A 57671-nucleotide genomic window follows, 5' to 3' on the forward strand; every position below is an offset into this window, starting at 1 on the left:
TCAACAATATTAATCTCTTGCAAAATGAGATGTTTAAACACGGCATTTTGTCGCATATATACATTCGTGATTTTTAACATGTTTCCTATGTCTTTGTATAGGTAAGTTTTCTTTTCGATTTCTATTAACACTTTTGTTGATATCCGACATTTTGCCAAGAACTTGCTGTTATGGGAGATAACAACTACAGCGGTATAAATACACATATAAGATAAAGTACAATTTATGCCTAATTCACCCTCACCTTTTTTAACTATGTTCACCGAAGAAATTTATAAAAAGCGTTATGCCAAACGCACGAACACTAACAGGACCGAACACTAACAAGACAGTCATGATAATTTACCCAATTACAAAAAACGCTCTTTCCCACTAACGCCAATATCCCAATTCTCCGCCATTGTTTCGCATTTAAAGTTTCAGCACAAAAAAGCAGGGATTCCGTGTGCGAAGCACATAAGTGAACGAAGTGAATCATAAAAACAAAAAAGGTGAGCCAAAGCTCACCTTTCCTAATTCAAATAAAGTCTAACCCACTAACCTATTTTTTCTAACCCACCCATATAAGGCTGTAACACTTTAGGCACAGACACCGAGCCATCCGCTTGTTGGTAGTTCTCTAAAATCGCCACTAAGGTACGTCCTACCGCTAAACCAGAGCCATTTAGGGTATGTAATAACTCAGGTTTACTGCCTTTTTCACCGCGGTAACGGGCTTGCATTCTTCTGGCTTGGAAGTCCAACATATTTGAACATGAAGAAATTTCACGATAGGTATCTTGAGCAGGTATCCACACTTCTAAATCATAGGTTTTACAAGCGCCAAAGCCCATATCACCGGTACACAACAACATTTTACGGTAAGGTAATTCTAGTAGTTGTAATACCTTTTCTGCGTGTTGTGTCAGTTCTTCTAACACGTCAAATGAACTCTCAGGCGTCACCAGTTGCACCAACTCTACTTTTTCGAACTGGTGTAAACGTATCAGGCCACGGGTATCTCGGCCATGCGAGCCAGCTTCACTGCGAAAACAAGGACTAAAAGTTGTCATTTTAACTGGCAAATCTTTGATCGAATAAATTTCGTCTCGGGCAATGTTTGCCAATGGCACTTCTGAAGTTGGAATAAGTGACAACCCCTGCCCTTCTTCTGTGGCAGGTTTAGTATGGAATGCGTCTCCCATGAACTTCGGAAATTGCCCAGTGCCTGTCATACTTTCATTATTAACTAATAAAGGCACGTTGGTCTCTTCATAGCCATGCTCTTGGGTGTGTAAGTCCAACATAAACTGTGCGATAGCGCGATTTAGGCGCGCTACTTGACCACGCATTACAACAAAACGTGAGCCTGATAGTTTTACACCTGCCTCAAAGTCGACGCCTTTACTTAATGCTGCGCCTATGTCTACGTGATCTTTCACTTCAAAGTCGAATTCACGTGGGGTGCCCCATCGACTGATTTCTATATTGTCCTTTTCATCTTCACCTTGGGGTACTGAATCATCCGGTAAATTAGGGATGATTTGTGATTGAGTGGCTATTTCTTCCAATAACTCGGATAACTCAGCTTTGGCTGCATCTAGTTCGTCACCTAACTTGCCTACTTCTGCTAATAACGGCTGAATATCTTCGCCTGAAGCTTTCGCTTTACCAATAGACTTGGAACGTACATTACGTTCGTTTTGCAACTCTTGGGTTCTTACTTGTAACGACTTACGTTTTTCTTCTAGTTCAATAAAGGAATTTACGTCTAATTCAAACCCTCTTCTTTTGAGTTTTTCTGCAGTTTGTTGAATATCGCCACGTAAATATTTTGGATCTAACATTTTGTTTTATCTAACCTTTAACTAATTGTGTGCCTAACCATGCTGCAAACAAGCAGCACAATACATTTAATGTTACGTTAAGTGCAGCTTTGAACCACAAGCCCTGTTGAAATAGCATTAACGTGTCTACTGAGAACGTGGAAAATGTGGTGAGTGCACCAAGAAAACCAATTCCAATTGTTGTTCGCCATAAAGCCGCTTCTAATTGACCATGTTCAAGTAATGAATACAAAAAACCCAGAAAAAATGAACCAACAATATTGACCAGAAGTGTACCAAAAGGAAAGCCTTTACCAAACCATTGAAGCATGAGTTGCGAAAGAAAAAAGCGTAAACAGGCGCCTGTTGCTCCTCCAAGTGCGATAAAAATATACATTGTGGTAATTTGCATATTAATTATACCTTCGCTGGGTACTTCGAGCGTCTAATTGATTCAGAAATTTCAATTTTTCTTGCAGTTTTTTCTCTAGTCCTCGTGGAGTAGGTTGATAATATTGCGTATCTCGCAAGGATTCGGGAAAATAGTTTTCGCCCGCCGCATAGCCGTGCTCTTCATCATGGGCATATCGATACTCTTGTCCGTAACCCAAATCTTTCATCAGGCTAGTTGGGGCATTTCTTAGGTGTTCGGGTACAGCACACTCTGGGGTGTCTTTGGCGTGTTTTAACGCCGCTTTAAAGGCTGTGTATACCGCGTTACTTTTTGCAGTGCTAGCGCAATAAAGTGTTGCTTGCGCGATAGCTCTTTCCCCTTCTGCGGGGCCGACACGCTGAAAAATATCCCAAGCATTTAAACAAATTTGCATTGCCTTAGGGTCGGCATTGCCTATGTCCTCAGTGGCAATAGCCAATAATCGCCGCGCCACGTATAGAGGATCACATCCCGCGACTAACATTCTGGCATACCAATACAAGGCAGCATCAGGAGCTGAGCCACGGACTGATTTATGAAAGGCTGAAATTAGGTCGTAAAATTGATCTCCATTTTTGTCGTACTGAGCAACCTTTTCGCCCACCGCCAATTTTACCATCTCTACGGTTAACGTTTTGTCTACTGAATCTGCGGGCAAAAAATCAGAGCTGAGTTCCAAATAGTTTAACAAACGCCTTGCGTCACCTGCTGCCATATCTATCAACATGGATTGGGCATCGTCATCCAACACAATCTCAGACTGCCCGAGGCCTCGTTCTTTATCTGCTAAGGCTTGTGTGATTACCTCACTCAGATCAGTTTCACTTAAACTTTTTAATACGTAAACCCGCGCCCTTGATAATAAAGCGTTGTTTAGTTCAAACGAGGGGTTTTCAGTGGTGGCACCTATAAAGGTGACGGTGCCGTCTTCAATGTAAGGCAAAAATGCGTCTTGCTGGCTTTTGTTAAAACGGTGCACTTCATCAACAAACAAAATGGTTCGTTTTTGGTGTTGGCTAGCATAATGTTTAGCGTTATCTATAGCGGCGCGAATGTCTTTAACACCACTACTGACCGCTGATAAACGTTCAATATGCGCTTGGCAATGATTGGCTACCAATTCGGCTAAAGTTGTTTTACCTGTTCCTGGGGGCCCCCACAAAATCATAGAATGGCAGTGCCCCCGCAGCAGCGCCTCTCGCAAAGGTTTACCAGGGCCGATAATATGTTGCTGTCCAAAATACTGTTCAATGACTTTTGGGCGCATTCGCGCTGCTAACGGAGCAAATTGTGCAACGGGATCACTATTATCTGCAAAATCAAATTCAGCGGTCATAATTATCGCTGGTCATCCAGCTCATATCCTTGTGGCATGACAAACACAAAGGTCTCTGGGGGTAATGTTTTGTTTTGTTTTATTTCACTAAAAGTGAGTAAACTTTTTTGTTGTTGTCCATCTTTACTTTCAAGCTCTACTAACAAATCACCATCAAATACCAAACGTAATGATTCGATACCGCCATTGGGCTGTCTGGGAGTAATAACAAATTGACCTTCGCTCTGAGTAACCTCAAAGTCTAGCCACTTGCTGCTGTCAGGATTAGTTAATAAAATCAGCGGATTATCATCAAGTGCGGCATTGGCACCGTAAACTACTACCTGCTCTAAAAACGGGTCCACATTCCAGATATTTTCACCATCGGCCAGCAACACACTTTCATTGGGTTCAAACAATTCCCAATACAAATTACTGGGTTGCTGCAAGACTATGCGGCCAGTAGCCTGCTGCAATAGCGTATTTTCAATGTCGACTACCCTTTGCTCAAAATTAGCTTGGTAGGTTACCAGCGAAGCGAGCTTGAGTTTAAGTTGCTGTTTTGCAGTTGTATCATTTGCGATAGCAAGATTACTGATAAACACCACCGCCAAAAATAAAAACAGTGTTGAAAACTGAGTTAGCTTGTTCATTCAATATTACTTCTTGTAGGGTTAGTCTCTAGGGGGAGCAGCGGCTAACACTTCACGGTTGCCGTTATGCCCAGGTGAAGTTACGACGCCGCTTTGTTCCATTTGTTCCACTAGCCTTGCCGCGCGATTGTAACCAATTCTGAATTTACGCTGCACACCTGAAACCGATGCGCGTCTGCTTTCAGTTACAAAAGCGACAGCTTCATCATAAAACACATCAAATTCTTGGTCTGAATCTTCAGGTTGCTCGCCAGGCAACAGAATTTCAGCACTCGAATCACCACTTAAAATTTCGTCTATGTATTGAGGCGCACCACGCTTTTTCCAATCTGCCACTACGGCATGCACTTCGTGATCATCCACAAATGCCCCATGAATACGAGTAGGCACACCTGTACCTGGCGGCAGATACAACATATCACCGGCACCAAGTAATGCTTCAGCACCTTGTTGGTCAAGAATAGTGCGTGAATCAATTTTAGAGGAAACCTGAAACGCAATACGTGTTGGAATATTGGCTTTAATTAAGCCAGTAATAACGTCAACTGAAGGGCGTTGAGTCGCCAGTACTAAGTGAATGCCTGCGGCTCGTGCTTTTTGTGCAATACGCGCAATCAGCTCTTCAACTTTTTTACCCACTATCATCATCATGTCGGCAAATTCGTCAACCACCACCACAATAGCAGGCAGCTTTTCTAAGAACGGCGCTTCTGTTTCCATACTTTCTTCAGACTTCCACAGTGGGTCGCGAATCGGCTCTCCTGCCTCAATTGCATTGAGTACCTTAGTGTTAAAACCCTTTAAATTTCTTACGCCCAAGGCTGACATCAATTTATAGCGACGTTCCATTTCTCCTACACACCAACGTAGCGCGTTGGCTGCTTCTTTCATGTCGGTGACTACTTCAGCCAATAGATGAGGGATCCCTTCGTATACCGACAACTCCAGCATTTTAGGATCGATCATTATCATACGCACATCTTCAGGCGTAGATTTGTACAATAAACTTAGGATCATCACGTTAACACCAACAGACTTACCCGAGCCAGTCGTACCTGCAACTAATAAATGCGGCATTTTAGCCAAATCTACTACAACGGGCTTACCTGAGATATCTGCCCCTAATACCATAGTTAAAGGTGAATCCGAGGACTGGAATACATCGGTGCTAATCACCTCACTTAAACGAACCATATCGCGTTTTTTATTAGGCAGCTCTAAGCCTATTACTGACTTACCTGGAATAACTTCTACTACGCGAACTGATATTGCAGACATAGAGCGCGCTAAATCTTTAGACAAAGTTGTAATTTTGCTTACTTTCACTCCAGGCGCTAAGTCCATTTCAAATCGGGTGATAACAGGACCTGGATACACTCCTACCACTCTGGCTTCGATATTAAAATCAGCAAGTTTGGCTTCGAGTAAACGAGACACAATTTCCAACTCTTCTGGGGTAATTGGATTCTTAACTTTATCGGGACGTTCTAATAAATCAAAGGATGGCATTGGCCCTTGTTCTGGATCATTTGTCGACTGCGCCACGGGTGCGACAGGGCTTTCGCTAATGACTGGCTCAACCTTAGTGGATTTTCTAGCAAGGTTAATCTTTTGTTTTAATTCGGAAATTGAAACCGGACTTTTCTTAACCTCGGGGGGCTCGTCCAAAATACTCTGCGGTACAACCGGCTCGAGTGAATGATCCTGCTCGTCTGCTTGCTCGACATTATTACTGTTAGGATCGCTCCCCCAAAAGTTACCATCAGTTGCGGCTAAAGTTGCTGGCTCATGCTCCGCCTTCTTAAAGGACAACATCGGTATAGATGACCCTTTAATTTTAGCCGGTGCATGATAAATATAGCGACTGATACCTATGGCTATCTCACCAATTTTGTCGACTATCGCTACCCAAGAAATACCGCTCAATAAGGTAAAACCCGTGCAGAAAAAACACAATAATAAAAGCGTTGTACCTACCATACTAAAATAGGGTATCAGCGAAGAACTCAAGACGTCGCCAACCATACCACCCGATGTGTAGTTATAAATATCTTCTACATTTAAACTTAATAAACCAGTGGCACCTAATACCAATAAGATCACACCTATAAGCCTTAAACCAATAGTGAGATAATCAATTTCGAGTAGAGTTTTGGTTTGTTGAAATAAAAACCAGCCCAAAAAGGCGCAACAAAATGGCAAAGTATATGCAAAAGATCCTAAGGTAAAAAACAGAATGTCAGCAAACCAAGCACCGATAGGCCCTACCCAGTTATGTACATCACTTTGTAATCCTGCCTGACTCCAACCAGGATCTGCGGGGTGAAAAGATGCCATGGCTAACAATAAAAAAAACGCGAAGACACAACTAATAATCATGCCTACTTCCATAATTCTTTGAATGCCTGTGAGTCGCGCCATATAAATCGTTATCTTTTCTTAACTGTTTATTCAAGTAAGAGCATAAGATACCAGTGCAATCCTAAAAATCCTAGTTTGCTGGCTCCTACCGCTCGCAATTTAATCAATACCAAGCAATGAGTGTTATTTGAGACTAATTTTAACTTGAGTCGACTCTTTTATCTCCTCCATCACGACATAAGTGCGCGACTCACTGACTCCAGGCAATCGCAATAAAGTATCTCCCAACAACTTTCGATAACTCGACATGTCTGCAACACGCGCTTTGAGTAAAAAATCAAAGTTACCAGATACAAGATGACATTCCTGAATATCTTCATGCTTACGGACCGCAGCAGAAAATTCTTCGAATATATCAACTGAGGTTTTTGTTAAAGTAATTTCTACGAAAACTAACATAGCAGCGCCCAACAAAGACGGGTTTACTCGTGCATGATAACCGGTAATATAACCTTGGCTCTCCAATCTCTTAACTCTTTCAAGGCAAGGGCTCGCGCTCAAACCTATTTTATTTGCTAAGTCAGAGTTGGTTATTTTTCCATTTTTTTGCAACTCGATAAGAATGTTTCTATCGATTCTATCAAGATGTTTGGGGGTTTTGATTAGCATATAATCTATCGCATATTGGTGCATTAACGAAATATTATACTTTTGAAAGCCTGAATACCCAACAACTTACTTCAATTATTCACATATACTTTTTTCTTTTCGAACTATCCCAACAATTGGAGTGAGTCATGTTAATCGGTGTACCAAAAGAAATTAAGAATCATGAATATAGAGTGGGACTGACTCCAGCCGCGGTTAAAGAGTTTGTACATCATTCACATCAAGTCTGGGTTGAAACTCAGGCTGGTCATTCGATTGGATTTACCGACGAACAATATATTGCCGCAGGTGCTGAAATCATTTCTAGCCCAGAAGAGATCTTCGCTAAGGCTGAAATGATTGTAAAAGTAAAAGAGCCACAACCACAAGAATGTAAAATGTTACGCCCAGGGCAGACACTGTACACCTATCTACACCTTGCCCCAGATCCAGTTCAAACCCAATTATTAGTAGAATCTGGCGCAACCTGTATAGCCTACGAAACAGTCACCGACAATCGAAACACCCTACCTTTACTGGCACCAATGAGTGAAGTTGCCGGTAGAATGGCGGTGCAAGCAGGCGCCCATTATTTAGAAAAGGCTCATGGTGGCAGCGGCACCTTGTTGGGCGGTGTACCTGGCGTTGCTCCAGGAAAAGTTTTAGTCATTGGTGGCGGAGTTGTAGGTCTAAACGCCGCAAAAATGGCAATGGGATTAGGTGCAGACGTAACAATTCTTGACCGTTCGTTAAATCGTTTACGTGAACTAGATGATATTTTTGAAGGACGTTTAGCAACAGTATTCTCAACGGCCGAAGCCATAGAAGACTATTCTTCTAAAGCAGATTTAGTAGTAGGCGCGGTTTTAGTGCCAGGAGCGGCAGCACCGAAACTCTTAAACAAAGAGCATATTAAAAATATGAAACCTGGTTCGGTAATAGTTGATGTAGCCATTGACCAAGGTGGTTGTTTTGAAACATCTAAAGCCACCACCCACCAAGATCCTGTGTACATTATTGATGATGTGGTGCATTACTGTGTCGCTAACATGCCAGGTGGTGTAGCACGTACCTCAACTATGGCTTTGAACAATGCCACCCTACCCTTTGGTTTAGCATTGGCAAATAAAGGTCCTAAACAAGCGATGTTAGATGATGCTCACCTATTAAATGGTTTGAATGTGCATCAAGGTAAAGTGACCTATAAAGCAGTAGTTGATGCGTTAACCGACCTCGACCTTGAATATATGGATGCAGCGACTGCCCTTAAAACCTTATAAAAGCGAGCTATTGATTTCAACAAGGGTTTGTAGAGGGTCGGCCGATTGTGTAATTGGTCGGCCAATTACTAAGTAATCTGAGCCCGCTTGTATTGCTTGTTTTGGCGTCATCACGCGCATTTGATCACCTAATGCCGCCCCTTGTGGACGTATACCAGGTGTAACTAGGGTAAAGTCTTTGGCAATATTTGACTTTAACATTACTGCTTCTTGCGCCGAGCATACTACCCCATCTAATCCACATGCATGGGTTAATTTTGCTAGTTTTAATACATGCTCTTGAGGCGTTGAATTGACGCCAATTGCACTAAGTTGGGCTTGATCCATACTGGTCAACACTGTTACTGCAATTAATAAAGGCTGTTTCTCTCCAAACCTTTGCAACCCTTCTTTAGCTAACTCCATCATTTTAGGGCCACCTGAAGCATGTACGTTTACCATCCACACGCCTAAATCAGCCGCCGCTTGGCACGCTTTTGAAACCGTATTGGGAATATCATGAAATTTAAGGTCGAGGAATACATCAAAATCTTTCGCGGTTAAGTATTCTACAAAGCTTGGCCCGAAATGGGTAAACATCTCTTTGCCTATTTTTAAACGACATTGCTGGGGTTCAATTCTATCAATAAAATTTTTGGCTTTTTTTAATTCATCAAAATCTAGCGCCACCACAATTTTTGGATCTGTTTTAATACCGGTCACACTACTCCCCATCTAAGCCTTTTATTGGTTTAACCACACCCCATTTTTTACAGGAAGGACATAACCAATGGATCTTGCTTCCTGCAAAACCACAGCTATGACATTTATATTTGGGGCGCTGTTTTATTTGTTCTTCTACTAGCTCTTTGAGTAATACCAAACTATTGGTAGATTGCTCATGATCTTGTAAGTTATGCTCTTGCAAATCAATATACAAGCCCATTAAGGTCTTAAAACCTTTCATTGTAGGGTGTTTTTTAAGTTGCTCTAGCAGTACTTGTGCAGCGTTAGCCGTTTCACCGTCTTTTGCCATCAGTTTAACTTTAGCCAGATATGCTGTCGCGCACTGCTGCCAATATTCATCTAATACTTTATTCAGCTTCACATCGTTATTTAAATGCTCAGCACATTCTTCTATTAGTGGCACAGCCTCACTTAACCAACTCACGTCACGACTAGGAATTTCACTCAAATAATCAATAGCGTCATCGTATTGATCCTGCTCCATGGCAATCTCACCTAGCATTAGCCACGGTCGAACTGATTTTTCATCAGCAAGGGCCGCTTTTTTGAGATTCTCTTGCGCTTCGGTCAATTGGTTGTCTTTAATCTCAATACTGGCCTGTTCACAGTAAAAATGTGCGACACGGGTACATAATTCATCGCTGTCACCACCTGCGCCAATCATTTGTTCAGCTAACTCAATCGCCCTTTTCCACTCCTTAGTGGTTTGATATATATTGAATAGTTGTTCTTGTGCATTCAAAAAATGTTTTTGACTATTTAAAAGTTGTAAAAAGGCGTTTTCAGCACGCTCTAAAAATCCTGCCAGAATATAGTCTCGGCCCAATTCATATAAGGCGGATTCTCGTTGTAGGGCTGATATTTGTTCTTTGCTAACCAAGTTTTGATGGACTCTTATAGCACGATCTAACTCTCCTCTGTGCCTAAAAAACTTGCCCATCGCAATGTGAGTTTCGACCGTATCACTGTCTAAATCAATCATTTTGATTAGTGTATCAACCGCTTTATCGGGTTCATCAGACAGCAAAAAGTTTAGGCCTCTATAATAATGTTTGGCCAGAATACTAGAATGTCGTTGTTGTGCTTGACGGGCACTATTGCGCCCCATCACCCAGCCATAACCGGCGGCAACTGGTAATAATAGAAAGAGAAGCTCTAACATTATGTAACGTTAGCAGGCATTGAAAGCTTTTTGTTTTTGCGTTCTAGGCTGCCGATACGCCATTTTAATCGCAAGATATAGCCCAAGATCAATAAAACGGAGAATATAACACCTAACAAAAACGTCACAGCTAGTAGCAACGACATACGCATTTCAGTCTCGGCTAAAATGTAGTTAATCGATACTAAGTGACTATTCTGAGAACCTATAAAGCCAGCAACTACAAGCGTTAACAAAATAAAAAGTAATAACAATAAACCTTTAATTTTCATTTAACCCCCTTGGGTTTGACTAATCTAAGATAACTATGATTGCTCGCTTGGTTTCGATTACTGCTTTGATTGCTCAATGTGGTCTACAAAATGAAGTGAAATAACCTTAGGTTAACTCTAACAAAAACGGCACCCTAATTGGAGTGCCGTTTTTAAAAATTTTACTAAAAGATCAACTAACTAGCGTTTCATTGACTCTTTCTCGTAATTCCTTACCAGGTTTAAAATGTGGAACGTACTTGCCGTCAAGTTTCACAGTTTCACCGGTTTTAGGATTACGACCGACACGTGGCGCGCGATAATGTAAAGAAAAACTACCAAAACCTCGAATCTCAATACGCTCACCTTTTTGTAAGGTTTGCGCCATCTGTTCTAGCATTTCTTTTATCGAAGACTCCACATCCTTTGAAGGAACCTGACGCATTTTATCGGCCAGTCTTTCTATAAGTTCTGACTTGGTCATTGGGTAAACTCTCCGTCAATCAAAAAAGCTGTTAGTACCGATAATAAGCGCGTTAAATAATTTGTCAAAACTATTCCTGTTTCAAAAATTAAATAGCGCGCTAATGTGTGGTGTCAATTAGTCGTTTTTAGCTGCTTTAAATGCGTCAGCAAAAGCGTTAGTGAAACCAACTTCTTCCTGTTGATTCACTTTATCAAGTGCATCTTTCTCATCTGCGTGATCTTTTGCTTTAACAGACAAGTTAACGATGCGATTCTTACGATCAACGCCCATAAACTTAGCTTCAATCTCAGAATCAACACTCACTACTTCAGAGGCGTCTTCAACTCGGTCACGAGATAAATCGCCAACACGTACATATCCTTCAACTTCTTCAGCTAGCTTAACCGTTACACCTTTAGCATCAACAGCAGTAACAGTACCAGTTACGATAGTGCCTTTCTTAGTGTCAGCAATGTACTGGTTGAACGGGTCTTCTTCAATTTGTTTAACACCAAGAGAGATACGCTCACGCTCTGGGTCAACTTGAAGAACAACAGCAGAGATTTCGTCACCTTTCTTATAGTCACGAACCGCTTCTTCACCTGTTTTATTCCAAGAAATATCAGATAAGTGAACAAGACCGTCTATGCCGCCATCAAGACCGATGAAGATACCGAAGTCTGTGATAGATTTAATCTTACCAGAAACTTTGTCACCTTTACTTTGTGCTTTAGCGAATTCTTCCCAAGGGTTAGGAATACATTGCTTAAGACCAAGAGAAATACGACGACGTTCTTCGTCAATTTCAAGCACCATCACTTCACATACATCACCTAAGTTAACCACTTTAGATGGGTGGATGTTTTTGTTAGTCCAATCCATTTCAGAAACGTGTACTAGACCTTCAACACCGTCTTCGATTTCAACGAAACAACCGTAGTCAGTAAGGTTAGTAACCGCACCGCTTAATTTAGCGCCTTCAGGGTAACGGTTTGCAATTTCTTGCCAAGGATCGTTGCCCATTTGCTTCATACCTAGAGAAACACGAGATTTTTCTTTGTCGAATTTCAATACTTTAACGTTGATTTCGTCACCAACATTTACGATTTCACTTGGGTGCTTAACACGTTTCCAAGCCATATCTGTGATGTGTAGAAGACCATCTACGCCACCTAAGTCAACAAACGCACCGTAATCAGTAAGGTTCTTAACGATACCTTTAACTTCATGACCTTCTTCAAGGTTAGCAAGTAATGTGTCACGCTCTGCACTGCTTTCTGCTTCGATAACAGCACGACGAGAAACAACAACATTATTACGCTTAGCATCAAGTTTGATAACTTTAAATTCTAATTCTTTACCTTCAAGATGAGTTGTATCGCGAACAGGGCGTACATCTACTAATGAACCAGGTAAGAAAGCACGAACAGTGTTCACTTCAACCGTAAAGCCACCTTTAACTTTACCGTTAATAATACCTATGATGGTTTCTTTTTCAGTATAAGCTTTTTCTAATTCTACCCAAGCTTCATGGCGTTTCGCTTTTTCGCGAGATAAAATTGTTTCACCGAACCCATCTTCAATGGCATCCAAAGCAACATCAATTACATCACCAACAGCAACATCAAGTCCGCCTTCGGCGTTTCTAAATTGTTCTACTGGGATTGCGCTTTCAGATTTTAGGCCAGCATCTACAAGTACGATATCTTTATCAATTGATACGATAGTACCTTTAACGATAGAGCCAGGACGGGTTTCAATTACTTTTAAACTTTCTTCGAATAGATCAGCAAAATTTTCAATCATAGTATTTTAATAAGTTTCTTTTTTGACATCCACGTTACAATCCAGTGAGCGCGGGGTTGTTATTCATGACTAAATCATCCGTAATTTAGTAGATTTTTACTCGTTAACTATTTACCGAAGCTTTTACTTCTGTTAGTTTCTCTTCAATAAATAATTCAATTTTTTCAATCACTTGCTCTATATTCAACTGAGTTGAGTCTAGAACTAAAGCATCTTTTGCGGGCACTAAAGGGGCAACGGTTCGATTTGCATCTCGCTCATCACGGGCTTTTATGTCATCCAAAAGGCGCAGTATGCTAACATCATGACCGCTATCTTTCAACTGCTTATAACGTCTATCGGCGCGCTCTTCAGCACTAGCCGTTAAAAATATTTTAACTTGGGCTTCAGGAAATACTACAGTTCCCATATCTCGCCCATCGGCTACCAACCCGGGAGCCTGTTTAAAGCCTCGTTGCCGTCTCAGTAAGGCTTCTCGGATTGACGGCAATGAAGCAATTTTTGACGCAGTAGCGCCCACTTCTTCGGTGCGAATAGTGTCACTAACATCTTCGCCTTCTAAAATAACTCTTACACCATTATCTGTAGTTTCAAAGTTTACATCGAGCCCTGACGCTAAAGGTAACAAACCTATTTCGTCATCTGCGGGAATTTGATGATGTAGTGAAGCAACAGCTAAAACTCGGTAAATAGCTCCACTGTCTAAGAAGTGCCAACCAAGTTTCTTCGCCAGCAAGGTACTAGTTGTTCCTTTACCTGCTCCGCTTGGCCCATCTATAGTGATGACAGGTTCTGTGTACATGCGCTCTCCTGAGCTGAATAAAATCGGGCGCAATTATACGGATAGATATTAGATAAGCAATGACACTATGGTTACAATTTTTTACGCTGAAATGTATGCGGATCAAATTCGAGATTCATGATCAACAAACACAGAGGGGCATTTGCCCCTCCATAGAGACTCTACTGACAAATAGTCGCAAATCGCTCAAAATAATCAGGGAAGGTTTTGGCTGTGCAACCAGGGTCATTAATAGTCACGGCTGTATCACTTAACGCCACCAATGAGAAACACATAGCGACGCGGTGGTCATTGTAAGTATCAATCTGTGCGTGAAGTAACTGCTGCGGAGGTGTAATTGTGATGTAGTCTTCACCTTCCTCCACAGTTGCACCGACCTTACGAAGTTCACAGCTCATTGCGGCTAAGCGATCGGTTTCTTTGACACGCCAGTTATAGATATTTCTAATTGTAGTGGTGCCCGATGCGAACAATGCCGCGGTTGCGATAGTCATAGCAGCATCTGGAATATGGTTCATATCCATGTCTACAGCAGACAAGGGCGCACCAGTGACTTCGATATACTCATCGTGCCAATGGATTTTTGCTCCCATTTTTTCCAAGACTTCAGCGAAACGAATATCACCTTGAATACTGCCTTTTCCAATACCTGTGACTTTGACTGTACCGCCTTTAATTGCCCCTGCTGCGAGAAAATATGAAGCCGAAGAGGCGTCGCCCTCCACCATAAAATGTCCAGGTGATTGATATTGTTGCTGACCTTGGATCACAAAACGTTGATAGTTTTGATTATCCACTTCAATTCCAAACTGTGCCATGGTGTGCAAGGTAATATCAATATAAGGTTTCGACACTAAATCACCACTAATTTCAATAGTAGTATCTTGTTCAAATAGGGGGGCGCTCATTAACAACGCTGTCAAGAATTGACTGGATACGCTGCCATCGACTGTGACATTGCCACCATTTAGCGAATGGCCTCTAATTAACAGAGGAGGAAACGCTTCATTCTTTAAATACTCAATGTCTGCCCCTGCTTGACGCAAAGAGTCAACCAAAGCGCCAATTGGTCTTTCTTCCATGCGAGGTTCACCAGTGAGTTCGAACTCACCATTACTACAAGCAAGTGCGGCACATAGCGGGCGCATTGCCGTACCTGCATTACCTAAAAATAAAGTAACCGGCTCCTGGACATTAAACACTCCTCCATTACCTGTTACCCAGCACTGAGTTTTACAATCAGATAATCGATAAGTTACCTGTAACTGAGTTAACGCATTTAACATATGGTGAATATCTTCACTGTCTAACAGATTCGTTAAATGGGTTTCACCATTTGCTAGAGCGGCTAACAATAGCGCCCGATTAGATAAGCTTTTCGACCCCGGTACATTGACGGTTCCAGACACTTTAGCAATGGGTGAAAGATGTAACTGCTCCATTATTTGTTTCTCCTAGCAAATTCTTGCATAAACTCGACTAACGCTATTACACCAGCCATTGGCATCGCGTTATAGATACTCGCTCGCATGCCACCCACACTTCTATGACCTTTCAACGCAGTCAACCCAATTTGCTCTGCTTGTTCCAAAAAGACTGCATCTAAATCAGGTGAGGGTAAGTGAAAAGTAACATTCATTTTCGAACGAAAGTTTGGATGGACTTTATTAATATAAAAATCACTGTTATCGATACAGCGATACAATAACTCGGCTTTTTTAGCGTTTTCTAAAGCGATAGCAGATACACCACCTTGCTCCTTCAGCCACTTAAAAACTAATCCCGCCAAATACCAAGAGTAGGTAGGAGGCGTATTGTACATAGAGTCATACTCTGCCATGGTTTTGTAGTGCATAAAGCTCGGCGTCTGTGGCATAGCAAAGTCTAACAAGTCTTCCCTTACAATCACCACAGCTAACCCAGAAGGACCTATATTTTTTTGCGCGCCAGCATAAATTACCCCGAACTTAGATACGTCTACAGGTTGTGACAAAATATTGGATGACATATCTACTACTAAGGGCACATCACCACTATCAGGGATTGTGTTAATCTCAATACCATCTACTGTCTCATTCGAGCAATAGTGAAAATAGGCACTGTCTGCGCTCATCATATTGGCAGAAATATTAGGAACGGCGTGCATACCATCACGAGCTTCAAGCTGCGCTACAACTTTAGTTGGTAAAAACTTTTCAGCTTCTTGAATTGCGCCCTTAGACCAAGATCCAGATAACAAAAAGTCTGCGCATTGACCGTTTTGTCGCAAATTCATGGGTACAGCGGCAAACTGCCCGCGCCCACCGCCTTGAGAAAAAATGACTTTATAATTGTCTGGTACGGCCATTAAGTCGCGCAAATCTTGTTCCGCTGTTTCGGCAAGGGCAATATATTCCTTGCTCCTGTGGCTTATTTCCATAACCGAGCGGCCCATTCCCTGCCAGTCGATAAACTCAGCTTGAGCTTGACGCATAACAGGCTCTGGCAACATGGCCGGCCCTGCGCAAAAATTGTAGGTTTTTGTCATTATTTTTACCAAAAAAAACGAGCGGCATCAGCCACTCGTTTATCGTTTCTAATTAGAGAGTATTAACACCTATAAATTAGATATTTTCCATATTTTTCAATATAAAAAATAGCACTCTCTTATTCGTCTTCGTTTGATTCAGTATCTGTATCCGTAACTTCTGTCGTAGCGGCTTCAATACTTGAGGCTTCTTCGCCTTCTAATAACTCAGCTTCTAGCTCTTCAATTTCATCAATACGCTGCAATCCAACAACATGCTCACCTGTGATGGTGCGAATTAAACGCACACCCTGGGTATTACGACCCACGGTAGAGACTTCTTCGACACGAGTTCTTACTAAGGTACCTTGGTCACTAATAAGCATAATTTCATCGCTCTCATTAACCTGCACCGCACCTACCACTTTGCCGTTTCGCTCAGATACTTTGATAGAAACCACACCTTGAGTCGCACGACTCTTTGCAGGGTAATCCGCAACTGGGGTACGTTTACCAAAGCCATTTTCGGTCGCGGTTAAGATGGCTCCATCGCCTTTAGGTACAATCAGTGAAATCACTTTTTGCCCTTCTTGCATACGAATACCACGAACTCCGGTTGCTGTTCGGCCCATAGGACGTAATGCTAATAACTCTTCACCTGTTTCTGGATCAAGTTTCACATTGCCGGTTTCAGAGTCACGCTGTTTCTCGTTAAACCGCACAACTTTACCTGCATCAGAGAACAACATAATGTCATCATCACCATGGGTAATGTCGACACCAATTAATTCATCACCTTCATTGAGGTTGACAGCAATAATACCGTTGGCTCTAGGACGTGAATATGAAGTTAGCGCTGTTTTCTTTACCGTACCGTTGGCGGTGGCCATCAATACAAACTTACCTTCTTCAAACTCTTGTATAGGTAATATAGCGGTTATACGCTCACCTTCTTCAAGAGGTAATATATTCACAATAGGACGACCGCGAGCGTTTCTGCTGGCGAGCGGAAGTTGATACACTTTTAACCAATATAAACGTCCTCGTGTTGAGAAACACAATATATGATCATGGGTATTGGCAACTAATAACTTTTCTATGAAATCTTCATCTTTCATCTTAGTGGCTGATTTACCACGGCCACCACGACGCTGCGATTCATAATCGTTGAGTTTTTGATACTTCACATAACCTTCGCGAGATAAGGTCACTACTACCTCTTCACGTTCAATTAAGTCTTCAATATCAATATCGTGAGAAGCAGCGGTAATTTCGGTACGTCTCTCATCACCAAATTCGTCACGCACTTTTTCAAGCTCTTCGCGGATCACTTCCATTAAGCGTTCTGGGCTGCCTAATATGTGTAACAATTCAGCAATAATGTCTAGTAACTCACGATACTCAGCCAAGATTTTTTCATGTTCAAGACCCGTTAACTTGTTTAAGCGTAAATCTAGAATCGCTTGCGCTTGTTGTTCGGTTAAATAATACAAGCCGTCGCGAATACCATACTGCGGCTCTAACCAATCCGGTCTTGCGGCATCATCACCAGCGCGTTCTAGCATTTCAGCTACGTCACCTAAAGACCAACCTTGAGCCGTCAACGATACTTTTGCATCAGCAGGGCTTTTTGAAGCTTTAATTAGAGCAATGATAGGATCGATATTAACCAAGGCAATCGCTAAACCTTCTAAGATATGCGCGCGTTCCCGTGCCTTTTTCAGTTCAAACACTGTGCGTCGGGTTACTACCTCTCGACGGTGTAAAACGAAGGCCTTTAAGATATCCATCAAATTAAATATCTTCGGCTGGGTTTTATCCAGCGCAACCATATTGATACCAAATACCGTTTGCATTTGGGTTTGTGCATACAATTGGTTTAGGAGTACTTCGGCCGATTCGTTACGTTTAACTTCTACGACTATACGCATTCCGTCTTTATCAGATTCATCACGTAAAGCTGAAATACCTTCAATCTTTTTTTCTTTTACCAACTCGGCAATCTTTTCAATCAAACGCGCTTTGTTAACTTGGTAAGGGATTTCGTTAACCACTATGGTTTCTTTGCCGCTGTCTTCGGTTTCGATTTCAGCGCGAGCACGCATGTATATTTTTCCGCGGCCTGTGCGGTAGGCTTCTTCGATTCCCTTTCTACCACTTATAAATGCAGCGGTAGGAAAATCCGGACCCGGAATGTATTCGATTAATTCTTCAATAGTTAATTCAGGATTGTCTATAAGCGCAATACATCCATTAACCACTTCGGTTAAATTATGCGGCGGGATATTGGTTGCCATACCTACGGCTATGCCTGAGGAGCCATTTACAAGTAAATTGGGGACTCTAGTAGGTAAAACGCTAGGGATAAATTCCGATTCATCGTAATTTGGAACAAAATCAACCGTTTCTTTTTCTAAATCGGCCAGTAATTCGTGGGCAATTTTCGCCATACGAATTTCCGTATAACGCATTGCAGCAGCAGAGTCACCGTCAACTGAACCAAAGTTCCCTTGACCGTCTACTAACATATACCGTAGAGAAAAAGGCTGAGCCATACGTACAATAGTGTCGTAAACAGCAGAATCACCATGGGGGTGATACTTACCGATCACGTCACCCACTACACGGGCTGACTTTTTATAAGGTTTATTAAAATCGTTTTTTAATTCGTTCATGGCAAATAAAACGCGGCGATGAACCGGCTTTAAGCCATCTCGTACATCAGGCAGCGCCCTGCCAACAATTACACTCATCGCATAGTCGAGATAAGAGTTTTTAAGTTCTTCTTCTATATTTATTGGAAGAATTTCATGGGCGTGATCAGTCATATACAGCCTTAATCCCTAGTCGTTATTATTAGAATGTTAATTAAGCAAAATTCGTTTGTGCAATTTTAAGCTAGGACTTAAAATTAGGTTTACGTTTTCACCCGAATTTATCTTTCTTTTGAACCGCTCGATTCTACCACCTACTAATTAAAATGAATAGCCGCAAGTCGCTCATATAGTGCGCAATCAGTTATGATATACCCATATCTGCGATTTAATTTGATCAGATAGTAGATTAAGATAGCCTTGATATAGGCAAGAATGTTAATCGGACTCAATAATAAATATGCAAAACACGCAAAATGTCGACCATAACGAAATCCAAAAGTTTTCTGAATTAGCTTCAAGGTGGTGGGATCTAGCAGGTGAATTCAAACCTTTACATCAAATTAATCCTCTAAGAACCGATTACATTCAGCAGCACTGTGGTGGATTGAAAGATAAGCAAGTTTTAGATGTGGGTTGTGGTGGCGGCATTTTAGCTGAGAGCATGGCTCGTCATGGCGCAAACGTAACGGGTATTGATATGGGGGAAGCCCCACTCGAAATAGCGCGACTCCATGGATTAGAGTCGGGTTTAAGTGTTGACTACCAACAAACAACCGCTGAAGAATTTGCTGCTAATCATTCCGCTCAGTATGATGTTGTGACCTGTATGGAAATGCTGGAACACGTACCAGACCCCAGCTCGGTAGTTAACGCTTGCTGCCGTTTAGTTAAGCCTGATGGCCATGTGTTTTTTTCTACCTTAAATAGAAATATCAAATCTTATCTGATGGCCATAGTCGGCGCTGAATACATGCTAGGATTGGTTCCCAAGGGCACCCACCAACATGATAAATTTATTAAGCCCTCTGAGTTAATTTCTTGGATAGACGATACGCCATTATTAGTAAAAAGAATGACGGGGTTACATATGAACCCTCTAAGCCAAGAATATTATCTTTCTAATAAGAATGTTGACGTTAATTATATTATCCATTGCCAAAATAGTGACTCTTAGATGTTGAAAAAGCCCAATGCCATGCTGTTTGACTTAGACGGCACCTTACTCGATACCGCCAAAGACTTAGGAAACGCGCTGAATCAAATACTCATCTCATTGGGTCGTGCGACAGTAGATCATCAAACCTATCGAAACATTGCCTCTGATGGTGCCAAAGGAATGCTTGAATTAGGTTTTGGGGATGACTTAAAACACTTTGAATTTGATACATTACGCCAACAATTTTTAGATTATTACGAAAATAACATATGTGTCGAAACTGATTATTTTGAGGGAGTTGAACAGCTATTAATAACCCTCAATAAAAAACATATTCCTTGGGGAATAGTCACCAATAAACCAGAATTTTTAACCTCGCAACTAATCGCCTCATTTCCCCTACTACATAATTGTGCTGTGGTTATTAGTGGCGATACTCTAAGGGAAAGAAAACCCCACCCTTTACCTTTACTTCACGCCGAACAAAAACTTTCGCTCAACTCTCCTAATACTTGGTATATAGGAGATGCGCAGCGAGACATTCAATCAGCTAATGCTGCCAATATGATCAGCGTAATTGCCGAGTATGGGTACATCTCTGATTTACAAGTTACTGACGAATGGAATGCAGACCTTAGTATTCATAGCGCAACGGATTTATTGACTTATTTTTAAGCGCGTATACAGAAACGAATTTAACATAAAACACGACATCTAGTGCTTACTAATCACTTTCACCCCTATATATCGATAAATAATAAGCATCAGTTTTTTACATTAAAAAAATTTATAAAAAAAAATATCCCAAATATTGTCTTGCAATTCCAATAAACGAAACTCAAAAGGCGCTTTTAGGTGAGTCACTACTAACCTTTTATTTACTGCACCAAAATCGAACATAAAACCACCATATGTTGGGTTGCATTGAATTAAAAACCTCATTATCTTGTGTTCTGTTGAATACGAAAACACGACCATAACAATAACTTTAAAAAAGCAAACAATGTGTTCGTATTTGCAAAAAAACCAAAGGGCTTAGGGGTAAGCAACTCCATGCATTTTCGCGCTAAATACAAGTCATCTATACGACTCGATATAATAAATAACGGCTAAAACATGAATAACAATTTATACGTCACCAAACGCACCGGCGAACGTGAGATTATTGATCTGGACAAAATCCATAAAGTAATTGAATGGGCAGCTAAAGGATTAGACAACGTTTCTGTTTCACAGGTAGAAATAAAAGCTCACATACAATTTTACGATGGTATTAAAACCGCGGATATTCACGAAACTTTAATTCGCTCGGCAGCGGATCTGATTTCAACCGATTGTCCAGATTATCAGTATCTCGCCGCGCGATTAGCCATATTCCACTTACGCAAAAAAGCCTATGGTCGTTTTGAACCGCCAGCGCTAAAAGACCATGTTAAAAACATGGTCGACAAAGGCAAATACGACCCACACTTGTTACAAGATTATAGTGCCGCCGAGTTTGATGAAATGAACGACTACCTCGATCATTGGCGTGATATGAATTTCAGTTATGCAGCTGTTAAACAGCTCGAAGGTAAATACCTTGTTCAAAACCGAGTATCTGGAGAAATATACGAAAGTGCACAGTTTTTATACATATTAGTGGCTGCATGTTTGTTTGCTAATTATGAAAAAGACATCCGCATGGATTACATCAAACGTTTTTACGATGCAACCTCCAAATTTAAAATATCATTGCCTACACCTATAATGGCGGGCGTTAGAACCCCTACCCGTCAATTTAGCTCATGTGTTTTAATTGAAGCCGGCGATAGCTTAGATTCAATCAATGCCACTGCCAGTGCGATTGTTAAATATGTGAGCCAACGAGCTGGAATTGGTGTCAATGCAGGACGCATCCGAGCAGTAGGCAGTCCTATTCGCGGAGGTGAAGCCTTCCATACTGGTTGTATTCCCTTTTATAAACACTTCCAAACAGCCGTTAAAAGCTGTTCTCAAGGCGGCGTAAGAGGTGGAGCGGCAACATTATTTTATCCGTTGTGGCACTTAGAGGTTGAATCATTATTGGTTTTGAAAAATAACCGTGGTGTTGAGGAAAACCGAGTTCGTCATTTAGATTACGGTGTGCAATTTAATAAATTGATGTATACGCGATTAATTAAAGACCAACACATTACTTTGTTCAGTCCTTCAGACACTCCAGGTCTCTACGATGCATTTTTCGCGGACCAAGATGAGTTTGAACGTTTATATGTGCAATACGAAAAAGACGAAAGCATTCGTAAAAAACAAATCAAAGCCATTGAATTGTTTAGTTTATTTATGCAAGAGCGTGCCAGTACCGGACGTATCTACTTGCAAAATGTTGATCACTGCAATACTCACAGCCCATTTAACCCGAAATTGGCACCAGTTCGCCAAAGTAACTTGTGCTTGGAAATTGCCTTACCGACTAAACCTCTTGAGCATGTGAATGACGAAAATGGTGAGATAGCCCTATGTACATTATCTGCATTTAACTTAGGAGCAATTGAAAGTGTTGACGAATTTGCAGAATTATCTGATTTAGCAGTACGCGCTCTAGATAACTTATTAGATTACCAAGATTACCCAGTACCAGCAGCGTTAAATGCCACTATGGGTCGCCGTACATTAGGAATAGGCGTGATTAACTTCGCTTATTACTTAGCCAAGAATGGTGTGAAATATTCAGATGGAAGTGCCAACGGTTTAGTACATAAAACCTTTGAAGCCATGCAATATCATTTAATGAAGGCCTCGTGTAATTTGGCCAAAGAAAAAGGGGCTTGTCCTAAGTTCGACGAAACCACTTATTTCCAAGGTTTAATGCCTACTGATACCTATAAAAAGGATCTTGATAAAATTTGTGATGAGCCACTGCACTGTGATTGGGATTCACTTAGAGCTGATATTAAGCAGTATGGATTACGAAACAGCACATTGTCGGCTTTAATGCCTTCAGAAACGTCTTCACAAATATCCAATGCCACCAATGGAATTGAACCACCACGTGGACACATTAGTGTTAAATCCAGTAAAGATGGCGTGTTAAAACAAGTGGTACCTGAATACGAGCGACTAAAAGATAAATACGAGTTGTTATGGGATTTACCTTCAAACGATGGTTATTTGCAACTCGCGGGTATAATGCAAAAGTTTGTTGACCAAACCATCTCTGCCAATACTAGTTACGATCCAAATAAATATGAAGGCGGCAAAGTACCAATGAAGTTACTGCTTCAAGACTTGCTTACCAGCTATAAACTTGGGGTGAAAACATTGTATTACCATAACACTCGTGACGGCGCCGATGACGCCACTCAACAAGAACTGACTAGCCAGAAGTTTGTGCCCAAGGAAGTGGTAATAGAAGAAGATGATGATTGCGCAGGCGGCGCATGTAAAATATAACTTTAGAAGGCTGCTTAGGCAGCTTTTTTAAAGCGGTTCGAACTTTTAATGGCAACAATAATTAATGAAATATACAACTTTTAATCAAGTAAATAATAATCCTCTGACAGAACCAATGTTTTTTGGTAATCCAGTCAATGTGGCCCGTTATGACCAACAAAAGCATCAAATATTTGAAAAGTTGATTGAAAAACAAATTAGCTTTTTTTGGCGTCCAGAAGAAGTTGACGTCAGTAAAGACAGAGTCGACTTCCAAAAATTAAGTGACTCAGAAAAACATATTTTTATTTCTAATTTGAAATACCAAACATTACTTGATTCAATTCAGGGAAGAAGTCCTAACATTGCATTTTTACCTATAATTTCGATTCCGGAGTTAGAAACTTGGGTTGAAACCTGGTCATTTTTTGAGACCATTCACTCTCGTTCATACACTCACATATTGCGAAACCTATTTGGTGATCCCAGCAGTATTTTTAATGACATAGTTGAAAACGCAGAAATCAAAAAGCGTGCGGCGGATATATCTCAGTATTATGACGACCTCATTTTTGCAACACAACTATGGCAAACACTGGGTGAAGGCACGCACCTAGTAAACGGTGTGAATCACACTATTAGCATGCGCGAGCTTAAGAAAAAACTCTATCTTTGCATGAACTCAGTTAATGCCTTAGAAGCCATTCGATTTTACGTTTCTTTTGCTTGTACCTTTGCATTTGCAGAGCGCGAATTAATGGAAGGTAATTCCAAAATAATTAGGCTAATCGCCCGAGATGAAAACTTACACCTAACTTCAACTCAACATATATTGAATTTATGGGCCAAAGGTAAAGATGATCCAGAAATGGCTGAAATTGCTGAAGAATGTAAAGAGCAAGCCACTCAGATATTTCTAAATGCAGTAGAACAAGAAAAACAATGGGCTGAATTTTTATTTCAACACGGTTCAATGATTGGTTTAAATAAAGAAATTTTATGTCAATACGTAGAGTTTATTGCCAATCACCGTATGTCGGCAATAGGTTTAGGGCAACCCTTTGATGTAAAAAGTAACCCTCTTCCATGGATGAATAATTACCTCAGCTCTGACAACGTTCAAGTTGCCCCACAAGAATCAGAGATCAGCTCTTATTTAGTCGGACAAATTGACTCAGAAGTGAATGCCGATGATTTTGGTGACTTTGATTTATAACCCTAGAAAACACAGATTCTAGGGTAAAACGAATGAGCAAAAACAACGACAGTTTTATGGTGACTATAAAAGATCATAAAACTGTCGAACATTCTGCCCCCAGAACGCTTCTTGAAACCATCGAACTTCATCAAATTGAAATTCAGTATCATTGCCGCGAAGGGTTTTGTGGCGCCTGTAGAAGTAAACTAATTAAAGGAGACGTTGAATATACCACTGATCCATTAGCGTATATTGATGACGAAGAAATACTCCCTTGTTGCTGTATTCCCACGACTAATATCGAAATTGAATTAGCTAAATAGCCCAGTTTAGATTCACTATTTTACAACACTAAACACTTTCACCAAGGATAAAGTACCTCACTGAACCACTCTTAACTTGTATGTTTGTGTGTCTTGTTTAACAACAGTGTTCTAACTTTCAACATTCGCTTTATCAGCAATTTTTTGTGCCAACATACTTAATTCAGCAGCTTTAAATACGTGCTCTTGGGTCATAGCCGTTTCTGTGCGGTTTATCACATCAAGTATGAGTTGCCCAAAGTAGGGAAAGCCACTTTTGCCTAAGCAGTCTATTTCTTGTTCGCCCTCACTATTGGTCATAAACACTTTTGAAGCGGGTGCTTGGCGAGCGACATCATTGTATTTGCGACACTCTATATTTCCCTGAGTACCCAAAATAAAGGTACGCCCATCTCCCCAGGTAGCCTGCCCATCTGGTGTAAACCAATCAACCCTAGCGTAAAACGACGCTCCGTTGTTTGCTGTCATAGACACTTCACCAAAGTCTTCTAATCCGCTTTTATCTGGGTTATTGAGATTACTCACACGAGCAAAGTTGATGGTTGCATCACTGACGTCGGCATAGGTTAAAAACTGCTCGACTTGATGAGAACCAATGTCAGTTAAAATTCCACCGTAGGCCGCCTTATCGAAAAACCAATCAGGTCGGGTATTTTTAGATAATCGATGGGGCGCTAGCGTAATAACTTGCAAAACTCGTCCAATCGCGCCAGATTTAATCAATTCCCCGGCGTGCCAAGCTGCTTCATTGTGCGAACGTTCGGCGTAATAAACCGCGTATTTTTGGCCAGATTCTGCCACCACAGATTTAACTTCAGCTAACTGCTGCAAAGTGGTGAATGGTGACTTATCAGTAAAAAAATCTTTGCCTGCTCGCATTACTCTAATGCCACATTCAGCCCTTTTTTTGGGAATAGCCGCACAGGCTACCAATTGGGTTTGTTTGTCTTCAAGGATTTGCTCAAATGAGTCTGCCATTTTTACCTGAGGGAACTTGGCACAAAACTCGGCTAACCGTTTAGCATCAGGATCGAATACGTATTTTAGTGTGCCACCGGCTTGCACTAATCCATTAGTTTGCGCGTAGATGTGTCCGTGATCTAAAAATGCCACTGAGAAAAAAAACTGATTCTCTGCAATAACCTTAGCGACGTTTCCTTCAGGACTATAGTTGGCACCGTCTTTAATATTGGTTTTGGGTTCTTGAATCGCCATGATTTATCCTAGTTTTACATAAGTCGAATAAACAACACTACTCAGCACAGTGACAATACAAAGCAGCATCGCAATATTACTTAAATACCGCGTGACACCTTCAGGTCTTGCTGCACCTAAATAGTCTTTATTGTTATTTAATAATGCCCAACCTATATACGCTATAGGTAATAAAAATCCACAAATAGCTGATGTAGGTAACACAACGTATGCCCCCATAGTTGACCATACAAACACACCCAAAATTGCGGGCGTGGGTGCTAATAGTGCCAACTTATATTTCAAACTACCTTCTTGCCATCCAAACATCGCAGCCGCAGCAGAACCACAGCACAGCATATGCATAACCAATGACCCCACTGCCATGCCCAATATACCAAAGGCAAAAATTAATCGGCTAGTTACTTCGTCAAGCCCAGCAGACATAAACATTTTTCCTGCTTGCGTGGGACTTAGCTTGCCCTGTATATCCAGATCAGCCCCAAAAAATGCGCCCGCAGCGGCAATACTAATCAAACTAGTGATCAATATATAAGGAACAACTAACCCCATCCCTATATCGTAACGTGATAACTCGACATGCTCCGGAGTCCACTTTTTATGTAGCAATGTGAAGCCATAGATAAAGGTCATATTTATACCTACTGCGCTACCCAGCGCAGCCATCATCATAGTTACCCCTTCGGCAGTCTGCGGCACAGAGCTGGGAATATAACCGGCTAATACCGCCCCCCAATCAACTTTGCCGTTTAGTGAGGCACTGATCACAACCCAAGCGAACGCGATAACAATCAGGGCACTTAGCATCTTAATACCCGTCTCAAATATTTTTACGGCATTGTGCGTAGTGCTTACTCCAGAATCATTTTCATCTACTTGTTCACCGTACTTCCAAGCGGTAAACGCACATCCTGCCCAAACAACAATCGCCAATAACAACAAATACAGATCTCTTCCTAATTCGTTACTTTCTTCAATATCAAAGCCACTAGAGACCAATATAATTTCTTCTAACATGCCGGCGCTCAATGGATAATGAGCGAACCCCCAAATAATACTTGAAGCAAATGCCGCAATGGCCCACGCCCAAGCGAGCCCTGGATTAATGTGTTTTTTCATGGACTCAAAGGGTGACTTTTGACTATGCAAGGTTTGGTACGATAAGGCGAACAGCATAATACAACCAATAAGCATCGCTATTGGTTGTACCCACAGAAACTCATACCCAAAAACAGCGCCAATGGTTAAAGAAGTAACAGCGCTGCCACCTCCCAACGTCATGGCGCCTTGCAACCAACCTGGGCCGCTAAGAGCGAGGTATTTAGGTATTCTGGCATACCAAGGCTTTTGAGCTATTGCTCTCAAGGCTAAAACTTCTTCATTAACAGCTTCATTTTGACTCATCGGTAAGAAGCCTCCATATCTATATTGGCCTTAACGTCAGATTTTTTTCTCAATACCGAACTATCGAGTCTTTTGTTTAACTCAGTTTGATAGGCATTTGCGTCAAGCGGAAACGTTATGGGTTTTCCACTCCAGGCAGACCACAAAATCGCGTTGGCTATCGACAAAGAATCGATACCCTGCTTGGCTGGTGCAATTAATTCTTCAGAATTTAAAATTGCCTGAATAAAATTGTTGATCACAATTGCATGCTGGTTGGCTGACTCGTTAGGTGTAATGTCAAATTTTTTGCTACTAGGCTGGCCAAACATATCCTTTGTTTCGCAATTATAACGAGATGTTGATGGTGAGTTTTCAGTCAACACTAGGCGCTGTCCATCAAAGCTCAACATGCCTTTATCACCTACTATGTCTAGCTGATTAACACCTGGCGCTTCGCCTGTTGATCCAACAAACACTCCTGTGGCACCATTGGCATACTCAAAATAGGCCGTTGCTTCATCTTCCACTTCTATATTGTGGTATTTACCAAAACCACAAAAGCCCTGTACCGATACAGGCATGCCTGTTAACCATTGAAAAATATCAATGTTGTGAATACATTGATTGAGTAACAAACCGCCGCCTTCTCCATGCCAAGTAGCTCGCCAATCAGACACCTGAAAATAAACTTCAGGTCGAAACCAATTAGTCATAGTCCAATGGGTACGTTGCAATTCACCGAGGTCACCAGAGTCCATGATGTTTTTCATTTTGGCAAAAACTGGCGCAACACGCTGATTAAGCATAAGCGCAAAAACACTGTTTTGGCCCGCAGCCGCCAGTAATTTTTGCCCTTGTGCCACAGACAAACCTAATGGTTTCTCCATCAACACATGCAAACCTTTACTTAGTGCATAGAGCCCCATTTCTAAGTGACTCATGGTAGGAGTGGCAATTAATACCGCGTCACATAAGTTAGAATCTATCAAATCACGATAATCGGTAAAATGCTTGGCATCAATCGTGGCGGCCAGCTGACTCTCACTTCTAGATGCCAATGCGGTTATAACGCAGTGTTCAACAGCCCCACTTTGAATGTGTTGGATATGTTGTTGCCCAATATTCCCCAATCCAATCACACCTAATCGTAAATCACTCATAAATTATCGCTTCTATTGGTAATTTTATTCATTTCGCTCGCCACTCAATTCACCCGCAAACATCTGACAGTTATCATGATGATATAGGAGTTGTTACATTAATGTAAAACCCAACTTGACACCGGTATCAAATGTACTCAAAACGTCTGAGATTTTGGATCCAAACTCGACATTTGAATAAATATCACGCCTCTTACTATGCGGGAAACTAGACTATGTAGGGGCAAGCTTGACGTAACCCCATAATCATACAAATTTCCCCCTGTAAATATCCCAATCAGTGCGTAAAGTCTTTTTCTGTAAAGGGCATTTGCCTGCTATTTGTTTGTTCGCGTAACTTTTTAAACACATTTCGAGACACCGAAGAAGCAGTATTCCCCCAGTTATTGCGGATATACGTACTCACGTCGGCAAGTTCTTGATCCGTAAGATTTGCAGAAAACCCTGGCATAACCATACTTAAGTTATATTGCGAACCGTTGACCTTTATGGGTCCCATTAGTCCCTTCAACAGTACTTTTGCCAGACGTTGTTCAGGCCCAGTTACCCATTCGCTGCTTTGTAATGGCGGCCCCATATTGTCGATGCCTTTACCATCTTTACCATGACAGCCGAAGCAGGCGGCCTTGCCATCATAATAATCCTTACCTCGGTTGTAGCTATCCTGAATATAATTTTCTAGATTTAGTACGTTACTGTTGGCAATGTCTTCTTTACCTACACTATTCAACATCTCGATAAAATCACTATTGTCAAAATCAGCCAGGTGCGCTTTAAATTCTTGCTCCCTGCCCGCCAAGCCGCTAATCGCAGCCTCTTTTATCCATGGCTTATCACCGTAGAGCATTAACACTTGTTTCAATGCTAACAACGATTTTTCACCTTGAATTTCTCCTGCGACAAGTGCAACTTGCACCGCTAATTCATATGCAATAGGACCCAACTTCAACAAATACTCGCCAATCACGCTATGGTCTGAATCAGGCAAACGAGCACTCAACTCTATGGCTGAAACTTGAACTTTAGGATGTATATCAGACAAAGCCGTAATTATTACGTCCAAATCTAGCGCCCCTAGCCCCTCCAAAGTCCATAACGCGTTAATTCTAGCTTTATGATCTTCACTATTAGTCAGTATTTGACGCACAGCTGGTACCACGGAAAGATCCCCCTGCTGTACTATCAATTGACGAGCCATATCTCGCCACCAACCATTAGAATGGTTAAGATGTTCTACCCATTGCGCTGGTGTTTGCTTGGACATTTTGGGCTGTTCTCCCAAGGCGTTTTGTTGCCAGCGTAAGCGATAAATCCGCCCCATCGAACGGTTATTCTTATCTAAACCTCGCGCTTCAGATTGCTTTCGCAGATAAGTCGTTAAAAACTCCTTATGTTGAATAACCCCATGGTACATATCCACTATATACAATGATCCATCTGGTGCAGTATTCAAATTAACTGGTCTAAATCGCTCGTCTGTAGAGGCCAATAATTCCGATTCGGGATACAACTCACTCCCCTTGAGTACTCCTTGAGTTTCCACCACTCTGCGAGCTGAAATCAAATTAGCCGCGGGCTCAGGCGTAAAAGACACACCGTAAAAATCTTGCGGAAACTGATCACCTCGATACAACTGATTACCACTGGCCGCTGTAAAATTAGCCAACTTACCTTTGTTTGGACCATATTGTATTAAAGTACTGGGTAAATATCCTCGATTTACGCCCGGATTGATTCGAATCGGATAAACCCGCGTCGACCCAATATTGTTAGCTTTGACTGGTTTTTGTAACCCTGGATTTTTCATAAGCGACCCAGGACGAAGATATTCCCCTTGAGCCGGTGAACTATTACCATTGTGGTATAAACGTCCATAGTCATCGGAGCTAAGTCCCCACTGTCCGCGATAGTCTGTTTCTGCCACCACCATTTTCCAATATTTATTGCGATATATTTCTTTGGCGTTGTTAGGTACGTCTGCTAGCAAGCCCATTACACGGTATTTTTGATTACTTTTGGTATTGTAATACCAGTTATCAAGCGCATATAACATACCGTTTGGCTTGTGTTCAACATTACCGCCTTCAGCGTACGTAGGGTCCACAACTTCTCTTATCCCTAACTTATTGCCTTCCAACACTTCAGCAAAATAGAGTTGTTGATGATCTGCATATAAAATACCGCCTTTTACCATAACCACTGTTCTTGGCAGCACTACGTCATCTAAAAACACTGTACGTTTATCTATATTTCCATCGCCATTACTGTCTTCTAAAATAGCAATGCTTCCTTCAGGTAATTCTTCGTTATTGCCGTCAAGATCCGGCATAAAAGTTAACATTTCAGCGACCCATATACGTCCGTCTGGATCAAATGCAATATCAATAGGACTGGCGACCAATGGTTCTGCCGCAACATTTTCCAAAACAAAGCCCTCTTGGATTTGCATTGAAGACATGGCTTGTTCAACACTCAATATCGGAGCAGGTGGGATATCGTCAGCGGCTATGGGTGCTGTCATATCATGACCTTCTCGATCGCCTTTGTTTTTTGACTTTACGGGCTGCTGCGATGCGAATGCTATCGAGCAAGAGAAAATCAAACAAAGTGAACTTAGCGAACAAAGAGTCCAACGGGAAATATTCTTCATAATCAGTCCAATTCTCTTATAGTTAAGTTTCTAAAGCGCACCACATTATCTGTTGTTCCTGCAGATTTTAGCGCTTTACTGCCATGGTGTTGTATGCCGATAAATCCTTCAGCATCTTTAGTATCAATTACGTGAGTCGTTAATATATCGTTTAAATAGATCTTAATGTTGCTGCCCCTACATTCGATACGATATGCATTCCACTCACCGGGTCGATACGCACTCGCTTGTTTTGCGGTCCATTCACCTAGCACACTACGAATGAAATGGTGATCGGGATGAGAGCGTGTGGGATGTACTGGGTATAACCAATCCCGTCTTGCCTGATCATATAGTCCGCCACTCCATTTACGAACGGAGGGATCCACTTCAGCTTGATAACCAACCGCTTCTTGATACCCATCTTTTGTGGGTTTAAGTTGCCCTCGAAAAATAATGCCAGAATTGCTGTATTCCTCAACGTTGGGCATTTTGACCTCAGCGTTAAATATGAAATTTTTATAAACCTTTTTAGTCAATAAAAAAAAGTTACCCGTAGAATAAAGCTGAATTTCATCGTTAATTACCTCAGCTTTTCCGTAGTCATAAACATTTTGAAACTGATTGAGCTGGGGATCTATTAAAGATAATTCTTCGGCTACTGCAGAAACAGACACACTGACCAACACCGAACCGAATAGCAAACTCCTAATAACACTCACAATATTTGACCTTCTAGTTTGTTGACTAACCACAATTTGTGCTGTTACAAAGCATATAAAATAACCTACTGACCTATTTATATTCATCCCAGTCAATTAAATTTAATTAACACTTAAGCAACATTATGTTCAAATAATACATTTTATGACACCGGTATCAAGCATTATTCGCATTTGAATTAGTTTAATACTTAATGAAGTGATTAAAACTTAAAAAGAGGTATCACTGAGATTAGTTTGTTTAGATACGGCTTGATTCGGTATATACGCCAAAGAGTCAATTGATTTTTAATATAAATCAGACAGTTAATTACTATTTTGGTAACTTGCAAGCAAACATAGATTTGTAAACGTTTAGCGTAGCGAATGCTTTAGTCAAAGGGCTAATCAATATATGAAGTTGTAATTTAATAGTGAGTTTCATATTCAGATAAAGTGTGACAACGTATAGCAAATGTTGACACCGTAAATGACAACAATTATAAGATACGCACCAATTAAGGTTCACATACAGTTTTACTCAACCGGATTATTTTTCAATGAAGTCGATCACCATCACTGATGTAGCCAAACACGCTGGTGTCTCAAAAAAAACAGTTTCGAGAGTCATTAACCAAGAAGCTAACGTTCGAGCGCAAACCAGGAATAAAGTACAAGAGTCGATAAAACTATTGGGCTTTAAACGTAATCCGTTAGGCATGGCATTAGCCAGAAATAGGTCATTTTTTATTGCATTATTGTCGGATAACCCTAGCCCTGGTTATTTGATGAATTTGCAGAAAGGAATATTGCAAAGCTGCACCGAACAACAAATGGGACTATTTGTATATGACTGCAGTTATCGATCTCAAAGTTTAGCAAAAGAAATTGAAGAGTTAGTTGAAAACACCCTTGTCGACGGGCTTATTCTAACGCCGCCAATATGCGACAAAATTGAGTTGCTTCAAATGTTAGACGCTAACAACATTAACTACATAAAAATAGGCCCTAAAAATGTAAAAAGTGGTGAATGTATTGGGTTTAATGGAACGCAGTCTAGTTATGATATGACGAATTATCTAATGGAGCTCGGACACAAGGACATCGCTTTTATTCTAGGGCACCCCGATCAAGACTCATCAAGACGCAGTGAAATGGGATTCAGAAAAGCACTTGGCGAAGCGAAAAGGGAAATAAATGAATCCCATATCGTGCAAGGGTTTTACACTTATCAATCTGGAATAGATGCGGCCACCGTATTACTTAATCAAACCCCGAGGCCCACCGCTATATTTGCGGCTAACGATGAAATGGCCGTGGGTGTTTTATACAAAGTTCAGAGTTTAGGTTTACGTGTGCCAGATGATATTTCAATCTGTGGAATTGATGATATTTCAATCAGCACGAAAGTTTGGCCACATATCACCACCATGCGTCAACCCTTAGTGACAATAGGTTATCAAGCGGCAAGTATGTTGATCGAAAGGCTTAAAACCAAGGATTCAGGTTTACCTGCGAAAGGTCAAGATGACGCACGTATCACTGACGGAGAGTTAGTGATACGAGACTCTACAAAAAAACAACCTAGCTAATACGACATAAACTGTTTTTCTAATGAAGTGCCTATACGAAAAGACTAATCAATTAATTGATAGTCTCTTTTCAATACTCGAATAATTTCTTCTTTTGGATTGTCACTTACAACTAAGGGTTTACCGGTAATTTTTTCTGCTATTTCTATATAGGTATTCGACACTTGCATTAACACGTCTACTGGAAGCGCATTGTCAGCAGCCAACTGTTGACGCTCCTGCATTCGATTTTTATTTAGTAAAATATCAGGATCGGGAAAATGGTTGAGTAACAACTGACGGAACCCTTCTTTAGAATTTTCTACCACTTTTCCTTGGGCATAATACTCTTGATCCCATATACGTGACGAATCAGGCGTTCCGACTTCATCCATATAAATAAGTTTTTTGTTGCCGTCTAACCCTCTAACGTACCCAAATTCGAATTTGGTATCGACAAAAATTTGCCCTAGATTGTCTAACGCTTGACTAATCACTTGAAACCCTTCACATAGCAATTTTTCATACAGTTCAACATCTTGGGGGGTTTCAAAGTTAAATGCTTGGTAGTTTTCAAGGATGTTTTGTTGGGTAATATTCACATCATCGGCTTCTGGTACATTAGGTATACCTTTCAAAATACCTTTTGTAGATGGTGTAATCAGTAAATTAGCTAATTTACTGTCTTGCTTTAGTCCCTCTTCGAGCTGAATACCACAAAAATGTCTTTCACCTTTTTCATAGGCGCGCCACATTGAGCCTGTAATGTACTGTCGACAAATAGCTTCAATCATCACAGGTTGTGCTTTTTGTACTATCCACACAAATGGGTGAGGTATATCCAGTATATGACTGTCAGCTAAACCTTGTTGTTTAAACAATTCAAACCAATGGTTAGAAATAGCATTTAAAGCTGCACCTTTACCACGTACGCCCAACATGCCACCTTCACCATGCCAGATACAATCAAATGCCGAAATCCTGTCACTGATAACCATAATAGCGAGCGGAGTGTCGATAGGCACTGGATAGGCTTTATCGGTAATTAAGCGACGACTGTCGTTATCAGTTAACCAATAGACGGAGCGCACTTTGCCACTATGTACAGGTAACTCGGTACGAATAGGCAAATCATTGTTAACCGATAAAATTGAATCCGCGATCGACATAGGATGCCAACTCCTTAATCTGAACAATACACAAAACTTGAGTACGATTTAACTTGAAAACATCAACTCTGGCCACGCTAGCAACCAGAATCAAACAACTAAATATCTAGATTGTCAGCCGACATGGTTTTTGAAAATTTAGGGTACAAATCTGTTAGTTTATTCACTAAGAATGGTTTGCTCTCATCGTCTAACAATGTGATCGATGTTTTTTCTCCGGCAGCGACAACTTTGATACGATATTCTTCGGTGTCTAGGTCAAACTGGTTTTTATCACTGGACCAAATATCGCTCCACCACCCCTCTTCAGAGCCATTGTATTTAACAAACATCAATCCATTTGATTTATCGAAATCTTTTACATCAAAACCTAATTTTCTCAATACAAGTAACAACCTTGGCCAAGTGATTTCGTAATCGGCATCTACAACAAATGCAGGTTCACCATCACTATCAAATCCTAACTCCATTGGCAAACCTTCACGAATTTGACGGTAACGTTTAACGCTAGCTAATTGAGTTTCAAATTCATAGTGTTTCACTACTTTATTCAGAACATCGATTTCGTTACGTCTTTCATCTTTTGACTGTGTTATTTCGGGACTTTCTGGATTTAATTGTTCTTTATATTCAACTAAGTCAGCACTGAGAGCCGCCGAACGACCATGAATTTTCTTATCTAAAGAAAATTCAAAACGTTGCTTAATTGTGCGTTCTGATTTAGACCAGCTGTACCATTTATTGTCTTTGCTTTCGTCCCAAACCATCCAATCGGTAACCAAACGTTGTTTATCTTTGTCAAACGTTTCGACGCCAATCCCCTCAGTTTCTAAAAAACGGATCAACGAGTTCCAGACTGAGGTATCAAGAGGAACACTATCATCGACTTGGTCAAACCAAACAGTCGCACTTTTTGAGCCTTCTTCGATATGAGATCCAGCTACAATAGGCAATACTAGCGAAGGCGAAAGCACACTCAAATCTTTACCCATGGCGGTAACTGGGGCATTTTCGCCTATTTCTGGTAGTTTGTAGGAATCACTAAAATTTGGCTGGTCCAATTCATTCGGTATCGCTATTTTTTGACCAGGCTGTTCTTTGATATATTCAAACGAACCGCTGGCTATTTCTCTTTCTTCTAATGAACTACAGGCGGATAACGCGGTTACCGCTATCATACCAATTAGTTGAAATTTATAGGTCATGCAATCTCCTTAAGATAATACGCCAGAACTGCGCATGACTTGTTCGATATGTTTTTGGCTAGCTAGTTCCGATTCAACTAAAGGTAATCGTAAAAAAGCTGAATTAGTTAGCCCCATTTTGTATAACGCCCACTTTGGTAACACGGGATTGGGCTCAATAAATAACGCACTATGTAACTCACAAATTTGTTTGTCTATGTTTTGCGCTAATTGAAAATCTTTGGCTAAAGCAGCATTACACATGTCAGACATTTGTTTTGGCACAATGTTCGCAGTTACGGATATTACACCATGTCCACCATTTGCTAAAAATTCACATCCAGTTAAATCATCGCCACTTAACAACACAAAATCATCTGAGACTAGTTTTTGGGTTGCCTTTAAGCGTGCAATATCACCTGTCGCATCCTTTAATCCAACAATTTTAGGATGACTAGCCAATTCGGCTACTGTTTCGGGTAACATGTCAGCTACGGTGCGACTAGGCACGTTATACAATAACACGGGTAAGTCAGTCGAATCAGCTACCGCATTAAAATGCGCCACTAAGCCTTTTTGCTGCGGCTTATTGTAGTAAGGCACAACACTTAAAAAGCCTTGAATACCTGTATTAGCCATTTGTTCGCTCAAAAATATTGCTTCTGAGGTCGAGTTTGCACCACTTCCTGCGATGATTGGTATTTTTCCTTGTGCATATTCAACGGTGCGTTTCACTACTTCGATATGTTCAGAAAAAGGTAAAGTCGCAGACTCACCAGTAGTACCAACAGACACTATGCCATGAGACCCATTTTGAATATGAAAATCAACGAGCGCCTTCAATGACGGATAATCTATTTGCCCGTTATCATACATTGGCGTAATTAACGCCACAAAACTGCCAGTAAACATGTGTTCCCCCCAAAAAATTAGCGCCTAATGGTAAAGATCTGGCCTCTTAAAAACAAGCATTGAATAGCGTGATCCCGAGATTAAAATAGAAACTGGATCAACCCACCCACAATCATGTATGTTATAGCGAATTTGATAGCAACGATTTGGTTAAAAATGCAGCAGCAACTTATCATTACCATACTAGGTTCAGACCAATTTGGTGTGTTGAGCACTTTGGCAGACACAGTGACCGGAGTAGGATGCAATATTTTAGACAGTCGCCAAGCCATTTATGGCCAAGATTTCTCCCTCACTATGATCGTCGAAGGTACGCAGAGTGCGATAACCCAAGCAGAGTGTTTATTGCCTCAGACTTGCCAGAAACACAATTTATTGTCGATGATGAAACGCACCAAAAAACATTGTAAACAAAACCTAGAGCACCTAGCGGATGTCGTCATTAGTGGAGAAAGTACGCCTGGTTTAATTGATCAAATCACCGACTTTTTCAAACAACGCAATATTTCGGTCAGTGCATTTAGGTTAAAGTTTCTAGATAAAGATGAAAATGACTTAGCCAATGAAAAACCCATGAAATGCAAAATGGTCATTTCTATCCCCCATGAGCTCGAAGTTGAAAAAATTGAACTGGCGCTTCAACAACTGTTACAGCCCCTAAATTTATTAGGCGCGATTAAACCAAATCATTAATAACTTAGTAATACTGTTTAGACTTAGAAATAAAGGCAATTTATTATGCAAACCCTTAAGGCTGGAGACCCGGCCCCACAATTCTCTTTACCCAATGAAAACGACCAAACTGTAAGCCTAAGTGACTTTAAAGGTAAAAAAGTCTTAGTGTATTTTTACCCTAAAGCCATGACCCCCGGCTGCACGATTCAGGCTCAAGGATTGCGAGATAGTCAAAACTCATTGGCCGAGCAAAATGTAGAAGTATTAGGTGTAAGTCCTGACGCGGTTAAAAGGTTGCCCAAGTTTATTGAAAAAGAAAGTCTTAATTTCACCCTTTTGTCGGATGAAGATCATTCAGTCGCCGATGCCTTTGGTGTATGGGGCTTAAAAAAGTTTATGGGTAAAGAATACGATGGTATTCATCGTATTACGTTTTTAATTGATGAAAACGGAAATATTGAACATGTATTCGATAAATTCAAAACCAAAACCCATCATGAAGTGGTGTTAGATTATTTACAAAATAGCTGACTAAAAATGGTCGGGAGCCGGATTGATTCGGCTCCCGATATGTTAGATTGCAGACTCCAACTCTTTAGGGCTTGACCAAGCATTTGTCACAGCTTTAACTAAAGTCGCTAAAGGAATAGCAAAAAATACCCCCCAAAACCCCCACAGACCTCCAAAAAATAGCACTGCAATAATGATATATACAGGATGCAAACTCACTGCTTCTGAAAACAAGATAGGTACTAGCGCATTGCCATCCAAAGCCTGAATAATGCCGTAAGCTACCATCAAATACCAAAAGTCCGGTGTAATTCCCCATTGAAACAGTGCAACTATAGCGATGGGAATAGTTACAACCGCTGCACCTATATATGGAATGAGTACTGAAAAACCCACTAACACGCCTAATAACAGCGCATAGCGTAAATCCATAAATGCAAACGTCACTGCCGAGACAGTGCCTACAATCACTATTTCAATCACCTTGCCACGAATATAATTAGCGATTTGTAGGTTCATCTCTGAGCCAACTTGTTTAATAAGGCGGCGTTCACTTGGTAGCAATGACGACAGGTTTGCCACTAACATTTCTTTGTCCTTAACCATAAAAAACACCATCAAAGGCACTAAAATCATATATATGAGCATGGCTCCTAAGCCACCTAAAGAACTAAATGAAGCTGACAATAATTGCTCCGCAAACCCCACTACTCTCTCATTTACGCTATCCAATACATCTTGAATCTGTGTCAATTGCACTAGATCAGGGTAAGTCTCGGGTAAGGCTAATAACCACTGTTGCCCCTGTTGCCATATCTGCGGCATTTCTTTAATCAAGTTGATACTTTGTTGCACTACCACCGGCACTAAACCAACAAAGGTTAAAATTGACAGACTAATAAATCCAAATAAAACCAGTACCGTACTATAGCCACGCGATACACCCAACTTGCACAATTGAACAACAGGCCAATCCAATAAATAAGCGATAACAGCAGCGACAATAACCGGCATCAAAATACCGCCCCAGACTGCTAATAACAATGAACTAATAAGCAGCAGTAATAACAACATCATAGAATCAGGATCTGAAAATTTACGCTTATACCAACGCTCAAAAACGGTTAACATCTATTGTCCTTGTGTATTTTTAGGTATCACCAAGCGATAGATTGGTGAAAATTGAACTTCAGCTATATGATGGAGACATTATTACACAACCCCAATATGATAAAACAGCGCTTAACTGAGATAACTCGAAGATAATAACAACAAAGAGAGGTTCTATTTGCAATTAGATTGGACAAGTCGTTTTGGTAATGTAAAAGCGATTTTGCAACTCAAAAAATCCCTTAATTTGGGAGATATTCCCGATCATTTTCAAATAGTAGCGAATAAACTTTTGGAACTTGAAGGCACCTTTACCGATGGTTTTGATAACAATATTAAATATCTGCTAGATAAAACAAACTGGAATTTAAGTAATTGTAAGCAAGGAAAACCAGCAGTAGTGCTTAAAAAACACTGTAACCAATACGCATTTGACTTACATTGTTTTCCTGTTGTTAAAAATGAACCACAAGCCATGATTAAAGCGTTTGACAGCAATTCACCTTTTAAAGAATTTAATCCCTCGATTCTAGGTCCTCTACTTAGTATCCCTAAACTTAGCGATTTTATATGTGTAACAATTCGTTGTGGTGATGATGCAGACATAGAATTACTCAAGTATGCCCATATGTTACTAGAACAACTGCTTGATTTATTGGCCACTTCGTTAGAGGTTGTTGAAAATAGTGGGCAATCTATCAAAGAGGTGTTTGTGTCTATCGAACAACAATTAAAAACCATTAAATCGGCTTAATGACTCAGCAGAATTGAACTAATGCATTGCTAATTGATCCATAATAAACACCAGTAGTCAGCAATTAGCATTGGCTCTTACTATAACAAACCTAATTTAGACGTAATTTATGATAAAACCTATAGCTAACATTGTTGTTTCTGCCTTTTGTATTTGTGTTGTAGGCATCATGTCAGTTGGCGCACAAAATAAAAAAAATCAATTACCTGAAATAGGAGTCGTTGCCTCCAGCGCTATCAGCCTAGATAAAGAAGTATTAATTGGGGACGCACTTATGCGGCAACTCCGAGGTCAAGCCCCGATTATTAATGATCCGTTGTTGGACGAATATATTCAAGATCTTGGAAATCGTTTGGTCGCACAGGCAGACAATGTAAAGTTTCCATACAAGTTTTTTATTCTCAATAGTCCAGAAATCAATGCTTTCGCTTTTTTTGGAGGACATATTGGGATCCATACCGGACTAATTTTTAATGCCAGAAACGAATCTGAATTAGCATCGGTATTAGCACACGAAGTCAGTCACGTAACTCAACGGCATATTGCTCGTAGCATGGAAGCACGTCAAAAATCATCACCATTGCAGATAGCCAGTTTATTAGGAAGCATCATGTTGGCGGCGGTTAATCCTGAAGCGGGAATGGCGGCTATTTCTGTAACCAATGCAGCCTCGGCGCAATCTTCAATTAATTACACCAGACAAAATGAACAAGAAGCGGACAGAGTGGGAATACGAATATTAGCGGATGCGGGGTTTGACCCCTACGGCGCGAGCAGTTTTTTTAGTATTTTAACCGAGAAAAATCGCCTTAAATCCACTCCATTGGCATTTTTACTGACTCACCCATTGCCTGAATCTCGAGTGGCAGATGCGCGCACGCGAGCTGCATCATTTCGATCACGGGACATCCCAGAAAGTATTAATTTTCATTTAGCGAAATCGCGAGTTTTGGCGCGTTATTATGCTAATCCCAAGCGAAATATCGAATACTTCTCTGATATTCTAGATAAGCAAACTTATGTTTTTAAAGCGGCGGCTGAATATGGCTTAGCTTTATCATTATTAGCCAATGAACAATTTGAAGCTGCGTTAGAATTAATCGAAGGGTTACTCGAAAAACAGCCCGACAATCTATTTTATTTAGATACATTTACCGATATTGCAATTGAAATGGATCAAACCCAAAGCGCGATAGACCGACTATCGGCACAAATTTTACATACTCCTTTCAACAGAGTTTTAACTTTAAATTTGGCCAATGCATTGATAAAAATCCAAAATTTTGAAAAAGCAACATCACTGCTCAGAGATTATTTGCTCGTTAATCCCGACAATATGTTAGCTTACGATTTACTGTCAGACGCCTACCAAAACAGTGGTCAAAAACTGGAGATGCATCAAATTAAAGCCGAAATATACGCTTTAGTAGCGGCGTACCCAAGAGCAATTGACGAACTACATACCGCCTACAATTATGCTAATGACCGCAAAATTGAACAACAACGCATCCGAGCTAGAATAGAACAATTCAGGACGGCTCAGGAGCGCCTACAAACCCTTTAATTTGTTGATAGTTTGTATGAGTTTTTGAGCACTTTGTTCACCTTTCAATTGTTGTCGCACATTGCCTTTGGCATCAAGAATATAAGTCGTCGGTAAACTCTTTGGCGGTTGATTCCAAGGTATAGAGTTTAGGCTAGCAACAACCGCAAATTGAATATCATACTTGCGCTTAAGAACGATTAATTGTTCATTATCCAATGGGTCGAAACTCACCGCAAAAATATCTATCTCATCCTTATGCAATTGATAAAAACGATTTAATTCCGGCATCTCTCTTAAACACGGTGCACACCACTCCGCGAAATAATTGACAACTTTCCACTTTCCTTCGCCACTACTCCAACGATATTCATTACCATCTGTGGCTGTAAAATCGACTTTCAGAGAGTGTTGAGCCCACAATCCTAACAACAAAGCTAACAATGCAGCCAAAACAATAATAATTTTTTTCAAAATAACAGCACCCTAAATACGGGTTACTCTCGTAACCAATTAAATAAAATGTAGAATACTACGTCTCAATCCTAAACTCATTTTAAGTGAAAATTTATGTCTGATTTAAGCATATTACATAACCCTAGATGTTCTAAAAGTCGCCAAACACTGCAATTGCTTCACGACAAAGGCTATGAACCACAAATTATTGAGTATCTGAAAACCCCTGTTAATGCAGACGAACTCACTGAGATAATTTCTCAATTAGGCTTTTCTTCCGCCAGACAATTAATGCGCAAAGGAGAAGACGCTTACAAAGAACAAAATTTAGCCGATCCAAGGTTAAGTGAAGATTTACTGATTACTTCCATGGTCAATTATCCAAAACTTATCGAGCGCCCCATTGTAAGGTACAAAGGTAAAGCCGCTATTGGTCGTCCTCCTGAATCTGTTTTGGATATTTTATGAGTCAAGTAGTACTGATTCTATATTACAGTCGCCATGGCGCGACTCAAGCCATGGCTAACAGCATCGCATTAGGTGTTGAAAAGACCGGATTAGAAGCACGATTACGTTGTGTACCTGAAGTGAGCAACCATTTTACCGACACACAAAACTCAATTCCTCATAGCGGTGACCCTTATGTCGTAAAACAAGACTTGGATGACTGTTGTGCATTAGCGTTAGGCAGTCCTACCCGATTTGGTAATATGGCAGCGCCGTTAAAGTACTTTTTAGATGATACTAGCGGACAATGGTTAGCCGGCACATTAGAAAATAAACCTGCTTGTGTATTCACTTCTTCATCTAGTATGCATGGCGGCCAAGAAAGCACCTTGCTCACTATGATGATACCTTTGTTACACCATGGCATGATATTGTGTGGGCTACCCTATTCTAACCCTGAGCTGCATACCACTCAATCTGGGGGAAGCCCATATGGTGTAAGTCATGTAGCTCAAGGCGACTTTAAGAACCAACTCACAATAGACGAACAAAAATTGTGCATAGCACAAGGCACAAGACTCGCTGCACTAGCTGCGAAACTGGATAATTAATATGACATTTAACAGTACTTTTTTTCGAAGATTAACTTTAAGCAGTTATTTACTATTAATTATTTGGTTAGTCGTTTGGCATTTTGTTTTGACCATAGATAAGCCCACCTCCACAGTATTTACTCTACTGTTTTGGATTGTGCCGATTTTATTACCAGCAAAAGGACTGATACAAGGAAAACCCTATACTCACGCTTGGACCAACTTTATCGTCATGTATTATTTATTGCATGGTTTAACTGCAGTTTACGCCGTTGCAGGAGAAAGGCTGTACGCTCTAGTTGAAATAATACTGTGTTGTTTGTTATTTACTGGTTGTAGCTTTTACGCTCGGATTAGAGGGCGCGAACTTGGATTAGGAATTCGCAAATTAAAAGATGAGCTATTGGAAGAAAAACAAGCTTTTGAAAGTCTAAAACCTAAAAATCAAAAATAGCTTTAACAAAAGGTATGGTTAATTTGCGTTGTTGTTGCATGGATTGCTGGTCGAGAATATCTAGTGACTCTATCAACGCTGGCATGTCACGTTGCCAATGATTGACTAAGTATTTGGCTACATCTTTCGACATATTCAAACCCCGATGCTGGGCTTTAACAATTAACGCTTCTTGACGTTGCGTGTCGGTCAACGAATACAACTGAAAATTTGTTCCCCAGGACAACCTAGAAATAAGATCCGGTAGTTCTAGGGATAATTTGTTTGGAGGTTGGTTACCGGTAATCACTAAACAGCTTTGATTTTGTTCTTTAATCTTATTGATTAAATCAAATACCGCTATTTGCCAAGCACTTTCACCCTGTAATTTTTCAATATCATCTAGGCAAACTAAGCGATACTGCTCTAAACCCTGGAGTACATCAGGTTGCATATGTTGTTTTTCATTGAAACTTAAATATACGCTACTTTTCCCTGCTAACTCTGCCTGTTGGCAGCTAGCATACAACAAATGACTCTTTCCCAAACCTGAATCAGAAAACAAATAGGTTAACCAATTATTGTTTTTATCGGTTTCAAATTGCTGCAGTAATTCGAGTAGGTGACTACAAACTTGGGCATTTTGACCGGGGATAAAACTGGCAAAAGATTCGGTATCTTTTAAACCAATTGGCAACGTCAGTTGATTACTTACTTGACCCAAAAGAACTCCAAACCACGAATAGGCTGACCAAAATCATCAACTACAGGTCTGATTTTACTATCTAAACTTAGGGCATTGGTCAAATCTCCAACATCACCTAACAAATCTAGCTCAAACGTGGCTCTCGAACCTTGCTGCTTTATCAAAATGACCTCGTTGACAACGCTCATATTTTCTAATGAATTCAACGCCTGTTTATAATAATTAAGAGAATCAATATTATTAACTACTATCTGCACTCTAGCCTCAGAGCGATCAATTTGCGCGAGGTCTACCGCATACTTTGATGACAATTGATCGGCCAACGCATCTATTAAAGCGGTAGCAATATCGATTTGACTTTGTTGTTGTACTTGCCCAGACAATAACCCACCACCCTCGATCATGGTCCAATCAGCGGTCCACTCCACGCTAGGTTCTGTTGTGTTTACCCTATCTTCAGTTGATTCGCTAATTGCGCCATGAATTCTTGCAGAAAGCACCGATGGAACCACATAACGCTCACTTGCTTTGGCGATTTGGCTACTAAACCCTCCCCAAATATCATAAACACTCAAAGTTTGTATATCATCGAGATCCCACAAGGGGTAAACCAAGGTTATGCCCCTTTGCGCAGCTCGCGTACTCAACTGTTGATAAAACTCTGGGTACTGCGTTGAATTGGCAATTTGTCTATCTGAACCATCTGGTGATTGTATTGCTAACCAAACTAAGGTGTCAGGTCGTCTTTTATCCCAAACTGGAAACCCTGAACTTCGAATGACGTTTTCCACCCGTTGAGGGTCAAAACTAATCACCAAAAACAACTGAGTATCTGATTTCTCATAGCTGTAGGACCTAACAAAACGTGTAGCCTTAGCAAGTGAGTTCCTAATTTTGGCGTTAGATAACAAATCAGTGTTACCTCGTACTTTCAGAAACACTTGTTTCAAAGCTTGGCTAAACGCATTATTTTGGGTTGATTGTGATTGGTTATCTACGGCAATTCTTGCATCGTATAAATCATCGATAACCGCTGCTTTAGCGCTCTGCGAGCCAATTAGCCACACAAACAAAAACACTAACAACACAGGGTTTATTTTTATTGGCATCTGGGCCAATTCTCCTCAAAACAGATATCTAAAACACTTCTATCGGCTATTGTCATTTATTTGCGAACAAAATTCATCAATTGTTTGAGGAACTATATACTCAAACCACCTAAAAATTATACTTACATGTTAATTTGCGCATATATGTCAATATCTGTCGTTGGTATTATTTCAGCAAGCTGCTAAAATCTGCGCTCTTTTTTTGCGGCTATATTGAGATTGAGGAATTAACGTGGGCGATAATAAGTCATCACTAAGTTACAAAGACGCTGGGGTTGATATTGATGCAGGTAACCAACTAGTCGAAAGAATTAAATCTGTCACAAAAAAAACTCACAGACCTGAAGTCAAAGGTGGACTAGGTGGCTTTGGTGCATTATGTGCACTTCCTGAAAAATACAAAAAACCGCTTTTGGTATCTGGCACCGACGGTGTGGGAACTAAACTCAGATTAGCAATGGACTTAAAACAACACTCAGGGATTGGCATTGATTTGGTGGCCATGTGTGTAAACGATCTAATAGTACAAGGTGCTGAACCCCTGTTTTTCCTGGATTACTACGCTACAGGAAAGCTAAATATTGATACTGCGGCAGAAGTAGTAACAGGCATAGGCAAAGGTTGTGAGTTGTCAGGTTGCGCACTTATAGGTGGAGAAACCGCTGAAATGCCTGGTATGTATCATGGCGAAGACTATGACGTTGCTGGTTTTTGCGTCGGCGTGGTTGAAGCTGAGGATGTCATTGATGGCTCGCAGGTCGCCCACGGAGACGCACTGATTGCTTTAGGCTCGTCGGGACCTCATTCAAATGGTTATTCCTTGATACGTAAAATCATAGAAGTATCAGAAAGTAATACCAGCGATTTACTTGAAGATAAACCCCTATCTGAACACTTATTAGAACCAACACGTATTTATGTCAAAAACGTTTTAGCGCTGCTTGAGCAAGTAAAGGTTAGTGCCATCTCCCATATTACTGGTGGCGGATTTTGGGAAAACATTCCGAGAGTTCTACCCCAAGGCACTAAAGCGGTAATCGATGGATCAAGTTGGCAATGGCCTGCAATATTCAATTGGTTGCAACAAAAAGGTAACGTTACCACTCATGAAATGTATCGCACTTTCAATTGTGGTGTAGGTTTAATCATTGCATTACCTAGTGACAAAGTCGCTCAGGCCCTTGATATTTTAAATAAACTCGGTGAAAACGCTTGGCAAATTGGCCACATTGAAAATAGTGATTCTGAACAACAGGTTGAGATAAACTAAGTGACTGAGCAACACGTACAAAAGTCTATAGTGGTTTTGGTATCAGGTAATGGCTCAAACTTACAAGCAATTATTGATGAGATTGCTGAAAAAAGAATTAACGCCAAAATCGTTGCGGTAATTGCAAACCAAGAAACCGCCTATGGCCTAACTCGAGCAGAAAATGCAGGTATCCCTGCTATCTATATAGACCATAAAAACTTCGCTAGCAGGGAAGAGTATGACAAACAATTGGCTGATAGTATTGATGAGTTCAACCCAAATCTCATTGTATTAGCTGGATTTATGCGTATTCTAACGCCTGCTTTTGTTGAACGTTATCAGGGTAGGATGTTGAACATTCATCCATCTTTGTTGCCCAAGTACAAGGGACTGCATACCCATCAAAGAGCAATAGACGCCAATGACAAAGAACACGGGGCGTCTGTTCACTTTGTCACGCCAGAGTTAGACGGTGGTCCGGTAGTATTGCAATCCAAAGTGCCTGTGTTCGAACAACAAGATGTACAAGAATTGGCACAACGGGTTCAACAACAAGAACGTCAAATGTACCCGTTAGTTATTAAGTGGTTTTGCGAAGATAGGCTTAAAATGATTAATAATAGAGCAGTATTAGATAACCAAATATTAGCTGACGAGGGTTATGCTATTGAATAAGTCTATTGTTCTTTTAACACTAACCTTATTTTTAGGGCTGAGTTTTGGTGCAAACCAACGTGTTTATGCTGAAGAAAAATTAGTCGGATTTGAGGCAGAATACCTAGTCTATCGATTCAACAGAACCTTAGGTAAAGCAAAACTAATCCTTAAAGCTGATGAAGATAATCTATATAGGTTAGATTATTACTCTAAGGTTTCAGCATTCTTCTTATCAGATATTCGTTCAGAAACGAGTTTTTTTTCATTTAGCGACTCACAATTGCATCCCCTTACCTATGCATATAGTCGCAGTGGGACTGGGTCGAATAAAAGTACTAAAATCCGCTTTGACGCCACAGAATCGACTGTCACTATTAATCAGGCGCAACCCATAAATTGGTCGGGACAGCTTGATAACCAACTTTATCGCCTAGACGTACAATTAAAGTTGGCTTCGGGTAAACGCAACTTCGAATATAACATTATAAACAACAGGGGTGAGTTGCGGCACTATGAGTTAAAAGTGGTTGGCAAAGAACAACTCGATTTACCCTTTGGTATGATTGAAGGCATCAAAGTAAGAATCATACGAAATAATTCCTCTAGGGAAACCATAGCGTGGTTTTCACCACAACTTAACTATCAATTAGTTAAGTTAAAACAATTTAAAGATGGTGACGAACAAGGTGAAATTCGTTTGAAAAATTTCAAATCAGGCAACGTCGACATGCCTTCGAAAGACTGAGTCTACTCAGCACACTTATCCTATACTACCCTAGCCCTGATATCATTTTGATAGTTACAGCATGTATTTTAAATATTCATGCAAAGCTTAGTGACAAACTGATCCATAAACTTGATTTTTACATAGTAAAAATATAGTGTTCACATTCTGGTCTGACCTCTAAAAATTGGAGAATTTATGCAAATTCTAATTTGGTTTTTATTTGTAATAGCTTCGCTAGGAGCAGTAAGCTATTTTCGAATGAAGTTATTTAACGCTACTGTGGCGATTTTTTGCTTGTTTGTGCTCGGAAGCTTATTAGGTATAGTCGGCGAATTCACATGGTTGGCATTTATAATTGTCGCCCTGCCCGTCAATATCGAATCGATACGCAAGCAATACATCAGTGAACCGATCTTAAAAATCTACAAAAAGATCATGCCTGAAATGTCGAGTACAGAAAAAGATGCTATCGACGCCGGTACGGTTTGGTGGGATGGTGAAATTTTCAGTGGTAATCCGAACTGGCAAACTTTGCACAATATTCCTCAGTCTCGATTAACTGGCGAAGAGCAAGCATTTTTAGACGGGCCAGTAGAAGAAGTATGCAAAATGTGTAACGACTGGGAAATCACTCACGTCAATGCAGATTTATCTGAAGAAGTGTGGCAGTACCTTAAAGATAATAAGTTCTTTGCGATGATCATCAAGAAAGAATACGGAGGCCTAGATTTTTCTGCGTTTGCGCAAGCCCGTGTATTGCAAAAACTTTCAAGTGTCAGTGCAGTACTTTCTACTACAGTCGGCGTTCCGAATTCTCTTGGTCCAGGTGAATTATTGCAACACTATGGAACCAAAGAACAACAAGATCATTACTTACCACGTTTAGCAGTCGGTGACGAAATTCCGTGTTTTGCCCTAACGGGACCAGAAGCAGGCTCAGATGCGGGCTCATTACCCGATAAAGGTGTAGTGTGCAAAGGTCAGTGGAATGGCGAAGAAATACTTGGTATGCGCCTTACCTTTAATAAGCGCTATATCACGCTAGCGCCGGTAGCGACTGTGATAGGTTTAGCATTCAAAATGTATGATCCAGATGGATTGCTCGGTGGTGAACAAGAATTAGGAATTACCTGTGCATTGTTGCCAAGAGATACCGCGGGCATGGAAATTGGTAATCGCCACTTTCCATTAAACGTCCCCTTCCACAACGGTCCTATCAGAGGACAAGACATTTTTGTCCCCTTAGATTACATCATCGGCGGTAATAAAATGATAGGTCAAGGCTGGCGTATGTTGGTTGAATGTTTATCTGTAGGCCGCGTGATTACCTTACCTTCATCTTCTGCGGGTGGAGCAAAAAGCATTGCCCTTGCAACTGGCGCTTATGCTCGCATTCGCCGTCAATTTAAAATGCCAGTCGGTAAAATGGAAGGCATCGAAGAAATGTTGGGCCGAATTGGCGGCAACGCTTACCTGATGGACGCAGTAAATTCGTTTTCGACTAAAGGAGTGGATTTAGGAGAAAAACCTTCTGTTATATCTGCCATTTGCAAATATCACTTAACTGAAAAAATGCGTCAGATAGTTAATGACTCCATGGACGTTCATGGTGGTAAAGGCATCATGCTTGGTCAAAATAACTACTTAGGTCGTGCCTATCAAGGAGCTCCCATAGCAATTACAGTTGAAGGCGCAAATATTCTGACTCGTAACATGATGATTTATGGACAAGGCGCCATGCGTTGCCACCCATACGTATTGACAGAATTACTAGCAGCCAACAACCCTGATGAAGAACAAAGATTGCAACAATTCGATGAGGCGGTTTTTGGACATATAGGTTTTGCTATCAGTAACTTCTTTCGTAGTTTGTGGTTCTCACTTACAGGTGCACGTTTTACCAAAGCGCCTTTCACCGATGAAACCGCTGGTTACTATCGTTCCATGCAACGTTACAGTTCCAACATGGCTTTCTTGTCAGACGTAGCAATGGCTGTTTTAGGCGGTGAATTAAAGCGCCGTGAACGCATTTCAGCTCGATTAGGTGACTTGTTGAGCTACTTATATATCACCTCTTGTGTACTGAAGCGTTTCGACGATGAAGGGCGAAAGGCAGACGACTTACCTTTGATGCATTGGGCGATGCAGGATAGTTTGCATAAACTAGAAATCGCCTTAGAAGAGTTGTTTGATAATTTCCCATCAAAAATAATGGGTAAGGCACTTAAGTTAATCATCATGCCGTTTGGTAAAAAATATAAACGACCTTCTGACGATATCGAGCACAAGATAGCGACCCTATTACAAACTCCAAGTGAAGCACGTACTCGGTTAGGTGCAGGCCAATTTCTTTCACGGGTAGAAGGCAGTTTGATGGGCGACTTAGAACAAACTCTAGACAATGTGCTTGCCGCGGAACCTATTTACAATAAAGTATGCAAAGCCGCGAAAGAATATTTACCCTTTACAGAGTTAGATAAAGTGGCGGATAGAGGCCTTGAATTACAAGTGATAACTGAAGAGCAAGCTGCACTTTTGCGTGAAACGGAAAAAGGTCGACTACGTACCATCAATGTTGATGATTTCGATCAAAGTGAGATAGTACATAAAGTTGAAAAAGAAAAACCTAAAAGAAAACCAAGAGCTAAAAAAGTAGCGTAAATAGTTTAAAAAGCCCTGTTAATCAGGGCTTTTTGTTTAATGTGGCTTATTAAAATTGAATTCACGCTTTGAACAAACGCATCTACAGCTAAGCTCTGATTTATAGGTATTTTCAGCATAATACTCAAAATAACAAGTCCGTAACCTAGAGCTAAAATAAAAGTAGCTAGAGACGGCACTAATAGAAAAACCTTGAGTAAGAAATGCTAGGGATACAAATCTAAGAGTTTCGCTTTTATGGACGGCGTCATAAATGCGACGTCAATACCATTCATTTGGATCTGCTCCAGTTGTGAGGATGATAATCCTACCACTTCCCGTGCTAACTTATACTCATCAGCAATCTCAATGGCCGACACACCAGGATCATCGGTGTTTAGTGTCACAACTATGCCGTTTTCGATAAACGTTTTTATAGGATGTTGTGCAATATCGGTACAAGCACCTGTCTGAAAATTTGAAGTTAAACAACACTCAATACTAATATCGTTATTTGCCATGAAATCCATTAATTGCAAATCATCACGGGCCGCAACACCATGACCAATGCGAGTCGCACCAAGTAAATGTATCGCCTGATGGATACTTTCTGGTCCATCTGCCTCACCGGCATGTACTGTAATGCTCCACCCGGCATCTCGGGCCAACTTAAAATGCTCTTCAAACCTAATGGCTGGAAAGCCCTTTTCATCACCCGCTAAATCTAGCGCAACTATGTCGTTTTTAGCTCTAAGCAAGGCATGTAATTCTTGAAAACAGCTTTGTTCACCAAAACTACGACTGAGTATACCTATTAGATTCACCTCAATACCGAATGTGCGACTTCCCGCTTTACAACCTGCTATTACCGCATCAACTACTTGCTCTAAAGGCAGGTTGTGAGCCTTTGCCATGAACACAGGTGAGAAACGTAACTCTGTATAAACTAACCCCGCTCGTTTTGCATCTTCAACATTTTCATAAGCCACGCGATAACAAGCTTGTTCAGAGGCTAATACTGACACACCCAATTCCATTTTTTGTAAAAATGCTAAAAGGTCAGTAGTTTTAACTTTGATTTGTGTGGCATCTACCAACTCTTGCAGATTTTTCTGTTCTAATGGAATGGAAAACTCTTCGGCAAGTTGCCAAATAGTGGAAATTCGAATATTTCCATCTAAGTGTCGATGTAAATCAGTTAAGGGATAGTCAGGGTTTATCACTTGTTATTCTGGTACATCCAAGTGTTTCAATAATAATACTGCTTGAGTGCGAGTATTGACCTTTAGTTTTCTAAAAACCGCACTAATATGTGCTTTGACTGTAGCCTCTGTAATACTTAGGTCGTAAGCGATTTGTTTGTTAAGTAGGCCATCTTGTAGCAGTTTTAAGACCTGAAATTGTTTTGGAGTTAATTCACCTACGAGTTTTGCAATATCGAGAACTGGTGTGTCCTTTTCAATACAAATTTCGATCCCCTCTGGCAACCAGCTTTTTCCGTCCATTATTTGTATTAGTGCATTAGCGATGGTTTGCGTGGTAGTTGCTTTAGGAATAAAACCTTTGGCGCCTAAATTAATGACTTTTGATACAACCTCACTTGAATCACTCGCCGATACCACAACAACAGGCATCTTGGGAAAGTCTTGGGATACCCGTAGCAAACCATAAAAATTCTCACAGCCTGGCATATTCAAATCTAACAGTACTAAATCAAAATCTGTATTTTGCTGCAACGCATCTAGCGTCGAATCCAAACTATCAGCTTGAACAATATCAATCTTTTCAAATAGTGGACTCAGCGCTGAAATTAGGGCTTCTCTATATAAAGGATGATCATCTGCTATTAAAAACTTCGCCACTAAACCTACCTGTATAATCTATTGTTCTTCTTCAATAATTAAGACTAATACTTTAGTCTTAATTATTGAAGGATTAACTCACATTTTTTGTCATTTCAGGTGCTGTGATTGATTTTCACTCTATTTTATAGACGTTGTCTTAGTTATTTTAATGGCTAATACAGAATAACAGTGTAATCAAGAAGGCAACAAAGGAAATTGCTTGGATTAGATTGCACAGGTAGAATTGCGCGATATTTCTATTGAGGTCACAGCGCCACTATGCAAGACGGTAAAGACACCATTTATTCTCAACCACAACAAATCACAGAATTTTGCTTTGACCATTCGGTAGCCGAGGTTTTTCCAGACATGATCCAGCGTTCTGTCCCCGGCTATAGCACGATAATTGACACCATTGGTCAAATTTGCGCTATATATGCACAACCAAAAACCAATATTTACGATTTGGGTTGCTCTTTAGGGGCCGTAAGTTTAGCCGCAAGCAAATATATTCAAACTGAAGATTGTCAAATTTTCGCCATTGATAACTCACCCGCTATGGTGCAGCGCTGTGAGCTACATGTACAAGCCTACAAATCAGCCACCCCCATCAATGTGGTATGTGATGATATCCAAAATATTGATCTCAAAAACGCTAGTTGCGTGGTCATGAACTTTACCTTGCAATTTATCCCCCCCGAACAGCGTTTAGATATCATTCAAAAAATATATTCTGGTTTGAATTCGGGCGGCGTTTTGCTGTTATCTGAAAAACTCAGCCATGACACAGAACGAGGTAACGATTTACTCATTGACCTTCATCACGAATTTAAACGCAGAAACGGTTATAGCGAACTAGAAATTAGTCAAAAACGTACGGCATTAGAAGATGTGATGCGCACCGAAACCTTTGAGCAGCATAAGCAACGATTGCAACAAATTGGTTTTAACGACGTGCTGCGTTGGTTTACCTGTTTTAATTTTGCATCAATGGTAGCAATAAAGGAGTAATAGCTTCGCGCTTCGCAAAATGTTTTGTATCAGGTTTTCAGTTAACTAAAAACCGCGTCATTTAAACGAAAAAATTAGTTTTATATTGTTAATCTTTACGCTCGCGGCTAATAGCTCGTAGCTCAAAGCTGCTTTTATAGGAGGCCACTTGGCTGTTACTTGGTTTAATGATTTTTATAAACATATCGCTGACTCACCTTTAAGCCACTGGCTTGAAGTGTTGCCGGCGCAAATCGCAACATGGCAAAAAGAGCAATTGCATGGTGATTTTGCTAAATGGGTAAAACTGCTTAATAAACTCCCGGATATTTCAACCAACTCTGTCAATCTAAAAGATAATGTTGCCTTCGGCGTTAGCAGTGAAGTCACTGAGTATACCCAAAAGCAAATAACCGGTTTACTCAAACAATTTATGCCTTGGCGTAAAGGACCTTTTCATTTGCATGGCATTCACTTAGATACCGAATGGCGCTCCGATTGGAAATGGGATCGCGTGGTGCCTCACATTAAAAGTCTCAAAGATCGATACGTTCTTGATGTAGGCTGTGGTAGTGGATATCACATGTGGCGGATGTTAGGTGAAGACGCAAAGTTGGTAGTAGGCGCCGATCCATCACAACTATTTTTAATGCAATTCCAAGCTATTAAGCATTTTAACCCCGATCCACGTATCCATCTCATGCCTGTTGGAGTGGAGCAATTGCCTGAACTTAAAGCCTTCGACACAGTATTTTCCATGGGGGTGCTTTATCATAGACGTAGCCCAATTGACTTTTTATATCAGCTAAAAAGCCAGCTTCGTACCGGAGGTGAATTAGTATTGGAAACCTTGGTTGTTGAAGGAGATGAACAAACGGTCTTTATGCCTGGCGAACGTTATGCACAAATGCGTAATCTATGGTACTTGCCCAGTACAGCAGCATTAACAGTTTGGATGCAAAGAGTTGGATTTAAAAATATTAGAGTGGTCGATGTGGCTGCGACAACAACTGAAGAGCAACGAGCAACTGAGTGGATGACCAGTCAGTCCTTAGTGGATTTTCTTGATCCTAATGATCACAGCAAAACCATTGAAGGTTACCCTGCTCCACTTAGAGCCGTTTTAATAGCAGAGAGTTAATCCGTTTGGGATAGTATTAATGGACAAAATGCCTAGTGATACGCCTAGGCATGCGGGTTACCAATTCATAACCAGATGTGCCCGCCCAACTAGCGACTTCATTGGCTGATAACGCTTTGCCCCACAACTGCGCGGTGTCACCAATTTGAACATTGGTAAGTTCGGTAACATCAACACTAATCAAATCCATAGACACCCTGCCCGCCAATGGCGCTCGTTGATGATTAATTAACACAGGAGTTCCGGAAAGTGCCGTACGCGGATAGCCATCACCATACCCCACTGCTATGGTGGCAATAACTGAAGCACGTTGCGCCTTCCATGTGCAACCATAACCGACCGATTCGCCTGCTGACACTTCTCGCAATGCTATCACTTGTGATTCAAATGTCATGGCTGGGATAAGTTGATCGGCTTGCGCCTGGGGCACATCAAATGGGCTCACACCGTACAACATAATCCCTGGTCGATTCCAATCCAATCGAGCTTGCTGCCAAGCTAATAACCCAGCTGAGTTGGCCATGCTCAATGCCACTTTTTGTTCAGCTTTAGTTATTATTGGCTGAATACATTGTTCAAACTGTCGAATTTGTCTGGCTGTGTAGTTACCACTTAAATCATCAGCATATGCAAAATGTGTCATAAGAAGGATATTTTTAACCTTCTCCGATGCCTTTAATTTTTCGTAGGTAGATTCAACATCTTGTGTGGAAATCCCCAATCGGTGCATGCCAGTATCAATTTTTAACCAAACATTGATTGGCGCTACCAGTGTGGCGTTAAGCAAATGAGTTAATTGCAAATGGCTGTGTAGGACCAACTCACAATGATTATCGTAGGCAACATTTAATTCCTTTTTATCAAAACATCCTTCGAGTAACAAAATAGGCTTTATCAAACCATTTTCTCGCAAAACCAACGCTTCTTCGAGGCAAGACACAGCGAACATATCCACTTGTGACTCTAATGCTTTAGTCACTTCAACAGAACCGTGTCCATAGGCATCGGCTTTGACCACTGCTACTGTTTTAGAAGAAGGAGCAAGGGTTTGCGCAAAGCGACAATTGGCCTGAATAGCCGCTAAGTCAATGATGATTCTGGCAGGTCGAGACATAAAGGTTTTATATTCCAGTTATTATGCAGGGAGAGTGTTTAATAAAGGTACTTGTTCGCAGAATACAAGCTCTGCGCTTTTTGCCAAATATCCCCCACTTTTCCATTGCCTACTGGTTGGCCATCTAACTCCACTACAGGGGCAATTTCTTTGCTAGAACTGGTTATCCACAATTCATCCGCAGCACGAACTTCAGACATACTGAGCGCTCTTTCTTGCACTTGTAAAGTACCGTCTTTGCGTAAAATATTTAACAACATATGGCGAGTAATACCAGGAAGTATTTGGTTATCCAAAGGTGGCGTTAGCACTACATTGTTTTTAACCATAAACACATTGCAAGCGCTGGCTTCCGTCAATTCATTATGTTGATTAAATAAAATGGTTTCTTGGACTCCAGCATCCTGACCTTGCTGGAAATGCATCACGTTACCTAACAAAGATGTGGATTTTATTTGGCAACGTTTCCAGCGTAAATCCTCGGTACTGGTGACTTTATATTGTTTAACACCTTGTTTATCAGCTGTAGTGGCTGCCGGGATTTCAAAAGCATAGGCAAACACTGTAGGTTGGATATGCTCAGGATAAGCGTGAAATCGTTTAACATCCGTGCCACGACTTACATGAAAATACAATCCAAGATTACCTTTACCATTCGTTTCCATGAGCTTTGTGGCAATGTTACGCCAATCGCTGATGGTCATGTCTAAGTTAATGCCAATCGCATTTAGTCCGCTTTGCATACGTTCAATATGTAATCCAAAACCCACTAATTTACCGTTGTAAGACGGTACCACCTCATATATTCCGTCACCAAATAAAAACCCACGATCCATAGGAGAAATTTTTGCTTCAGACGCCGGTAAAAATTGACCATTTAAAAATACAATATTGTTAGTATCGTGCATATAACACCTATAAAAGAAGCAAAAAATAATGCTGCGATTATGCCATGAATAAATCCATGCATTTAACAAAAAATACATTGTTTTTATATTTCTTAATCTGTGGGTCAGTTACAATATGCATATAATTTCGTTACAGATAATCAGTCAAACATGCCGCAAGTTGGAAAGTTCAATACCCTAGAAGTCGTCAATGAAGTGCCATTTGGGTTTTATTTAGACGCAGCCGAAAAAGGTCAAATTTTACTACCGACTAAAAATGCGCCCTTAGGCTGTAAACTTGGCGATAAGGTGAACGCATTTATTTATCATGATAGTGATGATCGCCTTATCGCTACCATAAAACGCCCAAAAGTATTTGTTGACCATTGCGCTTATTTAAAAGTGGTCAGTATTACTAAAGTAGGCGCTTTTTTAGATTGGGGGTTAGAAAAGGACTTGTTAGTCCCGTTTAACGAACAAGATTATCCTATGTCTGAAGGCGTATCCTATGTGGTTTACGTCTTTTGCGATGAAGAAACGGGCAGATTAGCCGCATCCACTAAACTCAAAGATTTTTTGTATGAAGAATCATGTGAAGAAGGTGGAACATTTGAGGCTAAACAAGAAGTAGAACTATTGATATGTGCTAAAACAGACATGGGTTACAAGGCGATTATCAATGGTTCGCACCTTGGCTTATTATTTAAGGACGAGGTTTTTCAGCCTATTAAGGTAGGCCATTCGGTAAAAGGTTATATAAAGCGGATTCGCGAAGATGGCAAAATAGATTTATGTTTTCAATTTCATGATCCTTCATCGCGCAATGCCTTAGAAGAACAAATCATAGAAGACTTAATTGCTCACGAGGGTTTATCAACGTTAACCGATAAAAGTCCCGCGGATGAGATATCCAAACGTTTTAAAGTGAGCAAAAATGTCTATAAAAAGGCGCTTGGTTCGTTATTTAAGCAAAAACGTATACTACTAGACAAAACAAAAATCACGCTGGTTAAGAAGTAGAGGCAAAATGAAAGCAACAGTTAGTTGGCAAGAGAACCTAAGATTCAGCTGTAAAACAGAGACTGGACATACCCTAGACTTAGACGGTAACGGCAAAACTATGACTCCAATGGAATCTGTTTTGCTATCAGTAGGTGCCTGCTCCTCCATTGATGTGGTGGACATCCTAAAGAAATC

Annotated in this window: 53 protein-coding genes (1 of these 53 running past the window's edge); 22 read left to right on the top strand and 31 right to left on the bottom strand. The window is 40.7% G+C overall.

The features are described 5' to 3' along the window. Nucleotides 1–536 precede the first annotated feature (536 nt). The 6 genes from serS to lrp all read right to left on the bottom strand — a co-directional run bounded on the left by serS (nucleotide 537) and on the right by lrp (nucleotide 7236). A complete protein-coding gene (serS, locus tag KO534_RS17675) occupies nucleotides 537–1826 on the bottom strand; it encodes a serine--tRNA ligase (protein WP_215931605.1) in 1290 nt (429 codons plus the stop codon). Between the two features lie 10 nt (nucleotides 1827–1836). Then, complete coding sequence (gene crcB, locus KO534_RS17680) at nucleotides 1837–2217, bottom strand: fluoride efflux transporter CrcB (RefSeq protein ID WP_215931607.1); 381 nt, start codon at nucleotides 2215–2217, stop codon at nucleotides 1837–1839. Between the two features lies 1 nt (nucleotide 2218). Continuing rightward, entirely contained in the window at nucleotides 2219–3574 is a 1356-nt protein-coding gene (locus KO534_RS17685) for a replication-associated recombination protein A (protein ID WP_215931609.1), read from the bottom strand. Between the two features lie 2 nt (nucleotides 3575–3576). Further along, nucleotides 3577–4206, bottom strand: a complete 630-nt coding sequence (lolA, locus tag KO534_RS17690; RefSeq protein WP_215931611.1) for an outer membrane lipoprotein chaperone LolA — start codon at nucleotides 4204–4206, stop codon at nucleotides 3577–3579. A 21-nt stretch (nucleotides 4207–4227) separates the two neighbouring features. Further along, complete coding sequence (locus KO534_RS23785; protein WP_215931613.1) at nucleotides 4228–6627, bottom strand: DNA translocase FtsK; 2400 nt, start codon at nucleotides 6625–6627, stop codon at nucleotides 4228–4230. A gap of 123 nt (nucleotides 6628–6750) precedes the next feature. After that, nucleotides 6751–7236, bottom strand: a complete 486-nt coding sequence (lrp, locus tag KO534_RS17700) for a leucine-responsive transcriptional regulator Lrp (protein WP_215931615.1) — start codon at nucleotides 7234–7236, stop codon at nucleotides 6751–6753. Nucleotides 7237–7364: 128 nt separating this feature from the next. Here lrp and ald point away from each other — a divergent pair, with 128 nt between their 5' ends. Beyond that, nucleotides 7365–8495 (top strand): alanine dehydrogenase, encoded by a 1131-nt coding sequence (gene ald / locus KO534_RS17705; protein WP_215931617.1) that lies wholly within the window; start codon nucleotides 7365–7367, stop codon nucleotides 8493–8495. On the opposite strand, the gene pyrF is transcribed toward ald, so the two are convergent. The 9 genes from pyrF to gyrA all read right to left on the bottom strand — a co-directional run bounded on the left by pyrF (nucleotide 8490) and on the right by gyrA (nucleotide 19042). After that, the gene (gene pyrF, locus KO534_RS17710; RefSeq protein ID WP_215931619.1) at nucleotides 8490–9209 is read right to left on the bottom strand and encodes an orotidine-5'-phosphate decarboxylase; all 720 of its coding nucleotides are present in this window, start codon (nucleotides 9207–9209) and stop codon (nucleotides 8490–8492) included. The two genes, ald and pyrF, sit on opposite strands and share 6 nt — an antisense overlap. Next, on the bottom strand, nucleotides 9199–10383 hold the full coding sequence (gene lapB / locus KO534_RS17715; protein WP_215931621.1) for a lipopolysaccharide assembly protein LapB: 1185 nt from the start codon (nucleotides 10381–10383) through the stop codon (nucleotides 9199–9201). The genes pyrF and lapB overlap by 11 nt, the downstream gene beginning before the upstream one ends. Then, on the bottom strand, nucleotides 10383–10655 hold the full coding sequence (locus tag KO534_RS17720; RefSeq protein ID WP_215931623.1) for a LapA family protein: 273 nt from the start codon (nucleotides 10653–10655) through the stop codon (nucleotides 10383–10385). The genes lapB and KO534_RS17720 overlap by 1 nt, the downstream gene beginning before the upstream one ends. Nucleotides 10656–10827: 172 nt before the next feature. After that, complete coding sequence (gene ihfB / locus KO534_RS17725; protein ID WP_215931625.1) at nucleotides 10828–11118, bottom strand: integration host factor subunit beta; 291 nt, start codon at nucleotides 11116–11118, stop codon at nucleotides 10828–10830. A gap of 117 nt (nucleotides 11119–11235) precedes the next feature. Next, complete coding sequence (gene rpsA / locus KO534_RS17730; protein WP_215931627.1) at nucleotides 11236–12906, bottom strand: 30S ribosomal protein S1; 1671 nt, start codon at nucleotides 12904–12906, stop codon at nucleotides 11236–11238. Nucleotides 12907–13009: 103 nt separating this feature from the next. Continuing rightward, on the bottom strand, nucleotides 13010–13708 hold the full coding sequence (gene cmk / locus KO534_RS17735; protein ID WP_215931629.1) for a (d)CMP kinase: 699 nt from the start codon (nucleotides 13706–13708) through the stop codon (nucleotides 13010–13012). Between the two features lie 161 nt (nucleotides 13709–13869). Further along, nucleotides 13870–15150 (bottom strand): 3-phosphoshikimate 1-carboxyvinyltransferase, encoded by a 1281-nt coding sequence (gene aroA, locus KO534_RS17740; RefSeq protein ID WP_215931631.1) that lies wholly within the window; start codon nucleotides 15148–15150, stop codon nucleotides 13870–13872. Continuing rightward, nucleotides 15150–16235: a 3-phosphoserine/phosphohydroxythreonine transaminase gene (gene serC, locus KO534_RS17745; RefSeq protein WP_215931633.1), complete on the bottom strand. Its 1086-nt coding sequence runs from the start codon at nucleotides 16233–16235 to the stop codon at nucleotides 15150–15152. Before serC ends, aroA begins: the two co-directional genes overlap by 1 nt. Nucleotides 16236–16354: 119 nt before the next feature. Further along, complete coding sequence (gene gyrA / locus KO534_RS17750; RefSeq protein ID WP_215931635.1) at nucleotides 16355–19042, bottom strand: DNA topoisomerase (ATP-hydrolyzing) subunit A; 2688 nt, start codon at nucleotides 19040–19042, stop codon at nucleotides 16355–16357. A 286-nt stretch (nucleotides 19043–19328) separates the two neighbouring features. On the opposite strand from gyrA, the gene ubiG reads away from it, so the two are divergent. The 5 genes from ubiG (at nucleotide 19329) to yfaE (ending at nucleotide 24959) form a co-directional block, all read left to right on the top strand. Then, nucleotides 19329–20045 (top strand): bifunctional 2-polyprenyl-6-hydroxyphenol methylase/3-demethylubiquinol 3-O-methyltransferase UbiG, encoded by a 717-nt coding sequence (gene ubiG, locus KO534_RS17755; RefSeq protein WP_215931637.1) that lies wholly within the window; start codon nucleotides 19329–19331, stop codon nucleotides 20043–20045. Continuing rightward, on the top strand, nucleotides 20046–20702 hold the full coding sequence (locus tag KO534_RS17760) for an HAD family hydrolase (protein WP_215931639.1): 657 nt from the start codon (nucleotides 20046–20048) through the stop codon (nucleotides 20700–20702). It abuts the gene before it with no gap. 441 nt (nucleotides 20703–21143) lie between these two features. Then, on the top strand, nucleotides 21144–23459 hold the full coding sequence (gene nrdA / locus KO534_RS17765) for a class 1a ribonucleoside-diphosphate reductase subunit alpha (RefSeq protein WP_215931641.1): 2316 nt from the start codon (nucleotides 21144–21146) through the stop codon (nucleotides 23457–23459). Between the two features lie 64 nt (nucleotides 23460–23523). Continuing rightward, nucleotides 23524–24654, top strand: coding sequence for a class Ia ribonucleoside-diphosphate reductase subunit beta (gene nrdB / locus KO534_RS17770; protein WP_215931643.1), 1131 nt, complete (start codon nucleotides 23524–23526; stop codon nucleotides 24652–24654). A gap of 32 nt (nucleotides 24655–24686) precedes the next feature. Beyond that, a complete protein-coding gene (yfaE, locus tag KO534_RS17775) occupies nucleotides 24687–24959 on the top strand; it encodes a class I ribonucleotide reductase maintenance protein YfaE (protein ID WP_215931645.1) in 273 nt (90 codons plus the stop codon). A gap of 111 nt (nucleotides 24960–25070) precedes the next feature. On the opposite strand, the gene KO534_RS17780 is transcribed toward yfaE, so the two are convergent. The 5 genes from KO534_RS17780 to KO534_RS17800 form a co-directional block, all read right to left on the bottom strand. Next, complete coding sequence (locus KO534_RS17780; RefSeq protein WP_215931647.1) at nucleotides 25071–26174, bottom strand: Gfo/Idh/MocA family protein; 1104 nt, start codon at nucleotides 26172–26174, stop codon at nucleotides 25071–25073. Between the two features lie 3 nt (nucleotides 26175–26177). Beyond that, nucleotides 26178–27578 carry a divalent metal cation transporter gene (locus KO534_RS17785; RefSeq protein WP_215931649.1) on the bottom strand — a complete coding sequence of 467 codons (1401 nt, stop codon included), beginning with the start codon at nucleotides 27576–27578 and terminating at the stop codon, nucleotides 26178–26180. Further along, the gene (locus KO534_RS17790) at nucleotides 27575–28720 is read right to left on the bottom strand and encodes a Gfo/Idh/MocA family protein (protein WP_215931651.1); all 1146 of its coding nucleotides are present in this window, start codon (nucleotides 28718–28720) and stop codon (nucleotides 27575–27577) included. Before KO534_RS17790 ends, KO534_RS17785 begins: the two co-directional genes overlap by 4 nt. A 277-nt stretch (nucleotides 28721–28997) precedes the next feature. After that, complete coding sequence (locus tag KO534_RS17795) at nucleotides 28998–31241, bottom strand: PVC-type heme-binding CxxCH protein (protein ID WP_215931653.1); 2244 nt, start codon at nucleotides 31239–31241, stop codon at nucleotides 28998–29000. Between the two features lie 131 nt (nucleotides 31242–31372). Beyond that, on the bottom strand, nucleotides 31373–32071 hold the full coding sequence (locus KO534_RS17800) for a 3-keto-disaccharide hydrolase (protein ID WP_354667958.1): 699 nt from the start codon (nucleotides 32069–32071) through the stop codon (nucleotides 31373–31375). Nucleotides 32072–32610: 539 nt separating this feature from the next. On the opposite strand from KO534_RS17800, the gene KO534_RS17805 reads away from it, so the two are divergent. Continuing rightward, the gene (locus KO534_RS17805; protein WP_215931657.1) at nucleotides 32611–33642 is read left to right on the top strand and encodes a LacI family DNA-binding transcriptional regulator; all 1032 of its coding nucleotides are present in this window, start codon (nucleotides 32611–32613) and stop codon (nucleotides 33640–33642) included. Between the two features lie 44 nt (nucleotides 33643–33686). On the opposite strand, the gene KO534_RS17810 is transcribed toward KO534_RS17805, so the two are convergent. The 3 genes from KO534_RS17810 to dapA form a co-directional block, all read right to left on the bottom strand. Next, entirely contained in the window at nucleotides 33687–34790 is a 1104-nt protein-coding gene (locus KO534_RS17810; protein WP_215931659.1) for a phosphoribosylaminoimidazolesuccinocarboxamide synthase, read from the bottom strand. Between the two features lie 98 nt (nucleotides 34791–34888). Further along, the gene (gene bamC / locus KO534_RS17815) at nucleotides 34889–35995 is read right to left on the bottom strand and encodes an outer membrane protein assembly factor BamC (protein ID WP_215931662.1); all 1107 of its coding nucleotides are present in this window, start codon (nucleotides 35993–35995) and stop codon (nucleotides 34889–34891) included. Nucleotides 35996–36004: 9 nt separating this feature from the next. Then, nucleotides 36005–36886 carry a 4-hydroxy-tetrahydrodipicolinate synthase gene (gene dapA, locus KO534_RS17820; RefSeq protein ID WP_215931664.1) on the bottom strand — a complete coding sequence of 294 codons (882 nt, stop codon included), beginning with the start codon at nucleotides 36884–36886 and terminating at the stop codon, nucleotides 36005–36007. Between the two features lie 114 nt (nucleotides 36887–37000). Here dapA and KO534_RS17825 point away from each other — a divergent pair, with 114 nt between their 5' ends. After that, nucleotides 37001–37579 (top strand): glycine cleavage system protein R, encoded by a 579-nt coding sequence (locus tag KO534_RS17825; protein ID WP_215931666.1) that lies wholly within the window; start codon nucleotides 37001–37003, stop codon nucleotides 37577–37579. Between the two features lie 45 nt (nucleotides 37580–37624). Further along, nucleotides 37625–38092, top strand: a complete 468-nt coding sequence (gene bcp / locus KO534_RS17830; RefSeq protein WP_215931669.1) for a thioredoxin-dependent thiol peroxidase — start codon at nucleotides 37625–37627, stop codon at nucleotides 38090–38092. Between the two features lie 42 nt (nucleotides 38093–38134). Here the strand turns inward: bcp and KO534_RS17835 are convergent, their stop codons facing one another. Continuing rightward, a complete protein-coding gene (locus KO534_RS17835) occupies nucleotides 38135–39202 on the bottom strand; it encodes an AI-2E family transporter (protein WP_215931671.1) in 1068 nt (355 codons plus the stop codon). 157 nt (nucleotides 39203–39359) lie between these two features. Between KO534_RS17835 and KO534_RS17840 the strand changes: the two genes are divergently transcribed. Together KO534_RS17840 and KO534_RS17845 are read left to right on the top strand one after the other, a co-directional pair. Continuing rightward, complete coding sequence (locus KO534_RS17840) at nucleotides 39360–39935, top strand: hypothetical protein (protein WP_252732253.1); 576 nt, start codon at nucleotides 39360–39362, stop codon at nucleotides 39933–39935. 169 nt (nucleotides 39936–40104) lie between these two features. Next, nucleotides 40105–41499, top strand: coding sequence for a beta-barrel assembly-enhancing protease (locus KO534_RS17845; RefSeq protein WP_436836593.1), 1395 nt, complete (start codon nucleotides 40105–40107; stop codon nucleotides 41497–41499). On the opposite strand, the gene KO534_RS17850 is transcribed toward KO534_RS17845, so the two are convergent. After that, complete coding sequence (locus KO534_RS17850; protein ID WP_215931675.1) at nucleotides 41485–41952, bottom strand: TlpA family protein disulfide reductase; 468 nt, start codon at nucleotides 41950–41952, stop codon at nucleotides 41485–41487. The two genes, KO534_RS17845 and KO534_RS17850, sit on opposite strands and share 15 nt — an antisense overlap. A 96-nt stretch (nucleotides 41953–42048) precedes the next feature. Here KO534_RS17850 and arsC point away from each other — a divergent pair, with 96 nt between their 5' ends. The 3 genes from arsC to KO534_RS17865 are packed head-to-tail and all read left to right on the top strand — an operon-like array spanning nucleotide 42049 to nucleotide 43428. Continuing rightward, complete coding sequence (gene arsC, locus KO534_RS17855; RefSeq protein WP_215931677.1) at nucleotides 42049–42402, top strand: arsenate reductase (glutaredoxin); 354 nt, start codon at nucleotides 42049–42051, stop codon at nucleotides 42400–42402. Further along, entirely contained in the window at nucleotides 42399–42992 is a 594-nt protein-coding gene (gene wrbA / locus KO534_RS17860; protein WP_215931678.1) for an NAD(P)H:quinone oxidoreductase, read from the top strand. Before arsC ends, wrbA begins: the two co-directional genes overlap by 4 nt. 1 nt (nucleotide 42993) lies before the next feature. Next, entirely contained in the window at nucleotides 42994–43428 is a 435-nt protein-coding gene (locus KO534_RS17865; protein ID WP_215931680.1) for a DUF2069 domain-containing protein, read from the top strand. On the opposite strand, the gene hda is transcribed toward KO534_RS17865, so the two are convergent. Beyond that, the gene (gene hda, locus KO534_RS17870) at nucleotides 43412–44131 is read right to left on the bottom strand and encodes a DnaA regulatory inactivator Hda (protein WP_215931682.1); all 720 of its coding nucleotides are present in this window, start codon (nucleotides 44129–44131) and stop codon (nucleotides 43412–43414) included. The genes KO534_RS17865 and hda overlap by 17 nt on opposite strands. Next, complete coding sequence (locus KO534_RS17875) at nucleotides 44119–45222, bottom strand: DUF2066 domain-containing protein (protein WP_215931684.1); 1104 nt, start codon at nucleotides 45220–45222, stop codon at nucleotides 44119–44121. Before KO534_RS17875 ends, hda begins: the two co-directional genes overlap by 13 nt. A 232-nt stretch (nucleotides 45223–45454) precedes the next feature. On the opposite strand from KO534_RS17875, the gene purM reads away from it, so the two are divergent. The 4 genes from purM (at nucleotide 45455) to fadE (ending at nucleotide 50519) form a co-directional block, all read left to right on the top strand. After that, the gene (gene purM, locus KO534_RS17880; protein ID WP_215931686.1) at nucleotides 45455–46492 is read left to right on the top strand and encodes a phosphoribosylformylglycinamidine cyclo-ligase; all 1038 of its coding nucleotides are present in this window, start codon (nucleotides 45455–45457) and stop codon (nucleotides 46490–46492) included. Then, entirely contained in the window at nucleotides 46493–47149 is a 657-nt protein-coding gene (gene purN / locus KO534_RS17885) for a phosphoribosylglycinamide formyltransferase (protein ID WP_215931688.1), read from the top strand. Further along, nucleotides 47136–47876 (top strand): DUF3108 domain-containing protein, encoded by a 741-nt coding sequence (locus KO534_RS17890; protein ID WP_215931690.1) that lies wholly within the window; start codon nucleotides 47136–47138, stop codon nucleotides 47874–47876. Before purN ends, KO534_RS17890 begins: the two co-directional genes overlap by 14 nt. A 177-nt stretch (nucleotides 47877–48053) precedes the next feature. Further along, entirely contained in the window at nucleotides 48054–50519 is a 2466-nt protein-coding gene (gene fadE / locus KO534_RS17895; protein ID WP_215931692.1) for an acyl-CoA dehydrogenase FadE, read from the top strand. A gap of 206 nt (nucleotides 50520–50725) precedes the next feature. Here the strand turns inward: fadE and add are convergent, their stop codons facing one another. Together add and KO534_RS17905 are read right to left on the bottom strand one after the other, a co-directional pair. Next, nucleotides 50726–51721, bottom strand: a complete 996-nt coding sequence (gene add / locus KO534_RS17900; RefSeq protein WP_215931694.1) for an adenosine deaminase — start codon at nucleotides 51719–51721, stop codon at nucleotides 50726–50728. A 3-nt stretch (nucleotides 51722–51724) separates the two neighbouring features. Beyond that, complete coding sequence (locus tag KO534_RS17905) at nucleotides 51725–52360, bottom strand: response regulator transcription factor (RefSeq protein WP_215931696.1); 636 nt, start codon at nucleotides 52358–52360, stop codon at nucleotides 51725–51727. A gap of 261 nt (nucleotides 52361–52621) precedes the next feature. On the opposite strand from KO534_RS17905, the gene cmoA reads away from it, so the two are divergent. Further along, a complete protein-coding gene (cmoA, locus tag KO534_RS17910) occupies nucleotides 52622–53353 on the top strand; it encodes a carboxy-S-adenosyl-L-methionine synthase CmoA (protein ID WP_215931698.1) in 732 nt (243 codons plus the stop codon). A gap of 148 nt (nucleotides 53354–53501) precedes the next feature. Further along, nucleotides 53502–54473, top strand: a complete 972-nt coding sequence (cmoB, locus tag KO534_RS17915) for a tRNA 5-methoxyuridine(34)/uridine 5-oxyacetic acid(34) synthase CmoB (protein ID WP_215931700.1) — start codon at nucleotides 53502–53504, stop codon at nucleotides 54471–54473. 16 nt (nucleotides 54474–54489) lie between these two features. On the opposite strand, the gene alr is transcribed toward cmoB, so the two are convergent. Together alr and KO534_RS17925 are read right to left on the bottom strand one after the other, a co-directional pair. Then, entirely contained in the window at nucleotides 54490–55587 is a 1098-nt protein-coding gene (alr, locus tag KO534_RS17920; protein WP_215931702.1) for an alanine racemase, read from the bottom strand. 38 nt (nucleotides 55588–55625) lie between these two features. Further along, a complete protein-coding gene (locus KO534_RS17925; protein ID WP_215931704.1) occupies nucleotides 55626–56495 on the bottom strand; it encodes a D-amino acid aminotransferase in 870 nt (289 codons plus the stop codon). Between the two features lie 150 nt (nucleotides 56496–56645). On the opposite strand from KO534_RS17925, the gene KO534_RS17930 reads away from it, so the two are divergent. Next, the gene (locus tag KO534_RS17930) at nucleotides 56646–57494 is read left to right on the top strand and encodes a CvfB family protein (RefSeq protein WP_215931706.1); all 849 of its coding nucleotides are present in this window, start codon (nucleotides 56646–56648) and stop codon (nucleotides 57492–57494) included. Nucleotides 57495–57501: 7 nt separating this feature from the next. After that, on the top strand, nucleotides 57502–57671 hold the 5' end (the start) of the coding sequence (locus tag KO534_RS17935) for an OsmC family protein (RefSeq protein ID WP_215931708.1). It continues 223 nt past the right edge of the window; 170 of the gene's 393 nt are visible here — the first part of the coding sequence; the start codon lies at nucleotides 57502–57504; its stop codon lies beyond the right edge, outside the window.

This window comes from Paraglaciecola arctica, from assembly GCF_018861065.1.
GTDB lineage: Bacteria > Pseudomonadota > Gammaproteobacteria > Enterobacterales > Alteromonadaceae > Paraglaciecola > Paraglaciecola arctica_B.

Excerpts from the sequence above, each read along its gene's own strand:
- serS (WP_215931605.1), bottom strand. The coding sequence starts at position 1,826 with ATGTTAGATCCAAAATATTTACGTGGCGATATTCAACAAACTGCAGAA.
- crcB (WP_215931607.1), bottom strand. The coding sequence starts at position 2,217 with ATGCAAATTACCACAATGTATATTTTTATCGCACTTGGAGGAGCAACA.
- KO534_RS17685 (WP_215931609.1), bottom strand. The coding sequence starts at position 3,574 with ATGACCGCTGAATTTGATTTTGCAGATAATAGTGATCCCGTTGCACAA.
- lolA (WP_215931611.1), bottom strand. The coding sequence starts at position 4,206 with ATGAACAAGCTAACTCAGTTTTCAACACTGTTTTTATTTTTGGCGGTG.
- KO534_RS23785 (WP_215931613.1), bottom strand. The coding sequence starts at position 6,627 with ATGGCGCGACTCACAGGCATTCAAAGAATTATGGAAGTAGGCATGATT.
- lrp (WP_215931615.1), bottom strand. The coding sequence starts at position 7,236 with ATGCTAATCAAAACCCCCAAACATCTTGATAGAATCGATAGAAACATT.
- ald (WP_215931617.1), top strand. The coding sequence starts at position 7,365 with ATGTTAATCGGTGTACCAAAAGAAATTAAGAATCATGAATATAGAGTG.
- pyrF (WP_215931619.1), bottom strand. The coding sequence starts at position 9,209 with ATGGGGAGTAGTGTGACCGGTATTAAAACAGATCCAAAAATTGTGGTG.
- lapB (WP_215931621.1), bottom strand. The coding sequence starts at position 10,383 with ATGTTAGAGCTTCTCTTTCTATTATTACCAGTTGCCGCCGGTTATGGC.
- KO534_RS17720 (WP_215931623.1), bottom strand. The coding sequence starts at position 10,655 with ATGAAAATTAAAGGTTTATTGTTATTACTTTTTATTTTGTTAACGCTT.
- ihfB (WP_215931625.1), bottom strand. The coding sequence starts at position 11,118 with ATGACCAAGTCAGAACTTATAGAAAGACTGGCCGATAAAATGCGTCAG.
- rpsA (WP_215931627.1), bottom strand. The coding sequence starts at position 12,906 with ATGATTGAAAATTTTGCTGATCTATTCGAAGAAAGTTTAAAAGTAATT.
- cmk (WP_215931629.1), bottom strand. The coding sequence starts at position 13,708 with ATGTACACAGAACCTGTCATCACTATAGATGGGCCAAGCGGAGCAGGT.
- aroA (WP_215931631.1), bottom strand. The coding sequence starts at position 15,150 with ATGGAGCAGTTACATCTTTCACCCATTGCTAAAGTGTCTGGAACCGTC.
- serC (WP_215931633.1), bottom strand. The coding sequence starts at position 16,235 with ATGACAAAAACCTACAATTTTTGCGCAGGGCCGGCCATGTTGCCAGAG.
- gyrA (WP_215931635.1), bottom strand. The coding sequence starts at position 19,042 with ATGACTGATCACGCCCATGAAATTCTTCCAATAAATATAGAAGAAGAA.
- ubiG (WP_215931637.1), top strand. The coding sequence starts at position 19,329 with ATGCAAAACACGCAAAATGTCGACCATAACGAAATCCAAAAGTTTTCT.
- KO534_RS17760 (WP_215931639.1), top strand. The coding sequence starts at position 20,046 with ATGTTGAAAAAGCCCAATGCCATGCTGTTTGACTTAGACGGCACCTTA.
- nrdA (WP_215931641.1), top strand. The coding sequence starts at position 21,144 with ATGAATAACAATTTATACGTCACCAAACGCACCGGCGAACGTGAGATT.
- nrdB (WP_215931643.1), top strand. The coding sequence starts at position 23,524 with ATGAAATATACAACTTTTAATCAAGTAAATAATAATCCTCTGACAGAA.
- yfaE (WP_215931645.1), top strand. The coding sequence starts at position 24,687 with ATGAGCAAAAACAACGACAGTTTTATGGTGACTATAAAAGATCATAAA.
- KO534_RS17780 (WP_215931647.1), bottom strand. The coding sequence starts at position 26,174 with ATGGCGATTCAAGAACCCAAAACCAATATTAAAGACGGTGCCAACTAT.
- KO534_RS17785 (WP_215931649.1), bottom strand. The coding sequence starts at position 27,578 with ATGAGTCAAAATGAAGCTGTTAATGAAGAAGTTTTAGCCTTGAGAGCA.
- KO534_RS17790 (WP_215931651.1), bottom strand. The coding sequence starts at position 28,720 with ATGAGTGATTTACGATTAGGTGTGATTGGATTGGGGAATATTGGGCAA.
- KO534_RS17795 (WP_215931653.1), bottom strand. The coding sequence starts at position 31,241 with ATGACAGCACCCATAGCCGCTGACGATATCCCACCTGCTCCGATATTG.
- KO534_RS17805 (WP_215931657.1), top strand. The coding sequence starts at position 32,611 with ATGAAGTCGATCACCATCACTGATGTAGCCAAACACGCTGGTGTCTCA.
- KO534_RS17810 (WP_215931659.1), bottom strand. The coding sequence starts at position 34,790 with ATGTCGATCGCGGATTCAATTTTATCGGTTAACAATGATTTGCCTATT.
- bamC (WP_215931662.1), bottom strand. The coding sequence starts at position 35,995 with ATGACCTATAAATTTCAACTAATTGGTATGATAGCGGTAACCGCGTTA.
- dapA (WP_215931664.1), bottom strand. The coding sequence starts at position 36,886 with ATGTTTACTGGCAGTTTTGTGGCGTTAATTACGCCAATGTATGATAAC.
- KO534_RS17825 (WP_215931666.1), top strand. The coding sequence starts at position 37,001 with ATGTATGTTATAGCGAATTTGATAGCAACGATTTGGTTAAAAATGCAG.
- bcp (WP_215931669.1), top strand. The coding sequence starts at position 37,625 with ATGCAAACCCTTAAGGCTGGAGACCCGGCCCCACAATTCTCTTTACCC.
- KO534_RS17835 (WP_215931671.1), bottom strand. The coding sequence starts at position 39,202 with ATGTTAACCGTTTTTGAGCGTTGGTATAAGCGTAAATTTTCAGATCCT.
- KO534_RS17845 (WP_436836593.1), top strand. The coding sequence starts at position 40,105 with ATGTCAGTTGGCGCACAAAATAAAAAAAATCAATTACCTGAAATAGGA.
- arsC (WP_215931677.1), top strand. The coding sequence starts at position 42,049 with ATGTCTGATTTAAGCATATTACATAACCCTAGATGTTCTAAAAGTCGC.
- wrbA (WP_215931678.1), top strand. The coding sequence starts at position 42,399 with ATGAGTCAAGTAGTACTGATTCTATATTACAGTCGCCATGGCGCGACT.
- KO534_RS17865 (WP_215931680.1), top strand. The coding sequence starts at position 42,994 with ATGACATTTAACAGTACTTTTTTTCGAAGATTAACTTTAAGCAGTTAT.
- KO534_RS17875 (WP_215931684.1), bottom strand. The coding sequence starts at position 45,222 with ATGCCAATAAAAATAAACCCTGTGTTGTTAGTGTTTTTGTTTGTGTGG.
- KO534_RS17890 (WP_215931690.1), top strand. The coding sequence starts at position 47,136 with ATGCTATTGAATAAGTCTATTGTTCTTTTAACACTAACCTTATTTTTA.
- fadE (WP_215931692.1), top strand. The coding sequence starts at position 48,054 with ATGCAAATTCTAATTTGGTTTTTATTTGTAATAGCTTCGCTAGGAGCA.
- cmoA (WP_215931698.1), top strand. The coding sequence starts at position 52,622 with ATGCAAGACGGTAAAGACACCATTTATTCTCAACCACAACAAATCACA.
- alr (WP_215931702.1), bottom strand. The coding sequence starts at position 55,587 with ATGTCTCGACCTGCCAGAATCATCATTGACTTAGCGGCTATTCAGGCC.
- KO534_RS17925 (WP_215931704.1), bottom strand. The coding sequence starts at position 56,495 with ATGCACGATACTAACAATATTGTATTTTTAAATGGTCAATTTTTACCG.
- KO534_RS17930 (WP_215931706.1), top strand. The coding sequence starts at position 56,646 with ATGCCGCAAGTTGGAAAGTTCAATACCCTAGAAGTCGTCAATGAAGTG.